The 46474-nt window shown below is 74.5% G+C and carries 51 protein-coding genes, 5 pseudogenes and 1 riboswitch; of the genes and pseudogenes, 34 read left to right on the top strand and 22 right to left on the bottom strand.

Annotated elements, in window-relative coordinates; all coding sequences use genetic code 11:
- Positions 1-96: 96 nt before the first annotated feature.
- The 4 genes and pseudogenes from AB0E83_RS23935 to AB0E83_RS23920 all read left to right on the top strand — a co-directional run.
- A pseudogene (locus AB0E83_RS23935) lies at positions 97-723 on the top strand (MerR family transcriptional regulator); the annotation flags it as partial.
- Positions 724-823: 100 nt separating this feature from the next.
- On the top strand, positions 824-1291 hold the full coding sequence (locus tag AB0E83_RS23930; RefSeq protein WP_030492457.1) for a bifunctional nuclease family protein: 468 nt from the start codon (positions 824-826) through the stop codon (positions 1289-1291).
- A gap of 212 nt (positions 1292-1503) precedes the next feature.
- Positions 1504-2121, top strand: a complete 618-nt coding sequence (locus AB0E83_RS23925) for a MerR family transcriptional regulator (protein WP_362115367.1) — start codon at positions 1504-1506, stop codon at positions 2119-2121.
- A 73-nt stretch (positions 2122-2194) separates the two neighbouring features.
- A complete protein-coding gene (locus AB0E83_RS23920) occupies positions 2195-3643 on the top strand; it encodes a DNA polymerase IV (protein WP_362115364.1) in 1449 nt (482 codons plus the stop codon).
- Positions 3644-3650: 7 nt separating this feature from the next.
- Here AB0E83_RS23920 and AB0E83_RS23915 read toward each other — a convergent pair whose 3' ends face one another.
- On the bottom strand, positions 3651-4022 hold the full coding sequence (locus AB0E83_RS23915; RefSeq protein ID WP_362115361.1) for a PRC-barrel domain-containing protein: 372 nt from the start codon (positions 4020-4022) through the stop codon (positions 3651-3653).
- A gap of 113 nt (positions 4023-4135) precedes the next feature.
- Positions 4136-4235: riboswitch (glycine riboswitch) on the top strand.
- Positions 4236-4414: 179 nt separating this feature from the next.
- Between AB0E83_RS23915 and gcvP the strand changes: the two genes are divergently transcribed.
- Positions 4415-7300, top strand: coding sequence for an aminomethyl-transferring glycine dehydrogenase (gcvP, locus tag AB0E83_RS23910; RefSeq protein ID WP_362115358.1), 2886 nt, complete (start codon positions 4415-4417; stop codon positions 7298-7300).
- 70 nt (positions 7301-7370) lie between these two features.
- On the opposite strand, the gene AB0E83_RS23905 is transcribed toward gcvP, so the two are convergent.
- Both AB0E83_RS23905 and AB0E83_RS23900 read right to left on the bottom strand, forming a co-directional pair.
- Entirely contained in the window at positions 7371-7577 is a 207-nt protein-coding gene (locus tag AB0E83_RS23905; RefSeq protein ID WP_362115355.1) for a DUF5999 family protein, read from the bottom strand.
- A gap of 330 nt (positions 7578-7907) precedes the next feature.
- Positions 7908-8492 carry a hypothetical protein gene (locus tag AB0E83_RS23900; RefSeq protein ID WP_362115352.1) on the bottom strand — a complete coding sequence of 195 codons (585 nt, stop codon included), beginning with the start codon at positions 8490-8492 and terminating at the stop codon, positions 7908-7910.
- Positions 8493-9001: 509 nt separating this feature from the next.
- On the opposite strand from AB0E83_RS23900, the gene AB0E83_RS23895 reads away from it, so the two are divergent.
- Positions 9002-10507, top strand: coding sequence for a glutamate-cysteine ligase family protein (locus tag AB0E83_RS23895; protein WP_362115349.1), 1506 nt, complete (start codon positions 9002-9004; stop codon positions 10505-10507).
- Positions 10508-10642: 135 nt separating this feature from the next.
- Positions 10643-11422: a CPBP family intramembrane glutamic endopeptidase gene (locus AB0E83_RS23890; protein WP_362115346.1), complete on the top strand. Its 780-nt coding sequence runs from the start codon at positions 10643-10645 to the stop codon at positions 11420-11422.
- A gap of 106 nt (positions 11423-11528) precedes the next feature.
- Here the strand turns inward: AB0E83_RS23890 and AB0E83_RS23885 are convergent, their stop codons facing one another.
- Positions 11529-12338: a PhzF family phenazine biosynthesis protein gene (locus tag AB0E83_RS23885; RefSeq protein ID WP_362115343.1), complete on the bottom strand. Its 810-nt coding sequence runs from the start codon at positions 12336-12338 to the stop codon at positions 11529-11531.
- 136 nt (positions 12339-12474) lie between these two features.
- On the bottom strand, positions 12475-12864 hold the full coding sequence (locus AB0E83_RS23880) for a VOC family protein (RefSeq protein ID WP_362115340.1): 390 nt from the start codon (positions 12862-12864) through the stop codon (positions 12475-12477).
- Between the two features lie 188 nt (positions 12865-13052).
- On the opposite strand from AB0E83_RS23880, the gene AB0E83_RS23875 reads away from it, so the two are divergent.
- On the top strand, positions 13053-13685 hold the full coding sequence (locus tag AB0E83_RS23875) for a PadR family transcriptional regulator (RefSeq protein WP_362115337.1): 633 nt from the start codon (positions 13053-13055) through the stop codon (positions 13683-13685).
- Positions 13686-13756: 71 nt separating this feature from the next.
- On the opposite strand, the gene AB0E83_RS23870 is transcribed toward AB0E83_RS23875, so the two are convergent.
- Positions 13757-14185, bottom strand: a complete 429-nt coding sequence (locus AB0E83_RS23870) for an SRPBCC family protein (RefSeq protein ID WP_362115334.1) — start codon at positions 14183-14185, stop codon at positions 13757-13759.
- 70 nt (positions 14186-14255) lie between these two features.
- Positions 14256-14477, bottom strand: a complete 222-nt coding sequence (locus AB0E83_RS23865) for a hypothetical protein (RefSeq protein WP_362115331.1) — start codon at positions 14475-14477, stop codon at positions 14256-14258.
- A 255-nt stretch (positions 14478-14732) separates the two neighbouring features.
- Between AB0E83_RS23865 and AB0E83_RS23860 the strand changes: the two genes are divergently transcribed.
- The 3 genes from AB0E83_RS23860 (at position 14733) to AB0E83_RS23850 (ending at position 17635) form a co-directional block, all read left to right on the top strand.
- Positions 14733-15350, top strand: coding sequence for a Clp protease N-terminal domain-containing protein (locus AB0E83_RS23860; protein WP_362115370.1), 618 nt, complete (start codon positions 14733-14735; stop codon positions 15348-15350).
- 90 nt (positions 15351-15440) lie between these two features.
- Positions 15441-16436 (top strand): DMT family transporter, encoded by a 996-nt coding sequence (locus AB0E83_RS23855; RefSeq protein ID WP_362115328.1) that lies wholly within the window; start codon positions 15441-15443, stop codon positions 16434-16436.
- A 191-nt stretch (positions 16437-16627) separates the two neighbouring features.
- Positions 16628-17635, top strand: a complete 1008-nt coding sequence (locus tag AB0E83_RS23850; RefSeq protein WP_362115325.1) for an EamA family transporter — start codon at positions 16628-16630, stop codon at positions 17633-17635.
- 43 nt (positions 17636-17678) lie between these two features.
- On the opposite strand, the pseudogene AB0E83_RS23845 reads toward AB0E83_RS23850, so the two are convergent.
- Positions 17679-18327 (bottom strand): annotated as a pseudogene (locus AB0E83_RS23845) (FMN-binding negative transcriptional regulator).
- 10 nt (positions 18328-18337) lie between these two features.
- Positions 18338-19057 (bottom strand): pyridoxamine 5'-phosphate oxidase family protein, encoded by a 720-nt coding sequence (locus tag AB0E83_RS23840; RefSeq protein WP_362115322.1) that lies wholly within the window; start codon positions 19055-19057, stop codon positions 18338-18340.
- A 47-nt stretch (positions 19058-19104) separates the two neighbouring features.
- Here AB0E83_RS23840 and AB0E83_RS23835 point away from each other — a divergent pair, with 47 nt between their 5' ends.
- Positions 19105-20439 carry an aminotransferase class I/II-fold pyridoxal phosphate-dependent enzyme gene (locus tag AB0E83_RS23835; protein WP_362115319.1) on the top strand — a complete coding sequence of 445 codons (1335 nt, stop codon included), beginning with the start codon at positions 19105-19107 and terminating at the stop codon, positions 20437-20439.
- Between the two features lie 73 nt (positions 20440-20512).
- On the opposite strand, the gene AB0E83_RS23830 is transcribed toward AB0E83_RS23835, so the two are convergent.
- A complete protein-coding gene (locus AB0E83_RS23830; RefSeq protein WP_362115317.1) occupies positions 20513-21532 on the bottom strand; it encodes a DMT family transporter in 1020 nt (339 codons plus the stop codon).
- A gap of 73 nt (positions 21533-21605) precedes the next feature.
- Here AB0E83_RS23830 and AB0E83_RS23825 point away from each other — a divergent pair, with 73 nt between their 5' ends.
- On the top strand, positions 21606-22523 hold the full coding sequence (locus AB0E83_RS23825; RefSeq protein ID WP_362115314.1) for a LysR family transcriptional regulator: 918 nt from the start codon (positions 21606-21608) through the stop codon (positions 22521-22523).
- Between the two features lie 24 nt (positions 22524-22547).
- Here the strand turns inward: AB0E83_RS23825 and AB0E83_RS23820 are convergent, their stop codons facing one another.
- Positions 22548-23015, bottom strand: coding sequence for a pyridoxamine 5'-phosphate oxidase family protein (locus tag AB0E83_RS23820; protein ID WP_362115311.1), 468 nt, complete (start codon positions 23013-23015; stop codon positions 22548-22550).
- An 88-nt stretch (positions 23016-23103) separates the two neighbouring features.
- On the opposite strand from AB0E83_RS23820, the gene AB0E83_RS23815 reads away from it, so the two are divergent.
- On the top strand, positions 23104-23763 hold the full coding sequence (locus AB0E83_RS23815) for a cysteine hydrolase (protein ID WP_362115308.1): 660 nt from the start codon (positions 23104-23106) through the stop codon (positions 23761-23763).
- 154 nt (positions 23764-23917) lie between these two features.
- Here AB0E83_RS23815 and AB0E83_RS23810 read toward each other — a convergent pair whose 3' ends face one another.
- Entirely contained in the window at positions 23918-24334 is a 417-nt protein-coding gene (locus AB0E83_RS23810) for a Rieske (2Fe-2S) protein (RefSeq protein ID WP_362115305.1), read from the bottom strand.
- Between the two features lie 237 nt (positions 24335-24571).
- Here AB0E83_RS23810 and AB0E83_RS23805 point away from each other — a divergent pair, with 237 nt between their 5' ends.
- Complete coding sequence (locus AB0E83_RS23805; RefSeq protein ID WP_362115302.1) at positions 24572-25714, top strand: AraC family transcriptional regulator; 1143 nt, start codon at positions 24572-24574, stop codon at positions 25712-25714.
- Positions 25715-25850: 136 nt separating this feature from the next.
- Positions 25851-26462, top strand: a complete 612-nt coding sequence (gene lepB / locus AB0E83_RS23800; RefSeq protein WP_362115299.1) for a signal peptidase I — start codon at positions 25851-25853, stop codon at positions 26460-26462.
- Positions 26463-26512: 50 nt separating this feature from the next.
- Here lepB and AB0E83_RS23795 read toward each other — a convergent pair whose 3' ends face one another.
- Positions 26513-27142 carry a TetR family transcriptional regulator gene (locus AB0E83_RS23795; RefSeq protein ID WP_362115296.1) on the bottom strand — a complete coding sequence of 210 codons (630 nt, stop codon included), beginning with the start codon at positions 27140-27142 and terminating at the stop codon, positions 26513-26515.
- Positions 27143-27352: 210 nt separating this feature from the next.
- Between AB0E83_RS23795 and AB0E83_RS23790 the strand changes: the two genes are divergently transcribed.
- The 6 genes from AB0E83_RS23790 (at position 27353) to AB0E83_RS23765 (ending at position 31177) form a co-directional block, all read left to right on the top strand.
- A complete protein-coding gene (locus tag AB0E83_RS23790; RefSeq protein WP_362115293.1) occupies positions 27353-28033 on the top strand; it encodes a DUF6230 family protein in 681 nt (226 codons plus the stop codon).
- A 136-nt stretch (positions 28034-28169) separates the two neighbouring features.
- Complete coding sequence (locus tag AB0E83_RS23785) at positions 28170-28640, top strand: DUF6114 domain-containing protein (protein ID WP_362115290.1); 471 nt, start codon at positions 28170-28172, stop codon at positions 28638-28640.
- On the top strand, positions 28637-29422 hold the full coding sequence (locus AB0E83_RS23780) for a DUF6230 family protein (protein ID WP_362115287.1): 786 nt from the start codon (positions 28637-28639) through the stop codon (positions 29420-29422). Before AB0E83_RS23785 ends, AB0E83_RS23780 begins: the two co-directional genes overlap by 4 nt.
- Positions 29416-29826 (top strand): DUF6114 domain-containing protein, encoded by a 411-nt coding sequence (locus AB0E83_RS23775; RefSeq protein ID WP_362115284.1) that lies wholly within the window; start codon positions 29416-29418, stop codon positions 29824-29826. Before AB0E83_RS23780 ends, AB0E83_RS23775 begins: the two co-directional genes overlap by 7 nt.
- Complete coding sequence (locus AB0E83_RS23770; protein ID WP_362115281.1) at positions 29823-30464, top strand: hypothetical protein; 642 nt, start codon at positions 29823-29825, stop codon at positions 30462-30464. Before AB0E83_RS23775 ends, AB0E83_RS23770 begins: the two co-directional genes overlap by 4 nt.
- Positions 30461-31177 carry a DUF6230 family protein gene (locus tag AB0E83_RS23765; protein ID WP_362115278.1) on the top strand — a complete coding sequence of 239 codons (717 nt, stop codon included), beginning with the start codon at positions 30461-30463 and terminating at the stop codon, positions 31175-31177. The genes AB0E83_RS23770 and AB0E83_RS23765 overlap by 4 nt, the downstream gene beginning before the upstream one ends.
- A gap of 39 nt (positions 31178-31216) precedes the next feature.
- Here AB0E83_RS23765 and AB0E83_RS23760 read toward each other — a convergent pair whose 3' ends face one another.
- A complete protein-coding gene (locus AB0E83_RS23760) occupies positions 31217-31399 on the bottom strand; it encodes a hypothetical protein (RefSeq protein WP_362115275.1) in 183 nt (60 codons plus the stop codon).
- Between the two features lie 131 nt (positions 31400-31530).
- On the opposite strand from AB0E83_RS23760, the gene AB0E83_RS23755 reads away from it, so the two are divergent.
- From AB0E83_RS23755 to AB0E83_RS23725, 7 genes are all read left to right on the top strand, one after another.
- On the top strand, positions 31531-32379 hold the full coding sequence (locus AB0E83_RS23755) for a HipA family kinase (protein WP_362115272.1): 849 nt from the start codon (positions 31531-31533) through the stop codon (positions 32377-32379).
- Positions 32376-32759: a DUF3037 domain-containing protein gene (locus tag AB0E83_RS23750; protein ID WP_189849307.1), complete on the top strand. Its 384-nt coding sequence runs from the start codon at positions 32376-32378 to the stop codon at positions 32757-32759. Before AB0E83_RS23755 ends, AB0E83_RS23750 begins: the two co-directional genes overlap by 4 nt.
- Positions 32760-32972: 213 nt before the next feature.
- Entirely contained in the window at positions 32973-33734 is a 762-nt protein-coding gene (gene fabG, locus AB0E83_RS23745) for a 3-oxoacyl-ACP reductase FabG (RefSeq protein ID WP_362115269.1), read from the top strand.
- A gap of 40 nt (positions 33735-33774) precedes the next feature.
- Positions 33775-34542 (top strand): SDR family oxidoreductase, encoded by a 768-nt coding sequence (locus AB0E83_RS23740; protein WP_362115266.1) that lies wholly within the window; start codon positions 33775-33777, stop codon positions 34540-34542.
- A gap of 149 nt (positions 34543-34691) precedes the next feature.
- Positions 34692-36272 carry an ABC transporter substrate-binding protein gene (locus tag AB0E83_RS23735; protein WP_362115263.1) on the top strand — a complete coding sequence of 527 codons (1581 nt, stop codon included), beginning with the start codon at positions 34692-34694 and terminating at the stop codon, positions 36270-36272.
- Between the two features lie 123 nt (positions 36273-36395).
- On the top strand, positions 36396-37079 hold the full coding sequence (gene ung, locus AB0E83_RS23730) for a uracil-DNA glycosylase (protein WP_362115260.1): 684 nt from the start codon (positions 36396-36398) through the stop codon (positions 37077-37079).
- Between the two features lie 71 nt (positions 37080-37150).
- Positions 37151-37624 (top strand): hypothetical protein, encoded by a 474-nt coding sequence (locus tag AB0E83_RS23725; RefSeq protein ID WP_362115257.1) that lies wholly within the window; start codon positions 37151-37153, stop codon positions 37622-37624.
- Positions 37625-37630: 6 nt separating this feature from the next.
- Here AB0E83_RS23725 and AB0E83_RS23720 read toward each other — a convergent pair whose 3' ends face one another.
- From AB0E83_RS23720 to AB0E83_RS23710, 3 genes are all read right to left on the bottom strand, one after another.
- Entirely contained in the window at positions 37631-38164 is a 534-nt protein-coding gene (locus tag AB0E83_RS23720; RefSeq protein WP_362115254.1) for a hypothetical protein, read from the bottom strand.
- 114 nt (positions 38165-38278) lie between these two features.
- The gene (locus AB0E83_RS23715) at positions 38279-38815 is read right to left on the bottom strand and encodes a DinB family protein (RefSeq protein WP_362115251.1); all 537 of its coding nucleotides are present in this window, start codon (positions 38813-38815) and stop codon (positions 38279-38281) included.
- A 33-nt stretch (positions 38816-38848) separates the two neighbouring features.
- Positions 38849-39133 carry a hypothetical protein gene (locus tag AB0E83_RS23710; protein ID WP_362115248.1) on the bottom strand — a complete coding sequence of 95 codons (285 nt, stop codon included), beginning with the start codon at positions 39131-39133 and terminating at the stop codon, positions 38849-38851.
- An 18-nt stretch (positions 39134-39151) separates the two neighbouring features.
- Here AB0E83_RS23710 and AB0E83_RS23705 point away from each other — a divergent pair.
- Together AB0E83_RS23705 and AB0E83_RS23700 are read left to right on the top strand one after the other, a co-directional pair.
- Positions 39152-39277, top strand: a pseudogene (locus AB0E83_RS23705) (monooxygenase); the annotation flags it as partial.
- A 58-nt stretch (positions 39278-39335) separates the two neighbouring features.
- Positions 39336-40241 (top strand): Gfo/Idh/MocA family oxidoreductase, encoded by a 906-nt coding sequence (locus AB0E83_RS23700; RefSeq protein WP_362115245.1) that lies wholly within the window; start codon positions 39336-39338, stop codon positions 40239-40241.
- Here the strand turns inward: AB0E83_RS23700 and lnt are convergent.
- Positions 40186-41775 carry an apolipoprotein N-acyltransferase gene (gene lnt, locus AB0E83_RS23695; RefSeq protein ID WP_362115242.1) on the bottom strand — a complete coding sequence of 530 codons (1590 nt, stop codon included), beginning with the start codon at positions 41773-41775 and terminating at the stop codon, positions 40186-40188. The genes AB0E83_RS23700 and lnt overlap by 56 nt on opposite strands.
- A gap of 57 nt (positions 41776-41832) precedes the next feature.
- Complete coding sequence (locus AB0E83_RS23690; RefSeq protein WP_362115240.1) at positions 41833-42279, bottom strand: nuclear transport factor 2 family protein; 447 nt, start codon at positions 42277-42279, stop codon at positions 41833-41835.
- Between the two features lie 78 nt (positions 42280-42357).
- Between AB0E83_RS23690 and AB0E83_RS23685 the strand changes: the two genes are divergently transcribed.
- Positions 42358-42951: a flavin reductase family protein gene (locus tag AB0E83_RS23685; RefSeq protein ID WP_362115237.1), complete on the top strand. Its 594-nt coding sequence runs from the start codon at positions 42358-42360 to the stop codon at positions 42949-42951.
- Positions 42952-43034: 83 nt separating this feature from the next.
- On the opposite strand, the gene AB0E83_RS23680 is transcribed toward AB0E83_RS23685, so the two are convergent.
- Positions 43035-43907: an undecaprenyl-diphosphate phosphatase gene (locus tag AB0E83_RS23680; RefSeq protein ID WP_362115234.1), complete on the bottom strand. Its 873-nt coding sequence runs from the start codon at positions 43905-43907 to the stop codon at positions 43035-43037.
- Positions 43908-44042: 135 nt separating this feature from the next.
- Positions 44043-44804, bottom strand: a complete 762-nt coding sequence (locus AB0E83_RS23675; RefSeq protein WP_362115231.1) for a TVP38/TMEM64 family protein — start codon at positions 44802-44804, stop codon at positions 44043-44045.
- Positions 44805-44851: 47 nt separating this feature from the next.
- On the opposite strand from AB0E83_RS23675, the gene AB0E83_RS23670 reads away from it, so the two are divergent.
- Positions 44852-45604, top strand: a complete 753-nt coding sequence (locus tag AB0E83_RS23670; RefSeq protein ID WP_362115228.1) for a DNA alkylation repair protein — start codon at positions 44852-44854, stop codon at positions 45602-45604.
- Between the two features lie 65 nt (positions 45605-45669).
- Positions 45670-46272, top strand: a pseudogene (locus AB0E83_RS23665) (patatin-like phospholipase family protein); the annotation flags it as partial.
- 106 nt (positions 46273-46378) lie between these two features.
- Here AB0E83_RS23665 and AB0E83_RS23660 read toward each other — a convergent pair.
- Positions 46379-46474 (bottom strand): annotated as a pseudogene (locus AB0E83_RS23660) (leucine-rich repeat domain-containing protein); the annotation flags it as partial.

The following is a 46474-nucleotide window of genomic DNA, read 5'->3' as shown; positions in this document are numbered from 1 at the left end:
GTTCGAGGTTGACCTCGTAGTACTGCTTGCGGCCGGCGACGAGGTCGGAGACGGCCCGGATCTCCTGGGCGGTGATCCGGTCGGCGACGAGGGCGCCTGGAGGCCGAGGGGCTCGTCGAGCCCCGGCGCACGGCCTCCGGGTACCGGAAGTTCAGCCCGCAGGACGTGGAGCGGCTCGCCGCCGTCCTGCGGATGCAGCGGGACCACTACCTTCCGCTGAAGGTCATCCGGGAGCACCTCGACGCCCTCGCCCGCGGCGAGCAGGTGAAGCTCCCGGCACCCGGCCGGCGCCGTGATCTGCTGGACGGCCTGCTCGACGGCCCCCCGGAGGAGGAGGGCGGCGAGCGGCCGCCCGTCGCGCGGCTGGGCCGGGCCGAGCTCATCGCCGCGGCCGGGGTCACCGAGGCCGAGCTGGCCGAGTGGGAGTCGTACGGCCTGATCGGCGAGGGCGAGGGCGGCGGCTACGACGCGGAGAGCGTCAACGTGGCCCGGATCGTGGCCGACCTCGGGCGGTTCGGGCTCGAACCGCGCCACCTGCGGGGCGTGAAGGCCTCGGCGGACCGGGAGGCCGGGCTCATCGAGCAGGTCGTCGCGCCGCTGCGCCGCCACCGCAACCCGCAGACCAGGGCCCATGCCGAGGACACGGCCGCCGAGCTGGCCCAGCTGTCGGTGCGGCTGCACGCCGCCCTGGTGCAGACGGCGCTCGGGATCCGCCTGCAGTGACGTCCGGGGGCGGTCCGGGGAGGGCTCCGGGACGGGGCCGCGCGGCCCCGAGCGGGGGCCCGACTATCCAAACCGGTCGGGCACGTCCTAGGGTTGCTGTGTGAACGAGCTCGACGTTGTGGGTGTCCGGGTGGAAATGCCCTCCAACCAGCCGATCGTGCTCCTGCGCGAGGTGGGAGGCGACCGGTACCTTCCCATCTGGATCGGACCCGGCGAGGCGACCGCGATCGCCTTCGCCCAGCAGGGCATGGCTCCGCCCAGGCCGCTGACGCACGACCTCTTCAAGGACGTGCTGGAGGCCGTGGGCCAGGAGCTGACCCAGGTCCGCATCACCGACCTGCGGGACGGGGTCTTCTACGCCGAGCTGGTCTTCGCCAGCGGCGTGGAGGTGAGCGCGCGGCCGTCCGACGCGATAGCCCTGGCCCTGCGGACCGGTTCGCCGATCTTCGGCAGCGACGGCGTCCTCGACGACGCCGGCATCGCGATCCCCGACGAGCAGGAGGACGAGGTGGAGAAGTTCCGCGAATTCCTCGATCAGATCTCGCCGGAGGACTTCGGGAGCCAGTGACGGGCGGGGGCCCGGCCGCCGCTCCGGCGGGGGCGTGAACGGGCGACCGGAGAGCGCTGCCGGCGCATTCGAGTAGCCTTTCCCCGGAGTGGGACACGGGAAACCACTCTCTGGGTGATTATCACTCGGCGTGCCGAGTGTGGCGATCGTTGACGCACCCCTGGTGACTGCCTACCTTCGAGTGGGCAGGTCAAGGACGGAGGGTCGGCGTGATGAGCAGCGCGGACGGTACGGCAGGGAGCTCGCTCGGACGCGTGTCCGGGGAGACCGCGCCGTATCCGCTTCACGGCAGTGCGGGCGACCTCGGTCCGGGGGCGGGCGCCGGGGTGGCGGACGAGGCGATCGGATACCGCGGCCCCACGGCCTGCGCGGCCGCCGGCATCACCTACCGCCAGTTGGACTACTGGGCGCGCACCGGGCTCGTCGAGCCCAGCGTGCGGCCCGCGTACGGCTCCGGGACGCAGCGGCTGTACAGCTTCCGCGACGTCGTCGTCCTGAAGATCGTCAAGCGGTTCCTCGACACGGGCGTCGCCCTCCAGAACATCCGGGCCGCCGTGCAGCACCTGCGCGCCCGCGGCTTCCGGGATCTGGAGCGGATGACGCTGATGAGCGACGGGGCGACCGTCTACGAGTGCTCCTCGCCGGACGAGGTCGTCTCGCTGCTCCAGGGCGGGCAGGGCGTCTTCGGCATCGCGGTGGGGGTCGTCTGGCGGGACGTCGAGGCGGCGCTGTCGCAGCTGCACGGCGAGCGCGTCGACACCGGCGAGACGCTGGTCGGGCACAACCCGCAGGACGAGCTGGCGCGCCGCCGGCGCGACCGGGCCGTCTGAGCGGCCCTCCCCGGTGCGGGCGGCCGGTCGCCCGCGCCCGCGATTGTCAGTGGCGTGAGGCAGCATCGGAGACGTGAGAGCCGCCCCCACGATCCTGCATCTGGACATGGACGCCTTCTTCGCCGCCGTCGAGCAGGCGTCCAAGCCGAGCCTGCGCGGAAAGCCCGTGGTGGTGGGCGGGCTCGGGCCGCGCGGAGTGGTCGCCACCGCCTCGTACGAGGCGCGGCGCTTCGGCGTGCACTCCGCGATGCCGATGGCGCAGGCGCGCCGGCTCGCGCCCCACGCGGCCTATCTGGTGCCGCGCTTCGCCTTCTACCGGGCGATCAGCGGGCAGGTGATGGGCCTTCTCGGGCGGCTGTCGCCGCTGGTGGAACCGCTCAGCCTGGACGAGGCCTTCGTGGACCTGGAGGCCGGGGGGCTGGCGGACGACAGCGCGAGCGCGCGGGCCGTGGGGGAGCGGCTGCGGGCCGAGATCCGGGCGACGACCGGGCTGACCGGTTCGGTGGGGCTCGCGGGGTCCAAGATGCTCGCGAAGATCGCCTCGGAGGAGGCGAAGCCGGACGGGCTCGTGCTCTTCGAGCCGGGGACCGAGCGGGCGCTGCTCGCGCCCCGGTCGGTGCGGATCGTCCCCGGGGTGGGGCCGGCGACCGGTGACCACCTGCGGCGGGCGGGGATCACCACGGTCGCCGAGGTGGTGGAGGCCGGCGAGGACGAGCTCGTACGGATCCTGGGGCGGGCGCACGGGACCTCGCTGTACCGGATGGCGCTCGGGCACGACGACCGGCCGGTGGTGGCCGAGCGGGACGCCAAGTCGGTCTCCGTGGAGGACACCTTCGACATCGACCTGCACGACCGGCTGCGGATCCGGCTGGAGGTGGAGCGGCTGGCGGAGCGGTGCGTGGCGCGGCTGCGGGCGGCGGGGCACTCGGGGCGGACGATCGTGCTGAAGGTGCGCCGGTACGACTTCTCGACGCTGACCCGGTCCGAGACGCTGCGGGGGCCGACGGACGATCCGCTGGTGGTGCGGGAGGCCGCGGAGCGGCTGCTCGACCTCGTGGACACCACGGGCGGGGTGCGGCTGCTGGGGGTCGGGGTGAGCGGGCTGGCCGACTACACCCAGGAGGACCTCTTCGCCCAGGCGGAGGCGGAGGCCGAGGCCGCCGCGGGGGCGGAGGCCGTGACGGGGGCGGGGGCGCCCGAGGGGGCTCCGCGGGCCGCGGAGGGCACCGCGGGGGCCGCCGTGGCCGCGGCCGCGCCCGCGACGGCCACGGAGACCGCGACGCGGCGGTGGGCGCCCGGGCACGACGTGCGGCACGCGGTCCTCGGGGCCGGCTGGGTGCAGGGCAGCGGGCTCGGCCGGGTCACCGTCCGCTTCGAGGAGCCCGGCGGCACCGCCCCGGGGCGGGTGCGGACCTTCGCGGTGGACGACCCGGAGCTGGAGCCGGCGGATCCGCTGCCGCTGGTGCCCGGCGGGGCGACGGGGGCGGAGGGCTCCGCCCCCGCCGTCCTCGCGGGCGAGTGAGCCGGTCCTACGCGACGTCGTCCTGCCCGGCGAGGCGGCCGAAGTCGGGGATGTGGTCCGGTGGGGGCGGCAGCGTCAACTGGTAGTGGCGGTAGAGCTGGAGCTCCTGTTCGGGGGAGAGGTGACGGCCCACGCCGAAGTCCGGGGCGTCCTTGATGAGGGAGCGTTCGAAGGGGACGTGGAGGCCGTCGTCGGCCAGCTCGCTCGGCTCCAGCGGGACGAACGCGTCCCGGCCGAACAGACCGGTGCGCACGGCCGCCCATTCGGGCACGCCGGTCGCGTCGTCCAGGTACACCTCGTCCACGGTTCCGATCTTGTGTCCGTTCCGGTCGAACGCCTTGCGGCCGATCAGGCTGCGCGGATCGATGTCGGTCTGCACGGTCCCTCCAACTGGTCGCAACTGCTCTACACCCCTACGAAAGTGCACATCCGGGATGTCGGCCACTTGAGCGATGACGCGCACAACCGCGCTGGTAGGCTGGCTGTGGCTGTCGACACCGTGCGGGAGAGTCCTCCGGAGAACGTTTCCGGGGGCGCCGAAGGAGCAAATCCTCCCCGGAATCTCTCAGGCACCCGGTACCGCGCGGGCGAGGTCACTCTGGAAAGCAGGGCGGGAGTCCGACGGAATCCGCTCTCACCGACGGTGAAAGCCGGTGTGCCCACGGGCGTGCCGGTGAAGCTCTCAGGTTGAGATGACAGAGGGGGAGGCCGTCCGGGCACCCGCGCCGTGGTGCCCCTCGCAGGTCGTGACGACCAGGAGGCCCCCGCATCATGACCGCCAACCGCACTCCGCTCTCCGAGCTCGAGCAGGGCATTCCCTTCGAGCAGCGGCACATCGGACCCGACGCCGAGGCGCGGGCCAAGATGCTCGCCCAGGTCGGTTACGGCTCGCTCGACGAGCTGACGGCCGCCGCGGTGCCGGACGTCATCAAGAACGCCGAGGCGCTGGCCCTGCCGGGCGCCCGCACCGAGGCCGAGGTTCTGGCCGAGCTGCGCGACCTCGCCGGCCGCAACCAGGTCCTCGCCCCGATGATCGGCCTCGGCTACTACGGCACCTTCACCCCGCCGGTCATCCTCCGCAACGTCATGGAGAACCCGGCCTGGTACACGGCGTACACGCCCTACCAGCCGGAGATCTCCCAGGGCCGCCTGGAGGCGCTGCTCAACTTCCAGACCATGGTCGCCGACCTCACCGGGCTGCCGACCTCCGGCGCCTCCCTCCTCGACGAGGGCACCGCCGCCGCCGAGGCCATGTCGCTCTCGCGCCGCGTCGGCAAGGTGAAGAACGGCGTCTTCCTCGTCGACGCCGACGCCCTGCCGCAGACGATCGCCGTCATCGAGACCCGCGCCGAGCCGACCGGCGTCGAGGTCGTCGTCGCCGACCTCTCCGAGGGCATCCCGGCCGAGGTCGCCGAGCGCGGCGTCTTCGGCGTCCTGATCCAGTACCCGGGCGCCTCCGGCGCGGTCCGCGACATCAAGCCGCTGATCGACGCCGCCCACGAGCTCGGCGCGATCGTGACCGTCGCCGCCGACCTGCTCGCGCTCACCCTGCTCACCTCGCCCGGCTCGCTCGGCGCCGACATCGCCGTCGGCACCACCCAGCGCTTCGGCGTCCCCATGGGCTTCGGCGGCCCGCACGCCGGCTACATGGCCGTCCAGGACAAGCACGCCCGCTCGCTGCCCGGCCGCCTCGTCGGCGTCTCCGTCGACGCCGACGGCAACAAGGCGTACCGCCTCGCCCTGCAGACCCGCGAGCAGCACATCCGCCGCGAGAAGGCCACCAGCAACATCTGCACCGCCCAGGTGCTCCTCGCCGTCATGGCCGGCATGTACGCCGTCTACCACGGCCCCGAGGGCCTGAAGCAGATCGCGCGGCGGACCCACCGGTACGCGGCGATCCTGGCCGCCGGTCTGACCGCCGGGGGCGTCGAGCTCACCCAGGGCTCCTTCTTCGACACGATCACCGCCCGCGTGCCGGGCCGCGCCGACGCCGTCGTGGCCGCCGCCCGCGAGGCCGGCGTCAACCTGTACCGCGTCGACGCCGACCACGTCTCGGTCTCCTGCGACGAGACCACCGGCCGCGAGCAGCTCGCCGCCGTCTGGGGCGCCTTCGGCGTCACGGCGGACGTCGAGGCCCTGGACGCCGTCACCGAGGACGCCCTCCCGGCCGGTGTGCTGCGCTCCGACGCGTACCTGACCCACCCGGTCTTCCACGCGCACCGCTCCGAGACCTCGATGCTGCGCTACCTGCGCCGGCTCGCCGACCGCGACTACGCGCTCGACCGCGGCATGATCCCGCTCGGCTCCTGCACCATGAAGCTGAACGCGACCACCGAGATGGAGCCGGTCACCTGGCCCGAGTTCGGTCAGATCCACCCCTTCGCGCCGATCGAGCAGGCCCAGGGCTACGTCACGCTCATCACCGAGCTGGAGGAGCGCCTGGCCGAGGTCACCGGCTACGACAAGGTCTCGATCCAGCCGAACGCCGGTTCGCAGGGCGAGCTGGCCGGTCTCCTCGCGGTCCGCGCCTACCACCGCGCCAACGGCGACGAGCAGCGCACCGTCTGCCTCATCCCGTCCTCCGCGCACGGCACCAACGCCGCCTCCGCGGTGATGGCCGGCATGAAGGTCGTCGTCGTGAAGACCGCCGAGGACGGCGAGGTCGACGTCGAGGACCTGCGCGCCAAGATCGGGCAGCACCGCGACGAGCTCGCCGTGCTGATGATCACCTACCCGTCGACGCACGGCGTCTTCGAGGAGCACGTCGCCGACATCTGCGCCGAGGTCCACGAGGCCGGCGGCCAGGTGTACGTCGACGGCGCCAACCTCAACGCCCTGGTCGGCCTCGCCAAGCCGGGCCACTTCGGCGGCGACGTCTCGCACCTCAACCTGCACAAGACCTTCTGCATCCCGCACGGCGGCGGCGGCCCCGGCGTCGGCCCGGTCGCGGTCCGCGCGCACCTCGCCCCGTACCTGCCGAACCACCCGCTCCAGCCCACCGCGGGCCCGGAGACCGGCGTCGGACCGATCTCGGCCGCCCCGTGGGGCTCGGCCGGCATCCTGCCGATCTCCTGGTCGTACGTCCGCCTGATGGGCGGCGAGGGCCTCAAGCGCGCCACCCAGGTCGCCGTCCTCGCGGCGAACTACATCGCCAAGCGCCTGGAGCCGCACTACCCGGTGCTCTACACCGGTCCGGCCGGGCTCGTCGCCCACGAGTGCATCGTGGACCTGCGGCCGCTGACCAAGGCGACCGGCGTCACCGTCGACGACATCGCCAAGCGCCTGATCGACTACGGCTTCCACGCGCCGACCATGTCCTTCCCGGTCGCCGGCACGCTGATGATCGAGCCGACCGAGTCCGAGGACCTGGCCGAGCTGGACCGCTTCTGCGACACGATGATCGCGATCCGCGCCGAGATCGAGAAGGTCGGCTCCGGCGAGTGGCCCGCCGAGGACAACCCGCTGCGCAACGCCCCGCACACCGCGGCCGCGCTCGGCGGCGAGTGGGACCACGCCTACGGGCGCGACGAGGCCGTCTTCCCGGCCGGCGTCTCCAAGGCCGACAAGTACTGGCCGCCGGTCCGCCGCATCGACGGCGCCTTCGGCGACCGGAACCTGGTCTGCTCCTGCCCTCCGCTGGACGAGTACGACCACTGACGGCGGGCGTGACGGAGGGCCGGTCCGGAGTCTCCTCCGGGCCGGCCCTCGGCGCTGCCCGAGCGGCGGCTCAGGCCGCCGTCGTCACCCCGCCCGTCGTCAGCGGCCGGTGCGGAGCGATGATCTGCCCGTCCGGCAGCAGTTCGCCGGTGTCCTCGAAGAGCAGGACACCGTTGCACAGCAGGCTCCACCCCTGCTCCGGGTGGCACGCCACCGGGCGGGCGGCCTCACGGTCGGCGGAGTCGGCGGTGGGACAGGCAGGCTGGTGCTGGCACATGGGTGGGTTCTTTCGCTGCGTCGTGGTGGATGTCCTGCGGCTCTTCGCGCTCATGGCCGCCCCCGTCGGTCGGTTCGGTTCCGGTCCCAGTCTTGCCGCACGGACGGTCTTCCGCAGGGATTTCGCGTCAGCTCGTCCGCTCCTGTGAAGACGCATCACCCGCAGGGGCGGTTCAGGTCAACACCCCCGCCTTTTCGGGTGGTTCGGGGTGGCCCGAGCGGGCTAGTCCGTACGGGAGGGGTGTTCGGCGCCGGTGTTCGGACGCGGGCCTTCGGACAGCAGTGCGCCCCGTGACCCGGCGGGGTCACGGGGCGGTGCGCGGGGGCCGGATCAGGCGGGTGCCGCGGAGCCGAGCAGCGGCGGCGGCGCGAGCCGCGTGCTGAGCACGGGCAGCAGGTCGGCCACCCGATAGGGGCGGTTGGCGGCGATGCCGGGCGGCGCGGGGGCGAGCGGCACGAGGACGTCGGCGGACTCGGTGCCCGGTTCCGTGCCGTCCGGGTCGGCGTGCAGCCACAGCGTCAGCATGTACAGCTCCGGGACCGAGAGCAGCCGCGGCTCGTACGTCCCCGGCAGCGCCTCGGCCTGGACCAGTGCCCGTTCCGTGGCGGCGACGTACGGCCCCTCGAAGAAGTGCGAGAAGGACCAGCCGTCCGGGGTGAGCATGGTGTCCGCGGCGGCGATCGCCCGGCCCCCGCCGCGGATGAGGAAGCGCCAGCCGACGAGCCGGGTGCCGGGTGTCTGTCCGGCGGCGGCTGAGATCCTCAACACGTGGACGGGCAGCGGGAGTTCGGGACTCAGCGGTCCCGACGCGGCGCGCAGGGCGGGCGTGCGGGCCTCGCGTACGGCCGTGGGCGAGCCGAGTGCCGCGAGGACACTGCGCAGGGCCGGCGCGGGGGCCGGGGTGGGTCGGAGCATCGTGTGGGTCGCCTCTCGCTCAGGAGACACGGTGATACGGGGGTACGGGGGGCATGTGCGACGGCGCTGTCGGCGGCGGGGGCGGAGCGGGGGGCCATGCGGTCATGGCCGTCACCGGCGCTCCGCCTCGTCCGCGGAGTTTATACGACACGTGTTCACAGATTGTTTCCGCTAGACGCCGCCAATATTCCTGGCAAGGTGCCATCAGGTCGTATCCGACGGGCCGCGGAGCGGAATCCGAGCGAGGACAGGATCTCCGTCCTCGCATTCCCCGGCAAGCCGGACGTCCGAATTCCGAAAGCCGCGCGGCCCGTGCCGGGGAGGCAATATGACATTGGTATATGTCGTCGGCCGGTTCCCGGGACGGAAGGGGGCGCGCGTGGCGGCAGGTGCGTACCAGACTATCCGCGGAGCGGCCGGAAACTCAGGCGTTGTCGATCAGTGGCGTGGGCATCATCGTCCGTACGCGCGGCCCCGCCCGGTGGCCGCCCACGCGGAGGGACGCCTCGATGGGGGAGAAGGTCGCGACGGACGGGTTCGGCCCGGCCGACCGGCAGCGGTACCGGCGCAAGCTCCAGCAGTGTCTGGCGGCGCTGGCCCGGCTCCTCGCGGAGCAGCGGTTCGACCGCCCCCGGAACCTCATGGGCGTGGAGATCGAACTCAATCTCGCGGGCCCCGACGGACTCCCGCGGATGCTGAACGACGCCGTCCTCGAAAAGATCGCGAGCGCCGATTTCCAGACCGAACTCGGAATGTTCAACCTGGAAGTGAACATCGCGCCGCGCCGGCTCGGCGGCCACGTTTTCGACCGGCTCGCGGAAGAACTGAGAACCGGACTGGGATATGCCGACCGCAAGGCGGCCGAAGTCGACGCCGGGGTCGTCATGATCGGCATACTGCCGACCCTCTCCCAGCGCGAGCTCGTCTTCGAGAACCTTTCCTCGGCGGACCGCTACGCCCTGCTCAACGACCAGATCCTCGCCGCCCGCGGGGAACGGATCACCCTCGACATCCAGGGCGTCGAACGGCTCCGGCACACCTCGGAGTCGATCATCGCGGAGGCCGCCTGCACCTCGGTCCAGCTCCACCTCCAGGTCACCCCGGCCCGCTTCGCCGCCGTCTGGAACGCCGCCCAGGCCGTCGCCGGCGTGCAGATAGCCCTGGGCGCCAACTCGCCCTTCGTCTTCGGCCGCGAGGTGTGGCGCGAGTCCCGCCCGCCGCTCTTCCAGCAGGCGACCGACACCCGCCCGCCCGAGCTCCAGGCCCAGGGCGTCCGGCCGCGCACCTGGTTCGGCGAGCGGTGGGTGGACTCGGTGTACGACCTCTTCGAGGAGAACGTGCGCTACTTCCCCTCGTTGCTGCCGCTGTGCGACGAGGAGGACCCGCTGCTCGTCCTCGACGGCGGCGGGGTGCCGCAGCTCAAGGAGCTCGTCCTGCACAACGGCACCGTCTACCGGTGGAACCGGCCGGTCTACGGCTGGGTCGACGGCGTCCCGCACCTGCGGGTGGAGAACCGGGTCCTGCCCGCCGGCCCGACCGTCACCGACGTCCTCGCCAACGCGGCCTTCTACTACGGACTCGTCCGCTCCCTCGCCGACGACCCGCGCCCGCCGTGGAAGCGGATGGCGTTCGAGGACGCCGAGGCGAACTTCGACGCCGCCTGCCGGTACGGCATCGAGGCGGAGCTGCGCTGGCCCCGGCCGGGACGCGCGGGCGGCGTCGCGACCCAGCCGGCCGTACGCCTCGTCCTCGACGAACTGCTGCCGCTGGCCGCGGCGGGGCTCGACGCCTGGCACGTCGACCCGGCGGACCGCGACTTCTACCTGGGCGTCATCGAGCAGCGGTGCCGGCGCCGGGTGAACGGCGCGTCCTGGCAGGCCGACACCTTCCACCGGGCCCTGGAGTCCGGTCTCGACCGGGAGGCGGCCCTGGCGGCGACCACCCGGCGCTACCGGCGGCTGATGCTGGAGGGGGAGCCGGTGCACACCTGGCCGGTGGGGGCCGCGGGGGCGTAGCAGGGGCCGCGGGACCCCTGGATGGCGTTCCGGGGGCGCCGTCGCGCATGATCGTCGTATCGGGGGCCGGGCCGGCCGGTCCCGGGGCGGTCGCGACGGGAACGGGAGACGGGCGTGGTGGCGGAAGAACGGGTCGTGGACGCTTCCCCGCCCCCGGGCGGTCTCCCGCGCCGGGTGCTGCGCTCCGAGACCCTCATCGTGCTCGCGCTCTCGCTCGGGGCGAGCGGGGTCTCCTCCCTCATCAGCTTCGTCGGCTCGCTGACCAGGCCCGGCGCGCTCAAGGAGCAGGCCGCCACCCTCAACGGCTCGTACGCCCCCGGGCGCCCCTGGCTCGACCTCACCTGGCAGCTCTTCGGCATCGCCACGGCCCTCGTGCCGGTCGTCCTCGTCGCCCACCTGCTCATGCGGGAGGGCTCCGGCCTGCGGGCCATCGGCTTCGACCGCACCCGGCCCTGGCCCGACCTCGGGCGCGGGGCGCTGGTGGCCGCCGGGATCGGCAGCGCGGGCCTCGCCTTCTACCTCGTGGCGCGGGCCTCCGGCTTCAACCTCACGGTGGTGCCCGAGTCCCTGCCCGACGTGTGGTGGAAGTACCCGGTCCTCGTCCTCTCGGCGATCCAGAACTCCGTCCTGGAGGAGGTCATCGTCGTCGGCTACCTGCTGCGCCGGCTGGGGCAGTTGGGGTGGACGCCGACGGCCGCGCTGGTGGCGAGTTCGGTGCTGCGCGGCTCGTACCACCTCTACCAGGGCATCGGCGGCTTCATCGGCAACGTGGTGATGGGCGTCGTCTTCGCGCTGCTCTACCGCCGCTGGCAGCGGGTGGGACCGCTGGTGGTCGCCCACGCCCTGCTCGACATCGTGGCCTTCGTCGGCTACGGACTGCTGGCGGGGAAGGTGGACTGGCTGCCCACGGCGTGAGGCCCGGCGGGGCCGGAGGGGCGTACGGCACCGGAGCCGTACGCCCCTTCTTCGTACCGGATCCTCCGTGCGGGTCTTCGGCGCGCCGCACGCCGGGGCGGGTGCCTCAGGCGTGCAGCTCGCCGTCGATGACGGTCACGGCGTGGCCGGTCAGGAGGGTGCGGTCGCCGCGCAGCCGGGTGCGCACCAGGCCCGTGCGGGCGCCCCCCTGGAAGCCGGTGAGCTCCTCGCGGCCGAGGCGGGCCGACCAGTAGGGCGCGAGCGCGGTGTGCGCGCTGCCCGTGACCGGGTCCTCGTCGATGCCGACGGCCGGGAAGAAGCCGCGCGAGACGAAGTCGTAGCCGCCGTCGGGGCCGGCGGCGAGGGCCGTCGCGATCACGCCGCGCGAGGAGTGGGCCTTGAGGGCCGCGAGGTCCGGGGCGAGGCCGCGGACGGCTTCCTCGTCGCGGAGTTCGACGAGGAGGTCGCCGACGTGGGCGGCGGTGTCGTGGACGGCGACGATCTCGGCGCCCAGCGCCTCCGCCAGGCCGTCCGGGACCGGGAGCGGGGTGAGCGAGGAGGTCGGGAAGTCCATCGTGATGCCGCCGTCCGCCTCGGGGGCGGCGCCGAGGACGCCCGAGCGGGTGGCGAAGCGGACCGGGCCGGACGCCGCGCCGGTGGTGCGCAGGACGTGGGCGGTGGCGAGGGTGGCGTGGCCGCACATGTCGACCTCGGTCGTCGGGGTGAACCACCGCAGCGCCCAGTCGGCCTCGCCGCCGGCGGGCAGCGGGTGGGCGAAGGCGGTCTCGGAGAGGTTGACCTCGGCGGCCACCTTCCCGAGCCAGGAGTCGTCCGGGAAGGAGTCGAGGAGGAGGACGCCGGCGGGGTTGCCGGAGAAGGGGCGGTCGGTGAAGGCGTCGACGATTCGGATGCGCATGGTCCGGACCGTACCGGTGGGCGGGAACGGCGGACCAAGGCCAATCCGGGACGCCTGGCCCGGTCGCCCCGGCGCCGGTCGTCCTCCGGTGACGGCGGGGGAGCCGGCGCCCTCCCGGCGCGGACGGGAAGGCCGGTCAGGCGAGGTAGTGGGCGCGCCCCTCGTCGTCGAGTTCGAAGGGGCCTTCGGGGATGACGCAGAACTCGTTGCCCTCGGGGTCCGCCATCACCAGGAACCCGCCGGCGTCGTACTCCTCCAGCCGGCGCCCGCCGAGCGCCTCGACGCGCTCCCGCTCCGCGAGCGGGTCGGCCGCGGCGACGTCGACGTGCATGCGGTTCTTCACCGACTTGGGCCCGGCGGCGCGCTGGAAGCCCAGTCCCAGACCGTTCTCGCGCCGCAGCCACACATAGGGGCCCGTGCGGCCCACCACCGGCCGGCCGGGCACCTCGGACCAGAACGCGGCGAGCCGCTCGGGGTCGACGGCATCGACGACGAGGGCGTCGATCCGCACGGGTGAGTTCGCCATGCCCCGATCCTCTCGGGGCGCACCGGGCGCGGGGGCGCGCAACGGCGGCGGCCGGACTTCGGTCGGGGCGCGGGTCGGGGCACAGGTCGGGGAGCGGACGATCGGTGGGTTGCTCGACGAACAGTTCCGATATATCGTTGAAGCATCGTGATAGTTCAACGATGGAATCTCACGGAAGGAGCGTCGCGATGCGTTCACATGGACACGACCACGCGTGCGGTCACGGTCACGGCCGTGGGGCCGGGCGAGGGGCGTACGGGCCCGGACCGCGGGGCGAGTTCGAGGGGCGGCGGGCCGCCTTCGGGCCCTTCGGACCCGGTTTCGGCGGCGGTCCCGGCTTCGGCGGCCCCTTCGGGCGCGGCCGGGGCGGCGGCCGGGGGCGGGCGCGGCGCGGAGACGTGCGCGCCTCGATCCTGGCCCTGCTCAAGGACCGCCCGATGCACGGCTACGAGATGATCCAGGAGATCGGCGAGCGCAGCGGCGGGGCCTGGAAGCCCAGCCCCGGCTCGGTCTACCCGACCCTCCAGCTGCTGGAGGACGAGGGCCTGATCGTCAGCGCGAGCGAGGGCGGCAAGAAGCTCTTCTCGCTCACCGACACCGGGCGCGAGGAGGCCGGGACCGCGCCGGACGCCCCCTGGGAGGAAGCCGGCCGCGGCATCGACCGGGAGGCCCTCGACGAGGTCCGCCAGGCCGGCGCCGGCCTGATGGAGGCCTTCGGTCAGGTCTGGAAGACCGGCAGCCCCGAGCAGCGGCAGAAGGCCGTCGCGGTCGTCAACGAGGCCCGGAAGAAGCTGTACCTGATCCTCGCCGACGAGCACTGAGCCCGCGGCGCGGGAAGGACGAAGGGCCCCCGGTGCCGCACCGCCGGGGGCCCTTCGCCGCGCGGGGCCGGTCAGACGACCAGGCCGGAGAGCTTGCGCAGCGACTCGTTCAGCGCCGCCGTCGCCGAGTCCTTGAGCTTCCCGGCCATCAGGGAGACCGCCGCGCCGGTGAACTCGCCGTCGATGCGGACCGTCGTCGCCCCGCCCTCGTCGGCGAGCGAGTAGCGGGTGCCGACGGTCACGCCCATCGGACCCTTGCCCCGGATGGCGAGGACCCGGCCGTCCTCCAGCTCCTCGACGGTCCACAGCACCTCGGCCGGGAAGCCCATCAGCTTCATGTTCTCGGTGAACGTGGCCCCGGCCGCCAGGGTCTCGGGGCCGCCCTGCGGGAAGCCGGTGTGGGTGGCGTTCCACTCCCCGTACGAACCGAAGTCGGTGAGGCGCTCCCACACCTTCCCCGCCGGTGCCTCGATCCGTGCCTCCGCGCTGACTTCGGCCATGACGACCACCCCTTCACGCGTGCCCGCTGGGTTCTGGTGTCGCGGAACGTAGCCGGGCGGGCGTGAACATTCAATACTGATGAACCGTCAGTTCTGCGGCGGCCGGGCCCGTGCCGCCGATCCACCAGATCTCGGCCGCGTCGAAGGAGTCCGACACCCGGGGGCCGCCGTCGTCCTCGTGGCGGTGGAACGCGGCCCAGAACAGATCGCCCGGCAGCGCCTCCCGGGGGGCGTACACCCGGTACACGAACTGCCGGCCGTCGCACGCGCGCAGACCCACCATCCAGAACACACAGGAAGGACGCCCGGCGGCGGTCCGTGGTTGCGTCCCGGGCGAAAGGCAAGGCGGCGCGCGCCCCGCCGGAGGAATCGACCGGATCTCCTCCCCGAGGAGGAGGAGTCGCGCACCTGTGCACGACTCCGGTGGGACGCGGACATGGTTCTCCCGTGTGATGACCCGGGCGGGCGCGGCTGATGAGGTGGAAGGGTGCACCCTCCCGTCCCGTCGCGTCCCACCCCGTCCCCGGCTCCCGCCGGGCCCGCACCGCTGCTCGCCACCGTGCTCGGCGCCGCCCGCCGCCGGGCCCTGCGGGACGGCGACCGCCAGGTCGACACCGCCCACCTCCTGCACGCCCTCGTCGAGTCCGACCCGGAGACCCGCGCCGCCTTCGACGGCGAACAGCGGGTCGCGCGGGTCCTCGGCTACCTCGTCCAGCGCTCGATCGGATACGGGCTCCGCTGGCAGCGGTCCGCCGAGGGCGACGGCGCCCCGCGCCCGCTGCCCGCCGTCCGGGCCGGGGAGGGGACGCACCGCCGCGCCTCCCGCTGGTCCCCGGCGGCCGCGGCCGCCCTGGAGGAGGCCCTGCGCCGCGCCGCCGCCCGCGGCGAGGAACAGCCCCGCGGGCTCGACCTGCTGGCCGGGCTCGCCGCGGACCCCGGCAGCCGGGCCGGCGAGGTGCTCCGGCACGCCGGGATCGACCCGCCCGCCCTCGGCGCCCGCGCCGTCGCGCTCGCCGCGGCCTCCGCCGCCGCCCTCGGCCGCGAAGGGGGGCCGCAGGGGGGAGGGGACGTGCGGGGCGGGGAGATCCCGTCGGGGGGAGGGGTCGTGCCGGGGAGAGGGCGGCCGCCGGGCGAGGGGGCGTTCGCGCGGGAGGCGGAGGGCTGAGTCCCGGGGCGGGCGAGGGGGCTTCCGGGGCCCGTCTCAACAGGTGCGACGGGGGTTACACGCCTGACCGGGGCCTGTCATGATGGCCCGATGCACGCGTCTCAGGGGAGAAGTGCCGGCCTGGGGCTCGCCCTGGCCTCGGCCTTCGCATTCGGTGGTTCGGGAGTGGCGGCCAAGCCGCTGATCGAGGCGGGCCTCGATCCGCTCCACGTCGTCTGGCTCCGGGTCGCCGGCGCCGCGCTCGTCATGCTGCCCGTGGCCTGGCGCCACCGGGACCTGCTGCGCCGCAAGCCCGGCCTGCTCCTCGGCTTCGGCCTGCTCGCCGTCGCCGGCGTCCAGGCCTTCTACTTCGCCTCGATCTCCCGGATCCCGGTCGGCGTCGCCCTGCTCATCGAGTACCTCGCCCCCGCGCTGGTCCTCGGCTGGGTCCGCTTCGTCCAGCGGCGGCCGGTCACCCGCGCCGCCGCCCTGGGCGTGGTGCTCGCCGTCGTCGGCCTCGCCTGCGTCGTCCAGGTCTGGTCCGGGCTGAGCTTCGACCTCCTCGGCCTGCTCCTCGCGCTCGCCGCCGCCTGCTGCCAGGTCGGCTACTTCGTCCTCTCCGACCAGGGGACCGACGAGGCCGAGCCGGTCGATCCGCTCGGCGTGATCGCGTACGGGCTGCTCATCGGCGCGCTCGTGCTCACCGCGGTCGCCCGCCCGTGGGGCATGGACGCCGGCCTCCTGACCGGGCGGGCCGACCTCGACGGGACCTCGGTGCCGGCCTGGCTGCTGCTCGGCTGGATCGTCCTGATCGCCACCGTCCTCGCGTACGTCACCGGCGTCGTCTCGGTGCGCCGGCTCTCGCCGCAGGTCGCCGGCGTCGTGGCCTGCCTGGAGGCGGTCGTCGCGACCGTCCTCGCCTGGGTGCTGCTCGGCGAGCACCTGGACCCGCCGCAGCTCCTCGGCGGCGCGCTCGTCCTCGTCGGCGCCTTCATCGCCCAGTCCGCCGCGCCCAAGGCGCCGTCCGAGGGGCCCGTCGCCGGGTCGGACGGGGGCCCGGAGGCGGAGCGCGCGGAGGAGTTGTCGGCCGGTCGGGCCACCCCGTAGGGTGCCGCTCATGCACGCGACCGTTCTTCCGCCGCCCGCCGCCTAGCGCGCGCGGCACCCTCTCCGAGGACGACGACCGGGCCCGGGCGGGCGACCACGCCCCCGGGCGGTCCGTCGCCGCCCGCGCGCGCGGCGAGCGACCACCCTTCACCCGGTCCGTTCCGCGCGGACCGTCCTCACGGAGAGACCACGTGTCGAACACGCAGACCTTCCCTGCCACGGAACCCTCCCTGCCCGTCGGGCGCAGCCTCGTCCACCTCGTCGTCGCCGGCATCGCCTGGGGCACCGCCGGCGCCGCCGGCTCCCTCGTCTTCCGCAACAGCGACATGGGGCCCCTGGCCCTCTCCTTCTGGCGCTGCGCCGGCGGGCTCCTCCTGCTGCTCGCCGTCCCGGCGCTGCGCCTGTCGCGCCGCCGGCCGGCGCGAGCGGCCGCCTCCGTCTCCGCCGCGGGGGAGAGCCGCCGGACCCGGCTGGTCCGGATCGTCGGCACCGGGGTCGGGCTCGCCGTCTTCCAGACGGCCTACTTCGCCGCCGTCGAGGCCACCGGGCTCGCCGTCGGCACCGTCGTCACCCTCGGCGCCGGTCCCGTCCTCATCGCGGTCGGCGCCCGCGTCACCATGGGCGAGCGCCTGGGCCTCGGCGGTCTCGCCGCCGTCACCGGCGCGCTCGCCGGGCTCGCCGTGCTCGTCCTGGGCGGCGGGGGAGCCGAGGTCCGGCTCGCGGGCGTCGGCTACGCGGTGCTCTCGGCCGCCGGGTTCGCCGCGCTGACCCTGCTCACCCGGTGGCTCGGCCGCACCGGCGGCGGCGCGGCCGGCTCGCTCGCGAGCACCGCGTGGACCTTCGGCGTCTCCGCGCTCGTCGTGCTGCCCCTGGCGGTCGCCGAGGGGCTGCTGCCGCACACCGAGGACGCGGTCCGGCTGCTGCTCCTGCTGCTGTACGTGGCGGCGATCCCGACGGCCCTCGCCTACGCCCTGTACTTCGCGGGGGCGGCGGTCGTCCGGGCCACGACGGTCTCCGTGATCATGCTCCTGGAGCCGGTCAGCGCCGCGCTCCTCGCCGTCACCCTGCTCGGCGAGGAGCTGACGGCGACGACGGTGCTCGGCACGGTGCTGCTGCTCGCGGCCGTCACCGGCCTCGCCTTCGCGGAGGCGCGGACGGCGGCGGAGCGGCGCAGGGACGCGGCACCCGCGGCCGTGTAGCGGAAAGGAGCCGCGCCGCCGGTCCCGGGCGCCCGTGCGGGCGTCAGGAGCCGGCGGCAAGGCGGCGGAGCTGGTGGGCCCGGGCGGCGAGGTCGCCCGGGCCGGCCCGCTCGGCCAGCCGGCCGGCGATCCGCTCCTGCGTCGCGGCGGGCTTGTTGCCGGCGTACTTGAACTTCGCGCGCACCTCCGTCACCTCCAGGACCAGGCTCCGCAGGCCCGGGAGCATCCGCCCGAAGGGGGCCTCGCCGGGGGCCACGGGGGGCGGTGCCGCCCTCCGGCTGGAAGTGGGCGACCTGCCGGTTCAGCAGCTCGGCCTTCTCCGCCGGGTCGTCCACCACGCGCGCGGTGCAGCGCAGTTGCACCGCCGCGTAGTACGACGTGGGCGTGCCGTGCTCGGTGGGCGCGCCGTCGGGCGCCGTCCAGTGGCCGGGGGCGTACACGTAGTCGTCGACCACGCTGAGCAGCACCCGGGGGTCGGCCTCCAGGGCGCGCCACAGGGGGTTGGGGCGGGCGAGGTGGAGGAGGACGCGGCCGTACGGGCCCGGCTCCGCCTCGTAGCGGAAGTGGGCCGGCTGCACCCAGGGCGGGTCGCCGGGCAGGCCGTTGACGGCGAGCTGGCCGAAGTCGTGGCGGGCGAGCCACTCCCGCCACTCGGTCTCGTCGGTGGCGGCGTCCCAGGGGTGGATGAGCATGGCGGTCCCCTCAGAGCGCGGTCAGGTAGGCGGGCAGGGCGATCGCCGGGTCCAGGTCCGCCGACGGGACCGGGGCGCCGGTGCGCGGGGCGACCGGGACGACGCCGGCCCAGTGCGGCAGGGCCAGGTCCTCGGCGTCGTCGTTCGGTCCGGCGTCGCGGACCTTCGCCGACACCTCGTCCAGGTCGAGCCGGATCACGGCGGTGGCGGCCAGCTCCTTGGCGTTCGCCGGCCGGGAGTCGGCCGAGCGGCCCGGGACCACCTGGTCGACGAGTGCGTCGAGCGCGGTGCGCAGCTCCTCCGGGTCGGTGACCTGGTGGGCGGTGCCGTGGACGACGACCGAGCGGTAGTTGAGCGAGTGGTGGAAGGCGGAGCGGGCCAGGACGAGGCCGTCGACGTGGGTGACGGTGAGGCAGACGGGCAGGCCGGGGGCCTCGGCCGCGCCGCCGGAACCGGCGCCGGCCGCGCGGGAGCCGGCCATGCGGAGCGGGCGGGAACCGGTGGAGCCGTGCACGTACAGCCGCTCGCCGACCCGGCCGTAGAGGGTGGGGAGCACGACGGGCGCGCCGTCCCGGACGAAGCCGAGGTGGCAGACGTACCCCTGGTCGAGGATCGCGTGGACGACGTCCCGGTCGTACGAGGCGCGCTGCCGGGCGCGGGTGGGCACGGTCCGGTCGGTGGGGGCGTACCCCGGGGTGGATATGGCCTCTGCGGCGGTCGTGGCGGTCATGGCGGGTCCCCTTGCCCTTCAGATTGCACTAGTGCATAATCTTGTTTGTGCTAGGAGAGTATCGGATCGAAGGCCGTCGCGCAGCGGAGATCGCCGCCAGCGTGGAGCGGGGGGTGGGGACGGGGGAGCTGGAGCCCGGCCGGACCCTGCCGCCGCTGCGGGAGCTGGCGGCCGCACTGGGCGTGAACCCGAACACGGTCGCCGCCGCCTACCGCACCCTGCGCGAGCGCGGGGTCATCGAGACGGACGGGCGGCGCGGCAGCCGGGTGCGCCCGCGGCCCGCCACCACCGCGCGCGGATCGCTGCGCGTCGAGGCGCCGCCGGGCGTCCGGGACGTCAGCCGGGGCAACCCGGACCCCGCGCTGCTGCCCCCGCTCGACGAGGCGCTCGCCGCGGCGGCCCGGCGGTACGCCGACCGGCCCGGCCTCTACGGCGAGGCGCCCGTCGACCCCGACTTCGCGCGGCTCGCGCGGGCCGCCTTCGACGACGACGGCGTCCCCGACGGGCCGGTCGGGGTGGCCTCCGGCTCCCTCGACGCCATCGAGCGGGTCCTCGCCGTCCATCTCCGGCCCGGGGACGCCGTCGCCGTCGAGGACCCCGGCTGGGGCAGCCTCCTCGACCTCGTCCCCGCGCTCGGGCTCCGTCCCGTGCCGGTCGCCGTCGACGACGACGGGCCGCTCGCCGCCCAGGTCGAGCGGGCGATCGAGCGCGACGGGGCCCGCGCGGTGATCGTCACCGACCGCGCCCAGAACCCCACCGGCGCCTGCGTCGGCCCCGCCCGCGCGGCACAGCTGCGCCGCGTCCTCGCCGCCCACCCCGGGGTGCTGCTCGTCGAGGACGACCACGGCCACGGCATCGTCTCCCGGCGGCTGCGGCCGCTCGCCGGGGTCACCGACCGCTGGGTGCTCGTCCGTTCGGTCGCCAAGGCGTACGGGCCGGACCTGCGGATCGCCGCCTTCACCGGAGATCCGGAGACCGTCGACCGGGTCCTCGGCCGGCAGCGCCTCGGCCCCGGCTGGGTCAGCCGGCTCCTCCAGCAGGCCGTCGTCCACCTGTGGGCCACGGACGCGGTGGACCCCGAGACCGTCGCCGACGCGTACGGGGAGCGGCGCGACGCCCTCGTCCGGGCCCTGGCCCGGCGGGGCGTCGAGGCGCACGGGCGCAGCGGCATGAACGTCTGGGTGCCGGTCGCCGACGAGACCGGCGCCGTCACGCGCCTGCTCGCCGCGGGCTGGGCGGTCGCCCCCGGCGCCCGCTTCCGCATCGCCGCCGGCCCCGCCGTCCGCCTCACCGTCTCCGGACTCTCGCGCCCCGACATCGACTCCCTGGCCGAGGCCGTCGCCGGAGCCGTGGGACCGGCCCCGGCCCGCAGCTACGGCTGACCCTCCGCCCCGGGACCGGGCCGGACCGTCTCCGCCCGGCGGTTCCGCCCGGCGGGCGGAGGGGCGGGGCGGGTCAGGTGCGGGCCGGGGCCCTGCGGGGGGTCTCGGCGGAGGAGGCCGGGGCGGTGCGGGAAGTGGCGGGGGTCCGTGCCGGGGCGCGGGTCTGGGTCAGGGCCGCGCCGAGGAGGACGACCGCCGCGCCCACGGGAGTGTTCCAGGCCAGCCGCTCGCCGAGGAAGGCCACGCCCGCCGCCGTCGCGATGACCGGGATGAAGTACGTGACCATGGACGCGGTCGTGGGGCCGACCTCGGCGACCACGCCGTACTGGAGCAGCATCGCGTAGCCGGTGCCCAGCGCGCCGAGGGCGATGACCGAGAGCAGCGGGAGGAGCTCGACCGACTCCGGGAGGGTGGTGAAGAACGGGGTGACCAGCGCCAGTTGCAGCGTGGCCAGGCCGACCTGGCCGGTCGCCAGGGACAGGTGCGAGGCGCCGGTGCCGCTCAGGGTGCGGCGGACGTAGATCCAGCCGACCGCGTAGCTGAACGAGGCCAGCAGCGCCAGCGCCGTCCCCGTCACGTCCAGGCCCGAGAAGCCCTGCCAGGCGCCGAGGACCGTCAGGACGCCGATGAAGCCGATGCCGAGCCCCGCCGCGCGCACCCGGGTGGGCCGGTCCTCGGAGAGCGCCACGAGCGAGAGGACCATGCCCCACAGCGGGGTCGTCGCGTTGCAGATCCCCGCCAGCGTCGACGGGATCGTCAGCTCCGCGTACGCGAAGAGCGAGAACGGCAGCGCGTTGAGCAGGAAGGCCGCCACCGTCAGGTGCCCCCACGTCCTGGCCCCGCGCGGCAGCCGGTCCCGCTTCGCCACCAGCGCCACGGCCAGCACCGCCGTACCGAACAGCAGCCGGCCGAAGGTCACCTGGAAGGGGGCGAAGCCCTCCGTGCCGACCTTGATGAAGAGGAAGCTGAAACCCCAGATGAGGGCCAGCACGCCGAAGCGGACCCGCCAGTCGAGGAGGCGGACGCGGAGCGGGCGGCGGGCGGGGGAGGGGGACGGTCCGGGGGAGGGGGCGGAGGCGGCTTCGTGGCTCATGTACACAGGGTGACGGGCCCGACGTCGTAGAACAAGCGAGATTGTGTCGACCCCTTCGCTTAGCATTGCTTACATGTTGAACCTGGAGCGCCTGCGCACCCTCGACGCCGTCGCCCGGCACGGCTCCGTCAGCGGCGCCGCCGACGGGCTGCACGTGACGACCTCCGCCGTCTCCCAGCAGCTGTCCAAACTGGAGCGTGAGGTGGGTCAGCAGCTCCTCGCCAAGAACGGGCGCGGGGTGCGGCTCACCGACGCGGGCGTGCTGCTCGCCGAGCACGCGGCCCGGATCCTCTCCCACGTCCAGCTCGCCCAGGCCGACATCGAGGCCCAGCGCGGCCAGGTCGTCGGCGAGGTCCGGCTCGTCGGCTTCCCGACCGCCGCGCGCGGCCTCTTCCCCGCCGCCCTCGCCTCCCTGCGCGCCCGCCACCCCGACCTGCGGGTCCGCACCGCCGAGTTCGAACCCGAGCAGGGGGTGCGGGCGGTGCTGCGCGGCGACGCCGACCTCGCCATCGTCCTGGACTGGAGCAACCGGCGGGCGCCGGTCCCCGGCGAGCTGGAGCGGGCCCATCTCCTCGACGACTCCGCGGACGTCGCCCTGCCGGCCGGGCACCGGCTCGCCGGACGGGAGGCGGTGGACCTGGAGGACTTCGCCGACGAGGACTGGGTGTCCTGGCCGGAGGGCGAGTTCTGCCACGACTGGCTGATGTTCACCCTCCGCTCCCAGGGCATCGAACCGCGCATCGCCCACTTCGCCGGCGAGCACCACACCCAGCTCGCGCTGGTCGCCGCCGGGCTCGGCGTGTGCGTCACGCCCCGGCTGGGCCGGCCGCACCCGGACGGCGTGGTCTGCGTGCCCGTACGGCAGCAGGTGCGCCGGCACATCTACGCCACCTGGCGCACCGACGCCGGCCGCCGGCCCTCCCTGCGCGCGGTCGTCGAGGCCCTGCGGGAGGCGGGGCGGCCGCACGCCGACCGGCCGCACGCCGACTGACCGGGCCCCGCCGGAAGGGACGGCCTACGCCCCGCCGAGCTTGCGGAAGTCCCAGGAGGCGATCGCGTCCGGGGTCAGCCGGAGCCAGGCGTGCCGGCCGTCGTGCGGCATGGCGTCCAGGCCGAAGTTCTTCGCCGCGAAGAGGCGCTCCACCGCGTCGAGTCCGGGGCACGGCTCGCCCGTGCGCGGCGCCTCGCCGACGAAGACGGCCGTCCCCGACAGCTCGGCCCCGCGCAGCTCGCCGTACTCCTCGCCGTCGTCCACCAGGACGGAGATCCGCGGATCGGCGCGCAGTTCGGCCCAGCGGCGGCTGCGGGTCAGCGAGTAGAGCCAGAGCGAGGTGCCGTCCCACGCGAACCACAGCGCGCTGACGTGGGGACGGCCGTCGGCGGAGACGGTCGCGACCCGGCAGGTGCGCTGCTCGGCGAGGAAGGAGTCGAGCTCCTCCGGGGTCATCATGATCCGGCGTCCACGGCGCTGCGCGACGGTCATCGTCCGCACCCTTCTGGATTTCTGATGAGACGTCAGAAATCATGGGTGCGCGACCACGCCGGTGCAAGGGTACGTGCGAGGGGGAGAGATGGGCCGAAGGGAAGAACTCGGCGAGCTGCTGCGCCCGGACGGAACCGTCCTGCTCACCGTCGAGTGCCAGCAGGGGGTCGTCGGCCCGGACGGCGCCCTGCCCGAACTCGCCGCCGTCGCCCGCGGCTCGGGCGCCCTGGCCAACGTGGCCCGGCTGGTCGACGCCGCCCACGGCGCCGGCGTCCAGGTGATGCACGCCGTCGCCGAGCGGCGCCCCGACGGGCGCGGCGCCAACGACAACGCCCGCCTGTTCCGGGCCGCCGCGCGGCTTCCCGTGCAACAGCACAGCGGCTCCACGGCGGTACGCGTCGCGGAACCCATCCCCGTGGCGGACGAGGACCTGGTGGTGCGCCGGCTGCACGGCCTGTCCCCGCTGGCCGGGACGGACGTGGACGCGCTGCTGCGCAACCTCGGCTGCCGCACCCTCGTCGTCACCGGCGTCTCCGCCAACGTGGCCGTGCCCAACGCCGTCTTCGACGCGGTGAACCTCGGCTACACGGTCGTCGTGCCCCGGGACGCCATCGCGGGGGTGCCGGCCGACTACACCGCCGCGATGATCCGCCACACCCTCGCCCTCGTCGCCACCCTCGCGACCACCGACGACCTGCTCGCCGCCTGGAAGGCGCCGAGGCGCCCCTCCGCCGGCGGCCGCGGCTAGGCGGGCGGCCGGGGAGGGGAACTCCGTCAGGGGGATCCCGTCCGGCGGGAGGGGGACTCCGCCCGGAGGGGAATCCCGTCCGGAGGGGAATCCCGTCCGGCGGGAGGGAGACTCCGCCCGGGGGGATCCCCTCCTGGCGGGAGGGGGGACTCCGCTAGCCGAAGGAGATCTCCTCGCCCTTCACCTCGATCGGCTCCGGCGGCAGCGACGACGTCGCCGGGCCCGACTTCACGCTGCCGTCCGACATGTCGAACCTGCTCTGGTGGCACGGGCAGACGATCGCGCCGTCCTTCACCTCGCTCACCGCGCAGCCCGCGTGCGTGCACTTCGACGAGAACGCCTTGAACTCCCCGGCCTTCGGCTGGGTGATGACGATCCCCTCGTCCGCCAGGACCTTGCCGCCGCCCACCGGGATGTCCCCGGTCTTCGCGAGCGGACCCCGCGGAGCGCCGTCCCCGCCCCCCGCGGCGGTGCCGCCCTCCGCGTCCGTGCCCCCGCACGCGGCCAGTGCCGCCGAGGCGAGTCCCGCCCCGCCGGCCGCCACCACGGTCCGCCGTGCCACTCCGCTCATGCCCTGCCCCTTTCCCGCGCGGGCGCCGTGCGCCGCGTCCGTCCGTGCGCACTGCCGTGCGCCGGGAGCGACGGTAGACGCAGTTGCTGTGACGTACGCCCGGTTCGCCACAGACTCCCTCCCTCCGCCTGACAGTCCGCATTAGAGTGTCCGAACCTGGACATCCCTCAGGTGAAGTGTCAAGCGCGCCGAGGATCCGGCGGGGGCCGGCGCGCGGCCGGAACGGAGGCGACGGGCATGCGGACGGCGTCGGGGTCGGTCAGCGCCCACCACGTACGGGCCGTGGCGCTGGGCGCCCGGCGGCTCGGGGTGGACCCCGCGCCCCTGCTCGCGCGCGCCGGGCTGCCGCCCGGACTGCTCGGCGGCGGCGCGGACGGCCCGGAGCGGGTGCCCGCCGAGCGGTTCGGGCGGCTCGTCCGGATGCTCTGGGCGGCCCTCGACGACGAGCTGATCGGCTTCGGCGGCCACCCCACCAAGGTCGGCACCTTCGCGATGATGGGCCACGTCGTCGTCCACGGCAGCCGCGATCTGCGCCAGGCCCTGCACCGCGCCCGGGACTTCTACGCCCTCTTCCCCGGCGGGCCGGGCCTCCGGCTCGTCGAACCGGCCGGGCCGGCGGGGGAGGGCGGCGGACGCGACGAGGCCCGGCTGGAGTTCGACGTCTCCGGGTACGACGACCCCCTCCACTTCGGCGTGGAGGCCACCGTCCTCGTCGCCCACCGCTTCGCCGGCTGGCTCGTGCGCCGCCGGATCGGGCTGCGCCGCGTCGAGTTCGCCCACCCCGAGCCCCGCCACGCCGCCGAGTACGCGCTGCTGTTCGGCGCCCCCTGCGTCTTCGGCGCCGGACGCACCGCCGCCGTCCTCGACCGCGCCGACCTCGACGAGCCCGTCCTGCGCGACGCGGACGCCCTCGCGGACTTCCTCCGCCGCGCCCCCGACGGGGTGCTCGTCCGCGCGGAGTGGGGGAGCACGGCCACCGGCCGGGTGCGCCACCTGATCGGCAGGGCGCTGCCCGCCGGGCCCGTGCCCACGCCGGAGGAGCTCGCCGAGCGGCTCTCCGTCAGCCCGCAGACCCTCCGCCGCCGACTGGCCGCCGAGGGCACGACGTACCAGCGGCTCCGCGACCAGGTGCGGCGGGATCACGCCATCGCCGCGCTCGCCGCGGGCCGGGTCTCCATCGAACGGCTCTCCCGGCAGCTCGGCTTCTCCGAACCCAGCGCCTTCCACCGCGCCTTCCGCCGCTGGACCGGCGAGACCCCGCGCGCCTACCGGAACCGCGCCCGGGGCGCCGTGCCCGCGGCCGGGCCCGTACCACCGCCCGTACCCGGTTCCGTACCGCCGCCCGCCCCCGGTTCCGTACCGTCCCGCCCGGCTTGGTAGACGCGCGGTCAACAAGGCTGAGCGGTACGGTCACAGTCGCCGTCCGCCGCCCGGCCTACCGTCCCGCCATGACCGAATTCGACCGGTCCGGGGCCGCACCGCACCCGGGCCGAAGGGGCCGTCGAAGGGGCCACTGGTGAGGGCGGGCCGCGCCCTCGGCGCCGTCCTCGGCACCGGCGCCCTGCTCTGCCTGCTCGCGGGAGTGGCCGTGATCGCCCTCGGCGTCAGGGTGGACGGGTCCAGCATGGACCCGACCCTGCACCCGGGCGACCGGATCCTCGTCTCGCCGGGCTCGCGGGGGCGGGTGCGCCGCTTCGACGTCGTCCTGCTGCGCGGCGGCCGGCAGGACTCCCTCATGGTGAAACGCGTGATCGGAGTGCCCGGCGACCGGGTGGCGATCGTGTCGACCGGGGAGGACCCCTTCCAGGTCCTGCTCCAGGAGGGCGGCACGGGGCCCGTGTACCGGGTGGTCGCCGACCAGTGGGCCGGCCGTGCCCACCGGGCGGGCGCGTGCTGCTCGGCCGACGGCACCCGGACGGCGCGCGCCGCGCTGCGGACCGTGCCGGAGGGCGGCTTCTTCTACCTGGGCGACAACCCCGATCTGTCCGACGACTCCCGGCAGTACGGCTGGGGCGCGATCGACCGGGTCGAGGGGCGGGTCGGGCTGCGCGCCTACCCCGTCTCGGCGGCGCCGGGCCTCGGCAACCGGCCCGCCCTGGAGGAGTACGCGGGGCCCCGGCCGCCGTAGGAACCGCTCCCGGAACCGGACCCGGCGCGCCGTGGCCCGGTCCGGTCCGCTCAGCCGCCGGACCGGGTCCGGGCGGGGCGGGCCGGCGGCACCTCCGCGCCGGTGCTCAGGGCGATCCGCACCACCGTGTCCGCGACGCGGCGGGCCGACTCCTCCGGCGAGGCCGTGGCCTGGACGACGTGACTCGCCGTCAGGCGGACCGCCGCGTCCACCGCCAGGTCGCGCGCCACCGGGTCGACCGAGGGCCAGTTCTCGGCCGCGTACGTCCCGACCGCCGTCGTCGCCAGGTCGAAGGCGGCGGCCGACCGGGTCGTCAGGTGGGGGAGGAGCCCGTCCTCACCGGTGCTGGTCAGCATCGCCCTGATCAGCGGGTTGCGGCCGGCCAGCGTCAGCGTGAAGAGCACCGCGGCCTCCACGGCCGCGCGGAGGTCGCCCGGGTGCGCGTCCAGGCCCTGCTGGACGCCGACCAGGCAGCGTTCCAGCTCGCGCCGGAACAGGGCCTCGCCGACCGCCTCCTTGGAGGGGAACTCGGAGTACAGCGTCTGCCGGCTGACGCCCACGTCACCGGCCAGGTGCGCCATGCGCAGCCTGCCGAAGCCGTGCTGCGCGACCCGCGCGAAGGCGGCGTCCAGCAGCCGTTCGCGCAGCAGTGTCCGGACCGTCTCCCTGAAGCGTGCCATCGCGACAGCGTAGAGCAGCGCCCGGATCCCGCCGGAAGGCGTCAGAACCACCAAGCCTGTCCGCACTATTGACACAACTTCTCATAGTGTCCAATTCTCGAACGGGCAGCAGCTGAGTGTCCGTCGTCCTCGGCCTCCGGCCCCGGACGTACGGCTGTCCCTCGTTTCCACCCCGCGCCGTCCGCGCGGACCAACGGTTGGAGAACCCTCATGCAGAACGAGCCCAGAGGCGTCACCCGCTGGCGCAGATCGGCCTTCCTCGCCGTCCCCGCCTGCGCGGCGGTCGCGGCCATGGCCACCGCGATGGTCCAGGGAGCCCTCGCGGCCAACCTCTCGCTGACCAGCGTGCCGTTCACCCTCAGCTCCAAGACGGTGGCGGCCCCGCAGGGCATCGGCGCGGTCATGCACACCATCGACGCCGGCGGCCCCAAGGGCGCCGCGCAGGTCGGCATCGCCAAGGCCGGCCTGGACGGGATCTGCGTCCACGCCACGCAGTCGGTCAACCTCCCGGTGATCGGCAGCCTCGGCACCTGGTCGCTGAACATCTCCTCGCCCGCCGCCGCGACCCCGCTCACCAGCGACCAGCTGGCCAACGGCGCCGGACTCCAGGCCAACAAGCTCATCCTCGACGCGCAGGCGCTCAAGGCGGCCACCGCCACCCTGAACGCCACCGACGCCACCCCGAACGTCATCGGTGCCGCGGCCGACGGCGCGGGCATCAAGGCCACCGGCATCCAGGACGGCGCCGCGGGCCAGTTCGGCCTCGACGCCACCGGCGGCCGCACCGACATCAGCAACCTGAACGCCGACGCCAACGGTGCCACGATCGCCGGAGCCATCACGCTGCCGGACCTCGCGATCGCCATCAAGCACGGCGACACGGGCTGCTGACACCCCCTCCGCACCGCATGAGCACCACCGCACGTCCCGGACCGGGGCGGCGCGCCACCGCGGGGCGCGCCGCCCCGGGACCGTCCGCCGGCCCCTCCCTCCCGAACGCCCTCCCGAGCACCCCTGCGAGGCTTCCGTGACGACCACCGACCCGCCCGCCTCCGGCCCGGCCCGCGCCCGCCGCGCCTTCCGCCGCTTCCGCCGCACCCGCCCCTTCTGGGCCGCGGTGTGGATCGCCCTCGGCGGCTTCGTGATCTTCTTCCTGCCGATGGCCCCGCTGGGCAGGATCCTCCAGGTCGGCGTCGGCGGCATCGCCGGCATGGCGGGCGGCGTCGTCATCATGGCGATGGCCCTGCTCGTCCTCGCCCTGCCCGGCCAGCGCCACACCGCCGGGACCATCGCGGTCATCGCCGGCGTCGCCTCCTTCCCCCTCTCCAACCTCGGCGGCCTCTTCGTCGGCATGGGCCTCTCGGTCCTGGGCGGCGCCATGGCCTTCGGCTGGCTGCCCGAGAAGCCCGCCCGCCGCCGCGGCCTCCTCCGCCGCCGCGACCGCGCCGCCGACGGGACGCCCGCGTCCCCCGTCTCCCTGGGGAGCGGATCCGCATGAACCCCCTCCTCACCGGCGCCCGCAAGGCCGGCGCCCCGCTCGCCCGGCTCGGGGCGCACAGTGTCCGCGCCACCGCCGGCTGGAACGCCCGGATGCTCGCCGAGGCCGCCGACGGCACCCGGCGCGGCACCCGCTGGGGCCGCGGCGCCTTCGCCCTCGTCCCCTCCTGCCTCGCCGTCGGCGCGCTCGGCGCGGCCCTCGCGCAGGGCGCGCTCGCCGCCAACTTCAGCGTCACCGGCCAGCCGTTCACCCTCACCTCCAACGGCGTCTCCGGCTCCGGTTTCGGCGCCATCGTCAACACCCCCGCCGTGGGCCGCCCGGACGGCACCACGACCACCACCACCGCGATGGCGCGCGTCGGTTTCGCCAGCGCCGGCCTGGCCGGGCTGTGCGGGATCGTCCACCAGTCGATCGCGGGCGTGCCGTACTCGCTCCTCCTCACCGGCGGCCAGAGGGTGACCGCGACCCCGCCCACGAGCTTCACCACCGACATCGACGCCTCGAACCTCTACATCCAGGCGACCGAGCTCCAGGCCTACGGCCCCACCACCCTCCAGAACGCGGTCCTCGGCCAGTCCGCCGACCAGGTCACCGTCGCCGGCAAGCCGCTCACCGGCGCGCTCCCGGGCGGCTTCGGCCTCGGCTCGGCCGGCGGCGAGGGCGGCAGCTCCATCCGGCTGCACGGCCTCAACGCCACCGCGTACGACGCCGAGATGGCCGGCGCGCTCGTGCTGCCCGACCTCAAGCTGAGGGTCGTCGCCGGAACGGCCACCACATGCTGAGCCGGCTCCGGACCGCGTACGTCTGGTTCCGGGCCTTCCGGCGCACCCGGCCGTTCTGGGGCGGGGTGTGGCTGGTGGCCGGCGGCTGGACCGTGCTCAAGTTCTCCCTCAGTTCGGTGCAGCTCATCGTCAGCACCGGCTTCGGCGGCGTCGCGGGCTACCTGGTCGGCGGCGGGATGATCCTGTGCGGACTCATCCCGCTCGCCGCCCCCCGGCAGCGCTACACCTTCGGCCTCATCGGCTGCGTCCTCGCCGTCGTCTCGCTCGTCGTCTCCAACCTCGGCGGCTTCCTGCTCGGCATGGCGCTCGGGGTGCTCGGCGGCTCGATGACGGTCGGCTGGGGCACCAAGCGCCCGCGCGGCGCCCGCGTCCCCCGCTCCGCGCCCGAGGCGGTGGAAGGATGACGGGCGGGCCGCGCGGGGGAGCCGGCGCGCGGGGGCGGCGCAAGGCGCTCGCGGTCGTGGCCGCGCTGCTGCTCGCGGTGGCCACCGCGCTCGCCGCCGGGCAGCCGAGCAGCGCCGCCGGACGGCCGCCCCTGGCCGTGGAGCCGCTCGGCGTACCGTTCCTGCCGAGCCCCCACCCGCTCCACGTGACCATCGACAGCATGGTCGCCGTCTCCCTGACCGTCGACAAGGACGTCACCATCCGGCTCTCCGACGGCACCACCCGGGTCACCAACAAGTACACCTTCACCAAGCTGAAGATCCGCTCCCACATGAACGTGACGCAGCGGGCCGACGGCCACACCCTCGTCATCGACGTGCCGAACGAGGGCTCGCTCGGCGGCTACGACAGCGCCGGCCGGCCGGAGACCACGACGATGTGGGGGAACATCACCAACGTCTGCGTCCGCGTCCTGTTCAAGATCTGCGGGATCCAGGGACTGCTCGACTTCTTCGGCTCGCTCATCCCGCTGACCGCCGGCGCGGAGGAGTTCGCCGGCGACATCTACGCCATCCGGACCGTCGACGACCACGCGGACCTCAACTCCACCGACAACCCCGTCCACCTCCCCGGAACGATCACGGTGACCACGCCATGAGCCGCCTGGACCCCCGCCCGGACCCGCCCCGCCCCGAGGGCCGCACCCACTGGTGGCGCTCCCTCGCCGTCGCCGTCCCCGCCCTCCTCGCCGCCGGCGGGCTCGGCTCGGCGATGGCCACCGGGGCGCTCGCCGTCGGCCTCCGCGTCCAGGACCGGCCCGTCGACTTCACCACCAGCAGCCTGTACGGGACGCAGTACGGCGCCGCCGTCGTCGACCAGGAGGTGGTACGGGCCGACGGCACGACCGGCAGCGTGCGGGTGCTGCGCATGGGCTTCGCCGACGGCGTCCTCAACGGCCTCTGCCTGAGCCGGCCCCAGCAGATCGCGGGAGCCACCTACACGCTGCTGCTCACCCTCGGCGACGACAACCCCGGCTCCTGGGAGATCCGCACCCGGAACACCGTCCTCGACCTCAGGAACGCCACCGGCGAACTCGACATGGACGGCATCGTCGACCTCAACGTCAACGGCGCCGACGTCCGCACCGTCAAGGACGCCTCCGGCGCCTACGTGCCCAACCCGCTGGGCGCGCCGCAGCACCGTTTCGGCATCCAGGCCCGCTACGCCAAGTTCGACCGGATCACCGGCACCGCGCAGGACTTCCAGATCCCGGGCCTGCTCACCACGCCCCGGCTCAAGCTGTCCGTCCGGCCCGGCACCGTCGCCTGCCCCCCGCCCGCCGCCCCCACCGGGACCCCCGGCACGCCGTGAGGCGCACCGGGGCCGGCGGCCCCCGGCCCCGGTCCGGCCTCAGTCCAGCAGGCCGAGCAGCCAGCCGAACAGGTCGCCGACCGCGCCGAAGGCCCACTGCGCCGCGACCACCAGCAGCACGCAGAAACCGAGGAAGAGCACCGTCCCCCAACCACAGCCGTGCCCGCCCACGTCGGCCCCGTCGCCGTCCCTGCCGCCGAACTCGAAGTCGAACAGGCCCATGAACTCCCCCTGATCTTCCCGCGGGGCCTCCGCGGAGCCCCCCGGCCCCGTCCCCCTGATCCCAGGACTCCTCCGGGGACCCGCCGGTTCCCGCCCCGGCCCCGGCGCACCCGGCCGGTTAGCCTGGCACGATGCTTACAGAAGTGACAGCGACCCGCTACGTCACGCCCCTGCGCGAGGGCGGATCGCTCCCCGGGATCGTCGAGGCCGACGACCTCGGCACGTACGTCATGAAGTTCACCGGTGCCGGGCAGGGCCGCAAGACCCTCGTCGCCGAGGTGATCTGCGGCGGGCTCGCCCGGCGGCTCGGGCTGCGCGTGCCCGAACTGGTCACCATCCAGCTCGACCCGGTCATCGGGCTCTCCGAGCCCGACCAGGAGGTGCAGGAGCTGCTCAAGGCGAGCGGCGGCCTCAACCTGGGGATGGACTTCCTGCCGGGCTCGCTGGGCTTCGACCCGCTCGCGTACGAGGTCGGCCCGGAGGAGGCCGGGAAGGTCGTCTGGTTCGACGCGGTGATCAACAACGTCGACCGGTCCTGGCGCAACCCGAACATGCTGGTCTGGCACGGCGACCTCTGGCTCATCGACCACGGCGCCACCATGATCTGGCACCACAACTGGCCGGGCGCCGCGGCCTCCGCCGCCAAGCCGTACGACGCCTCCGACCACGCCCTCGCCCCCTTCGCGCCGGACATCGCCTCGGCCGCCGCCGAACTGGCGCCGCTCGTCACCCGGGAGCTGCTCGACGAGGTCGCCGCCGAGGTGCCCGACGAGTGGCTGGTGGACGAGCCCGGCTTCGACTCCACCGACGCCCTGCGCGCCGCGTACGTCGAGGCCCTGCTGCCGCGCGCCGCCTCCGTCCACGAGCGGATCACCCTCGGCCCGCGCACCGAGCGCCGCCCGCAGCAGCCGCCCGGCTGGCTCGCCGAGCGCCTCGCCCCCCGGCCGCAGCACGCCCCCGAGAAGGACAGCACCACGTGACCGACCGCGATGTCTTCGAGTACGCGCTGCTGCGCGTGGTGCCGCGCGTCGAGCGCGGCGAGTGCTTCAACGCGGGCGTGGTCGTCTACTGCCGTGCCCGGTCCTTCGTCGCCGCCCGCACCCACCTCGACGAGGCCAAACTGGCCGCGCTCGACCCGGCGGCCGACGTCACCGGCGTCCGCGCGGCGCTGCGCGCCGTCGAGGGGGTCTGCCTCGGCGGGGACGCGGCCGGGCAGGCCGCCGGGGACGACGCCGGCCGGCGCTTCCGCTGGCTGATCGCGCCGCGCTCCACGGTGGTCCAGCCGGGCCCGGTCCACACCGGCCTCACCGGCGACCCCGAGGCGGAGGTGGAGCGCCTGCTCGACCTCCTCGTGCGCTGACGCGCCGCCTCCTCGCGCGGCGACGCGCCGCCTTCCCGCGCGGTGTCGTGCCGCCGTCGCCGGGGGAGTGACGACAGAGTGACGGGGTGCACCCGGTGGGCCGTTGACACCGGGTGCCAGGGCTTCTAGCGTCTCGTCCTGCGGTCGATACTAAGCGGTCGCTCATGTCCCGGGGGAGAGCCCGGGAACCCCTGAGGGCGAGGAGAAGCAAGCATGTCCACCACCGAGCAGCGCGTAGCCGTCGTCACCGGTGCCGCACGGGGCATCGGCGCCGCCACCGCGATCCGCCTCGCGGCCGAGGGCCGCGCCGTCGCCGTCCTCGACCTCGACGAGGCGGCCTGCAAGGACACCGTCGAGAAGATCACCGCCGCCGGCGGCCGCGCCCTCGCGGTGGGCTGCGACGTCTCCGACGGCGCCCAGGTGGAGGCCGCGGTCGCCCGGGTCGCCGCCGAGCTCGGCGCGCCGACGATCCTCGTCAACAACGCGGGAGTGCTCCGCGACAACCTGCTCTTCAAGATGTCCGAGGACGACTGGGACCTGGTCATGAACGTGCACCTCAAGGGCGCGTTCCTGATGGCGAAGGCCTGTCAGAAGCACATGGTCGACGCGGGCTTCGGCCGGATCGTCTCGCTCTCCTCCTCCTCGGCGCTCGGCAACCGGGGCCAGGCCAACTACTCGGCCGTCAAGGCCGGCCTCCAGGGCTTCACCAAGACCCTGGCCAAGGAGCTCGGCAAGTTCGGCGTCACCGCCAACGCGGTCGCCCCCGGCTTCATCGTCACCGAGATGACCGCCCAGACCGCCGAGCGCGTCGGCATGGGCTTCGAGGACTTCCAGGCCGCCGCCGCCTCCATGATCCCGGTCCAGCGCGTCGGCCGCCCCGAGGACGTCGCCAACGCCATCGCCTTCTTCACGGGCGACGACGCCGGCTTCGTCTCCGGCCAGGTCATGTACGTGGCCGGCGGCCCGCTCAACTGACCCCGCGCAGCGAGAACGAAGCGAGAACGAGGAGAGCGGAATGACCGCACAGCAGCCGCCGGAGCCCTCCGGCAGGGTCGCGCTCGTCACCGGCGCCAGCCGGGGCATCGGCTACGGCATCGCGGAGGCGCTCGTCGCCCGCGGCGACCGGGTCGTCATCACCGGACGCGGCGAGGAGGCGCTCAAGGAGGCCGTGGAGCGCCTCGGCGCCGACCGGGCGGTCGGGGTCGCGGGCAAGGCCCACGACACCGCCCACCAGGCCGCCGCCGTCGAGGCGGCGATGGACGCCTTCGGCCGCGTCGACTACCTGGTGAACAACGCCGGCACGAATCCGGTCTTCGGGCCCATCGCGGACCTGGACCTGGACGTCGCCCGAAAGGTCTTCGAGACCAATGTCGTCTCGGCGCTCGGATTCGCGCAGCGGACCTGGCACGCCTGGCAGAAGGAGAACGGCGGCGCGATCGTGAACATCGCCTCCGTCGCCGGAATCTCCGCCTCCCCCTTCATCGGGGCATACGGCGTCAGCAAAGCCGCGATGATCAACCTGACCCAGCAGCTGGCGCACGAATTCGCGCCGGTGGTCCGGGTCAACGCGATCGCCCCGGCCGTCGTGAAGACGAAATTCGCCCAGGCGCTCTACGAGGGCCGGGAGGCCGAGGCGGCCGCCTCCTATCCGATGGGCCGGCTCGGCGTGCCGGAGGACATCGGGGGCGCCGCGGCCTTCCTGACCTCGGATCAGTCGGGCTGGATCACAGGTCAGACGCTCGTCGTCGACGGCGGCATTTTCCTGAACGCCGGAGTCGGGTGACCGATTACCGGACACTTTCCGGGATTCCGTGTCCGGATTGGCCCCGGTTGCATCTCGATTGCCTCAAGTGCCCCGCCGGGCTCGCCCATTGACCTGGCGGGGTACTGCGGTATCGTCGGCCGACCCCAGGCTGAACGAGGAGCGTGCACGTGTTCAACCGGACGAGTCTGCAGGCCGCTGCAGCCCTTGCGTCCATATCCCTGGTATCCGGATGCGGTGTTTTCTCGGATACCGAATCCGCCGGGGAGCAGAGGATCACGATCGGGACGACAAGTTCGCCCACCACGCTCGATCCGGCGGCTTCCTGGGACAATTCCTGGGAGCTTTTCAGGAACGTCTACCAGACCCTGCTGAGTTTCCCCACCGGAACGACCACTCCGAAGCCGGACGCGGCCGAATGCAAATTCACGGACGCGTCCAGCCGGGTCTTCGAGTGCACGCTCCTCGAAGGGCTCACGTTCTCCAACGGCCACAAGCTCGACGCCAAGGCCGTGCAGTACTCGATCGAGCGCATCCGCACGATCGACGCCGAGGGCGGCCCCAACGGCATGCTCGGCTCGCTCGACTCCATCGAGACGGTCGGCGACCGCACGGTCGTCTTCAAGCTCAACAAGGCCGACGCCACCTTCCCCTTCGTCCTCGCCACGCCCGCGATGTCGATCGTGGACCCGGCCGAGTACCCGGCCGACAAGCTGCGCGAGAAGGACGGCAAGATCGCCGGCTCCGGCCCGTACGTCCTCGACGGGTACGAGGTGGGCAAGCAGGCCGAGCTGACCCGGAACCCGAACTACAAGGGCTTCGCCGACCGCAAGAACGGCGGCGTGACCATCAAGTACTTCGACGACTCGGAGACGATGGTCAAGGCGCTGCGCAACGAGGAGATCGACGCCACCTACCGCGGTCTGACCGCGGAGGAGGTGACCTCGCTCCAGGACGCCAAGGAGGAGAACAAGGGCCTCCAGATCATCGAGTCCACCGGCGCCGACATCCGCTACCTCGTCTTCAACACCGAGGACGAGTCCGTCGCCGACCCGGCCGTCCGCCGGGCCATCGCGCAGCTCGTCAACCGCGGCGAACTGGTCAGCAAGGTCTACCGGGGCACCGCCGAGCCCCTGTACTCGATGGTGCCCAAGGGCATCGCCGCCCACACCACCAAGTTCTTCGACACCTACGGCCACCCCGACAAGGCCAAGGCGAAGAAGATCCTCCGCGAGGCCGGCATCACCGAGAAGGTCGAGCTGAACTTCTGGTACACGACCGACCGGTACGGCTCCTCGACCGCCGCCGAGTTCGCCGAGCTGAAGCGCCAGCTGGAGGAGTCCGGCCTCTTCGAGGTCACCGTCCAGGGCAAGCCGTGGACCGAGTACCAGGCCGCCTACCAGAAGGGCGAGTACCCGGTCTTCGGCCGCGGCTGGTTCCCCGACTTCCCGGACCCGGACAACTTCGTCGCCCCCTTCCTCGGCAAGAAGAACGTGCTCGGCACCCCCTACCTGCGCCCGCGCATCACCGACGAGCTGCTGCCCAAGTCCCGCCGCGAGAGCGACCGCGGGGCCGTCACCGACGAGTTCGTCGAGGCGCAGTCCATCATGGCCGACGACGTCCGGCTGCTGCCGCTGTGGCAGGGCAAGCTGTACATCGCGGCCCGCGAGGACATCGGCGGCGGCGAGCGCGCGCTCGACCCGCAGACCGTCATGCAGCTGTGGGAGCTGCACCGCCGGGCCAGCTGGTAGGCGGGACCGGAGGCCGCGGAGGCGGCCGGCGGGCGCCGGTGCGGGAGACCGCCGGCGCCCGCTGTCAGTGGGGCCCGGTAGGTTCCGTATCCAGAACTGCCGAACCACCGGAGGGTGTGGACCGTGACCGACATCAACATGCTGCCCGAATCCTGGCGGGGCGTCCTCGGCGAGGAGCTGGACAAGCCGTACTTCGCCCAGCTCGTCGAGTTCGTCGAGCAGGAGCGGGCCGCCGGGCCGGTCTACCCGCCGAAGGACGAGGTCTTCGCCGCCCTGGCCGCCACCCCGTACGACAAGGTGAAGGTCCTGATCCTCGGTCAGGACCCGTACCACGGCGAGGGCCAGGGCCACGGCCTGTGCTTCTCCGTCCGGCCCGGCGTGAAGACCCCGCCGTCCCTGCGGAACATCTACAAGGAGATGCAGGCGGACCTGGGCCTCCCGATCCCGGACAACGGCTATCTGATGCCGTGGGCCGAGCAGGGCGTGCTGCTGCTCAACGCGGTCCTCACCGTCCGCGCCGGCGAGGCGAACTCGCACAAGGGCAAGGGCTGGGAGAAGTTCACCGACGCCGTCATCAAGGCCGTCGCCTCCCGCCCGGACCCCGCCGTCTTCGTCCTGTGGGGCAACTACGCCCAGAAGAAGCTGCCCCTCATCGACGAGGAGCGGCACGTCGTGGTGAAGGGCGCCCACCCCTCGCCGCTGTCGGCGAAGAAGTTCTTCGGCTCCAGGCCGTTCAGCCAGATCGACGAGGCCGTCGCGGCCCAGGGCCACGAGCCGATCGACTGGCGCATCCCGGACCTCGGCTGAGCCTCGGCCGGATCGGGGCCGCGGCCGGTTAGCGTCGTTCCTCCACGCAGGGCGAGCGCCGGGAGGCCGCGGTGACCGAGCAGCAGCGGACAACGGATGAGGCGGTCCTGACCCGGATCGGGCAGGCGAGGATGCTGCTCCACGGGGGCGACCGGGAGGAGGCCCGCAACCGCCTCGGCACCCTGTGGCAGCAGCTCGGCCCCGACGGGGACCCCCTGCACCGCTGCACCCTCGCCCACTACCTGGCGGACGCCCAGGACGACCCGGACACCGAACTGGCCTGGGACCTGCGCGCCCTGAGCGCCGCCGAGGGACTGGAGGACGGGCGGCTCGCCGCGCACGACTCGGCCCCCGCCCTGCGGGCCCTCTACCCCTCGCTCCACCTCAACCTCGCCGCCGACTACGCCAAACTGCGGCGGCCGGACGCCGCGCGGGCCCATCTGGACCGGGCCCGCGTCGCCTCCGAGGCCCTCGACGACGACCGCTACGGCAGGGGCGTCCGGGCCGCGATCGACCGGCTGGACCGGCGGCTTCGCGAGGGGTGAGCCCCCTCAGCCCCGCGCCCGGCGCGCGGACACGTCCCGGCACAGTTCGGCCTGGACGCTCGCCGGGTCCCAGCCGCCGTACCGTTCGCCCAGGTCGCACACGTCCGCGCCGGTGACCGGGGGCACCTCCCGCGGCGGCCCTTCCGGCCGCTCCGGCCCCGGGACCCCGGGCGCGACCGGGCGCGGCACCTCGGCCCGGGGCCGGGCCGACGGGCGCTCGCGGACGGGGACGGGGGTGGGGGAGGGCTCGGGGGCGGCGGTACGGGGCGGGGCGGCGCGGCCGGTGGTGCGACGGGTCTCGCCCCGGGGCGGGGCGACGGCGGGCGCCGGCGACGGAAGGGCCGCTTCGAGCGCCTCCCGGGCCGGCCCCTGGAGGGCGATCTGCGGCTCCACGTCCTGGGCGGGGCGTACGGGCTCGGCGGCGGGCGCGGGGGCCGGTGGGGGCTCCGGGGGCGGGCCGTCGACGGCCGTGCATCCGGCCAGGGCGGCGACGACGGCCGCGCCGGCCAGGAGTCGCGCGGGGGTTCGGGTTCCTTGCACCCGCGCCACTCTGCTGCTCCGGCGACGATCTTCGAACCCCTACCGGCGGGGAATGCCCCGCACGGGTGAGCGCCCGGTCACCCTCCTTGACCGGGCGGACCGCGGAGCGGGACGTCAGACGCCGGTGGCGCCGTCGATCCGCTCGCGGATGAGGTCGGCGTGGCCGTTGTGCCGCGCGTACTCCTCGATCATGTGGAGGTAGATCCAGCGCAGGTTGAACAGCTCGCCGCTGTGGTGGACGCCGGCTCCGAGGTCGTCGAGGGAACGCCCGGCCGCGATCTCGCGGGCGCGGGCGATCTCGGCCTGCCAGACGGCGTACGCCTCCGCGTAGGTGTCCTCCGCGGTGGTGTGGATGTCCCGGTCGAAGTCCTCCTCGGTGGCGTACAGCCAGGTGGTCTCCTCGCCGGCGAGGACCTTGCGGAACCAGCCGCGCTCGACCTCGGCCATGTGCCGGACCAGGCCGAGGAGGCTGAGGGCGGAGGGCGGGGCGGAGGCGGTGCGCACCTGCGCGTCGGTGAGGCCCGCGCACTTCGTCGCCAGGGTCGCGCGGTGGTAGTCGAGCCACTGCTCCAGGGCCTGGCGCTCGTCCGCGGTGGTGGACGGTTCGACGCGCTCGGGCGCTGCCGTGTGATCGATCGTCATACGGGGCATCGTCGCGGACGGCCGGCCCCGGCCGCCAGCGGTTCAGCGTGACGGGCCGGTGAGCGTTCCGCGCAGCAGCTCGCCGAGACCGGTCCGCGGCTCCGCCCGGCTCGGCACGGCCGCGTGGCAGGAGCCGGCGGCGCGGGAGAACATCAGCCCCTCGCACCGGGCGATGACCGAGAGCGCGTGCCGCTCCGGGGCCGGCGAGCCGGCGCCGCGCATCATCGCGGTCACCGGGTCGCGGAAGGCGGAGCCCGCCCGGTCGCAGAAGCCGCGCGGCCCGGGGCGGCGGGTCGCCTCCGGGGCCGGCTCGACCGGCGCCCCCACCCTCGTCCCGGCCCGCCCGCCGTCGCCCTGCGCGACAGGCTCGTGCGGACCGTCTCCCGCTTCGGACCCGGCTTCCTCCGCGGCTTCGACGGCGTCGCCGACCGGCGCCCGCCGGTCGAGCCGGCCCCCTCCCGCGTAAGCTGACCGGCGCGAACGGCCCCCGTACCACGGGCCGTCGGACCACCGCAGAGGGAGAGACCCCGTGAAGATCGGCTGCATCGGACTCGGCGACATCGCGCAGAAGGCGTACCTGCCCGTCCTCGGCACCCTCCCCGGGGTCGAACTCCACCTCCAGACCCGCACCCCCGCCACCCTGGAGCGGGTCGCCGACACCCTGCACCTGCCGGCCGCCCGCCGCCACCGGGACCTCGACTCGCTCCTCGCCGCCGGACTCGACGCGGCCTTCGTGCACGCCTCCACCGACGTCCACGCCGAGATCGCCGCCCGCCTCCTCGACGCCGGCGTCCCCACCTACGTCGACAAGCCGCTCGCCTACGAGTACGCCGACTCCGAGCGGATCGTGGAACTCGCCGAGAAGCGGGGCGTCTCCCTCGCCGTCGGCTTCAACCGGCGCTTCGCCCCCGCCTACGCCCAGTGCCTCGACCACCCGCGCGACCTGATCCTGCTGCAGAAGAACCGGATCGGACTCCCCGAGGACCCCCGCACCTTCGTCCTCGACGACTTCATCCACGTCGTCGACACCCTCCGCTTCCTGCTCCCCGGACCGGCCGACCACATCGACGTCCGCGCCCGGATCCGCGACGGCCTGATGCACCACGTGGTGCTCCAGCTCTCCGGCGACGGCTTCACCGCCCTCGGCGTGATGAACCGGATGAACGGCTCCACCGAGGAGGTCCTGGAGGTCTCCGGCCAGGACACCAAGCGCCAGGTCCTCAACCTCGCCGAGATCGTCGACCACAAGGGCCAGCCCACCGTCCGCCGCCGCGGCGACTGGGTCCCGGTCGCCCGCCAGCGCGGCATCGAACAGGCCGTGCTCGCCTTCCTCGACGCCGTCCGGGACGGCCGGGTGCTCAGCGCCCGCGACGCCCTGCTCACCCACGAACTGTGCGAGCGGGTCGTCCGCGACGCCCTGGACCAGGCCGCCTGAGCGCCCCGGCGCCCGCCGCGCACACCGCGCCGACCACGGCGCACGCACCGTACAGCGGCCAGTCGCCCCAGCGGGCGTAGGGCGTCGTCGCCCCCGACAGCGGCAGCTCCCGTACGACGGCGCCGCTCGCGTCCGTGCCGACGACGGGCCCCACGCGCCCGCCGTCCGGACCGTACGCGGCGCTGATCCCGGTCAGCGTCACGTGCGCCACCGGGCGGCCCGTCTCCGCCGCCCGGAGCGCGGCCAGCGCGGCATGCTGCGCGGGGGCCCAGCTGTGCTGGAAGGTGCTGGTCGCGGACTGCACCACGATCACGTCCGCCCCGTCCCGGGCCAGCCGGCGGCTCATGTCGGGGAACGAGGACTCGAAGCAGACCAGCGGTCCGATCCGCAGCGGGCGCTCGCCGCCGGGCAGGCGCATCACGACCGGTGCCGTGCCCCGCCGCCGGTCCTCCCGCGCCGCCTCGCCCACGGACGTCGCCCAGCCGAGCAGCCCCCGGGCCGGCACGTACTCGCCGAAGGGCACGAGCCGCATCTTGTCGTACCGGTCACCGGTCGGCCCGTCCGGTGTGAACAGCAGGGCGCTCTTGTAGATGCCGGGACGGTCCGCGCGGCGCGCGTCCACGTTCACCAGGAGCGGCGCGTCCACCGCCCGCGCGAGACCGGTGAGCCGCGCGGCGAGCGCCGGATCGCCGGCCGGGTCCCGGCCCACCCCGCTCTCGCCCCACACCACCAGGTCCACCCGCTGCCCGGCGAGACCGCGGGTCAGCTCCCCGGCCCGGTCGAGCCGCCGCTCCGCCCCCTCCGGCCCGTCGTGCACCCCCGGCTGTACCATCGCCACCCGCACCGACCCCGACGGGCGCGGCGCCCCGGCGCCCCACGCCGCGACCCCCGCCACCAGGGCGCAGCCGGCCAGCCCCGCCGCCCCCACCGCCCGCGGCCCCGGCACGGCGACCAGCAGCACCACGGCCGTGTTCACCGCCACCACCAGCAGGCTCACCAGCCACACCCCGCCGACCGACGCGAGCCGCAGCGCCACCGGCACCTCCCACTGGCTCGCCCCCAGCAGCCCCCACGGCCCGCCCAGCCCCTCCCACGACCGCACCAGCTCGATCAGCAGCCACCCCGACGGCACGGCGAACAGCGCCGCGGCGGCCCGCCGGAGGCCCGGCGCGCCGCCGAGCAGCGCCCGCGCGAGCACCGCCCACGGCACCCAGAGCAGCCCCAGCAGCACCGCCATGACCAGCAGGAACACATGCACGCTCGGCAGCAGCCAGTGGTGCGCGGCCAGCAGGAACCCGGCGCCCCCGCACCACCCGTCCAGCGCGGCGCGGCGCGCCCCCGGAGCCGTGCGCACCAGCAGCAGCCAGGGCACGAGACAGACGTACGCCCACCACCACAGCCCCGGCGCGGGGAACGCGAACGCCGGCAGCGCGCCGAGGACGACGGCGAGCGCCGACCGGAGCACGCCCGCCGGCCGGTGCCGGTCCGGGGCCCGTCCGGCGTCCGGCTCCGCGCGCCCGAAGGGGTTCCGCATGGCGTGCCTCCCGCCCGTCGCCTCCAGTCTGCGCCCGCCCGCCGCGACGGGGCCCGCTCAGGGCAGCCGGCGCCAGCGCTCCTCGACGACGACCGAGCGCAGGCGCCAGCCGTCGGCGGTGCGGCGCGCGGCGAAGGCGTACCGGCCGCCGCAGACGAAGTCGTCGCCGGAGGCCGTCCGCATCGGGTTGACGTAGTCGGCGCGGACGTCGGCCGCGTCGCCGTACTCGCCGTAGCCACCGGGCAGGTGGAGGGTCACCCGCCGGTTGACGATCAGGTGCTGGCGCACCGGGAAGAGCGGCATCGTCTCCGCCAGCCAGTCGGCCACCTCGGCCGCGGGCCCCTCGACGCCGCCGGAGCCGGAGTAGTCGGCGCGCCCGTCGGGGGTGAAGAGGGCGCGGTAGGCGGTCCAGTCGGCGTCGTCCACGGCCGCCGCGTAACCGGTGATCAGGTCGTCGATGGCGAGCCGGTCCATCACGTTCGCGAGGTCCACGCGCTGCGTCATCGCCTCAGTGTCGGGCAGCGGGCGTGCGGAGCCAAGAGGCGTGCGCCCGCCGTCCCGTACGACGGTCATACTGGCCGGATGCGCATCGACGTCGACCCGTCCCTGACCGACCCCGCCTCCGTCTACCGGCTGCTGACCGCGACCGTCGTCCCCCGGCCGATCGCCTGGGTGTCCACGAGCTCCGCCGACGGCACGGACAACCTCGCCCCGCACTCCTTCTTCACCATCGCCTCGGTGAACCCGCCGGTCGTGCAGTTCACCTCCGTCGGCCGGAAGGACTCGCTGCGCAACGTGGAGGAGACCGGCGAGTTCGTGGTGAACCTCGCCCCCGAGGGCCTCTTCGAGCAGATCAACGCGACGGCGACGGACTTCCCGCGCGGGACGAGCGAGTTCGACGCGTGCGGGGTGGAACGCGAGCCGAGCCTCCGGGTGAAGGCCCCGCGCGTGGCCGCCTCGCCGGTGGCGCTGGAGTGCGTCCTGCACAGCACGCTCCGGATCGGCGACTCGACGGTGGTCTTCGGGCGCGTCGTGCACGTGGCCGTCGACGAGGCGTCCATGGCCGACGGGCACCCCGAGATCACGAGGATGCGGCCGCTGACCCGGCTCGGGAAGAACGAGTGGGGGACCCTGGGCGGCGTCCGGGAAATCGCCCGCGTCCCGTACCGGGGCTGAGGCGCGCCCCGTACCGGCGCCGGAAACGGGCCGGGGCGGGCCCGCGCGGTGCGGGCCCGCCCCGGCCGGGCGTGGTGCGGCGGTCAGTCGGCGGACTCGCCCGCGTGCGGGCTGAGGACGTCCGTGCCGACCAGGACGAACAGCAGGATGCCGAGCGCGATGCGGTAGATCACGAACGGCATGAAGGACTTCGTGGTGATGAACTTCATGAACCAGGCGATCACCGCGTACCCCACCCCGAAGGCGACGATCGTCGCGAAGACCGTCGGGCCCCAGGAGACGTGCCCCTCGCCCGCGTCCTTCAGCTCGAAGAGGCCGGAGGCGAGGACGGCGGGGATGGCCAGGAGGAACGAGTAGCGGGCGGCGGACTCGCGGGTGTAGCCCATGAGCAGACCGCCGGAGATGGTCGCGCCGGAGCGCGAGACGCCCGGGATGAGGGCCATCGCCTGGCAGAAGCCGTAGATCAGGCCGTCGCGGACGCCGAGGTCCTTGAGCGTCTTGCGCTCGCGGATCGCGCGGTGCCGGCCGCCGATCTCGTCGCGGGCGGCGAGCCGGTCGGCGACGCCGAGCACCACGCCCATCACGATGAGGGTGGTGGCGATGAGCCGCAGATCGCGGAAGGGGCCCTCGATCTGGTCCTTGAGCGTGATGCCGAGGACGCCGATCGGGACGGAGCCGACGATCACCAGCCAGCCCATCTGGGCGTCGTGGTCGGAGCGCATCGACTTGTCCGTCAGCGAACGGAACCACGCCGAGACGATCCTGCCGATGTCCTTGCGGAAGTAGATCAGGACGGCGGTCTCCGTACCGATCTGCGTGATCGCCGTGAAGGCCGCGCCTGGATCCTCCCAGCCCGCGAAGGCCGCGGTCAGTCGGAGGTGCGCGCTGGACGAGATGGGAAGGAACTCCGTCAGCCCCTGGACGAGCCCGAGGATGAACGATTCGAACCAACTCATGGGGCTAGGGCCGTCCCGTTATGTACGTGTGCGGTCAGAAGGTCGAGCGCAGCGTACCGTCCCCAGGTGACGGGCCCGTGTCCAGGTGGGACCGGCGGCGGGCCCCGGAGGGGGCGGCCCGCCGGCCGGGCCGGATCAGGGAGCGGCCACGGGCTCCCGCTCCGCGGCGACGGCGGCGGCCGCGGGCCGCGGGGAGACCGGGCGCCGCAGCGCGTGCCGCTTGCGCCAGGCCACCACCGCCGCGCCCAGCACCGACAGCACGATGAACCCCGCCGAGATCAGGAACGCCGGGGACCCCGGCTCGCCCGCCCGCGCCCCGGCCACCACGTAGGCCGCCGTGTTCGGCACCGTACCGATCGCCGTCGCCAGCAGGAACGGCGCGTACCCCATCCGGGAGACGGCCGCGCCGTAGTTGGCGGCGGCGAACGGCACGCCGGGGAAGAGCCGGATCGCCAGCATCGAACGGAAGCCGTGCCGGCTCAGCTGCCCGTCCGCCGCCCGCAGCCACCGCCCCCTGAGCAGCGGCCGCAGCGCGTCCTGGCCGAGCACCCGGCCCAGCGTGAACGAGATCCCCGCGCCCAGCACCGTCCCCGCGACCGCCGCCGTCAGGCCGGCCCCCGAGCCGAAGAGCGCGCCCGCCGCCAGGTTCAGCACCGGCCGCGGCACGAACGCCGCCGTGCACAGGCCGTACGCCAGTCCGAAGAGCAGCACCGCGCCCGCGCCGCCCGTCCGCGGCCATCCCGCCGCCAGCAGCCGCTGCGGCTCGTACAGCACCACCAGCGTGGCGGCGCCCAGCAGGACGAGCGCGAGCAGCGAGAGCCGCGACCGGGGCGAGAGCAGGGCCCGGGAGCAGCGGACGGCGAACGGGTCCGTCGGCCGGGGCACGGGAGCGAGCATCCCGGGAGAGTAACGGACACCTCCGTATGATCGCCGTAATGTGCGCCATGTCCGCTCCCGACGCAGCCCCTGACGCCGCCTCCGGTCCGGGGGCCGGCCCCGTGCGCGGCGACGTCCCCGACAGCGAGCTCGCCGACGTCCTCGTGGCCCGGCTGACCACGCTCTATCCCGCTGCCGGGAACCCCTTCCGGGCGCAGGAGATGGTCGCGTACATGAAGGGCGCGGCGCCCTTCCTCGGCATCCGGGCGCCGGAGCGCCGCGCGCTCTCCCGGGCCGTGCTGGACGGCACGCCCCGCCCCGGCGAGGGCGACTGCGAGGCCGTCGCCCTGCGCTGCTTCGCCCTGCCCGAGCGCGAGTACCACTACTTCGCCGTCGACTACCTGCGCCGCCACGTGAAGCGCTGCTCGTCCGGCTTCCTGCCCGTCGCCCGCCGGCTCGTCACCACCGTCTCCTGGTGGGACACCGTCGACCACCTCGCCGCCCACGTCGTGGGCGGACTCGTCGCTGCCGACCCCGCGCTCGCCGGGGAGATGGACGCCTGGATCGACGACGAGGACCTCTGGATCGCCCGCGCCGCCCTCCTCCACCAGCTGCGCTTCAAGGGGGACACGGACGCCGACCGGCTCTTCTCCTACTGCCTGCGGCGGGCCGCCGACACCGACTTCTTCCTCCGGAAGGCGATCGGCTGGAGCCTGCGCGAGTACGCCAGGACCGCCCCCGGCGAGGTGCGCGCCTTCGTCGCGGCCAACCGTTCCCTCTTCTCCCCGCTCTCCGTCCGCGAGGCCCTCAAGCACCTGTGAGCCGGGGCGGTCCGGACGGCCACCCCGCCGCGGCCGCCGTCCGGCGGCTGCGCCAGACTCGGAGCATGACGGACGAGGAGACCACGCCCGCGGGCGGGACGACGGGCGGTTCGACGGGCGGGACGACGGGCGGCGGGACGGCGCTCGTCCTCGGAGCGGGCGGGCTCGTGGGCGCCGCCTGGGAGGTGGGGATCCTCCACGGCCTCGCCGAGGCGGGCGTGGACCTCTCCGACGCGGACCTGGTCGTCGGCAGCTCCGCCGGCGCCGTCGTCGGCGCCCTCCTCACCTCCGGCACCACCGCCCCCGCCGAGCTGTACGGGCGCCAGACGGACGGCGCGGACACCGAACCGGCCGTCCGCTTCGGCCCCGGGACCCTCCTGCGGTACACCCTCGCGGTGCTGACCTCCCGCACCCCGGAGGCGTACGGCCGCAAGCTCGGCGGGCTCGCCCTGCGCGCCCGCACCGTCGACGAGGCCACCCGGCGGGCCACCGTGGCGAAGCGGCTCGGCGGCGTCACCGAGTGGCCCGGGGCGGGCCGGCTCCGGCTGACGGCCGTCGACGCGCGGAGCGGCGCGCTCGCCGTCTTCGACGGCGGCGCCGCGGACGTCGGCCTCGTGGACGCGGTCACGGCCAGCTGCGCGATCCCGGGCGCCTGGCCGCCCGTGAGCCTCGCCGGGCGGCGCTGGATCGACGGCGGCGTCCACTCCACCGCCAACGCGCACCTCGCGGCCGGGTGGGAGCGGGTGGTCGTCGTCGCGCCCACCGCGATGGGCAATCGAGGCTCTCCAGCGCCGGCAGGTCGCTGCCGGCGATGCCGCGCACCACCTCGGCGCCGAGCCCGCCGGTCTCCACGACCAGGGTCTCCAGACC

Origin of the sequence: Streptomyces sp. NPDC035033, from assembly GCF_040636735.1 — a bacterium.
In the GTDB taxonomy this organism is placed as follows: domain Bacteria; phylum Actinomycetota; class Actinomycetes; order Streptomycetales; family Streptomycetaceae; genus Streptomyces.
Note: the sequence above shows the minus strand (reverse complement) of the source record. Positions and strands in the feature narration are given on the sequence as shown.

Bases quoted from the DNA above. Each gene is read 5' to 3' on its own strand.
- AB0E83_RS23885 (WP_362115343.1), bottom strand. From the start codon at position 12,338: ATGCGCATCCGAATCGTCGACGCCTTCACCGACCGCCCCTTCTCCGGC.
- AB0E83_RS23690 (WP_362115240.1), bottom strand. From the start codon at position 42,279: ATGACGCAGCGCGTGGACCTCGCGAACGTGATGGACCGGCTCGCCATC.
- AB0E83_RS23815 (WP_362115308.1), top strand. From the start codon at position 23,104: ATGGGCCGAAGGGAAGAACTCGGCGAGCTGCTGCGCCCGGACGGAACC.
- AB0E83_RS23810 (WP_362115305.1), bottom strand. From the start codon at position 24,334: ATGAGCGGAGTGGCACGGCGGACCGTGGTGGCGGCCGGCGGGGCGGGA.
- gcvP (WP_362115358.1), top strand. From the start codon at position 4,415: ATGACCGCCAACCGCACTCCGCTCTCCGAGCTCGAGCAGGGCATTCCC.
- AB0E83_RS23855 (WP_362115328.1), top strand. From the start codon at position 15,441: ATGCACGCGTCTCAGGGGAGAAGTGCCGGCCTGGGGCTCGCCCTGGCC.
- AB0E83_RS23755 (WP_362115272.1), top strand. From the start codon at position 31,531: ATGCTTACAGAAGTGACAGCGACCCGCTACGTCACGCCCCTGCGCGAG.
- AB0E83_RS23895 (WP_362115349.1), top strand. From the start codon at position 9,002: ATGGGGGAGAAGGTCGCGACGGACGGGTTCGGCCCGGCCGACCGGCAG.
- AB0E83_RS23905 (WP_362115355.1), bottom strand. From the start codon at position 7,577: ATGTGCCAGCACCAGCCTGCCTGTCCCACCGCCGACTCCGCCGACCGT.
- AB0E83_RS23805 (WP_362115302.1), top strand. From the start codon at position 24,572: ATGCGGACGGCGTCGGGGTCGGTCAGCGCCCACCACGTACGGGCCGTG.
- AB0E83_RS23740 (WP_362115266.1), top strand. From the start codon at position 33,775: ATGACCGCACAGCAGCCGCCGGAGCCCTCCGGCAGGGTCGCGCTCGTC.
- AB0E83_RS23670 (WP_362115228.1), top strand. From the start codon at position 44,852: ATGTCCGCTCCCGACGCAGCCCCTGACGCCGCCTCCGGTCCGGGGGCC.
- lnt (WP_362115242.1), bottom strand. From the start codon at position 41,775: ATGCGGAACCCCTTCGGGCGCGCGGAGCCGGACGCCGGACGGGCCCCG.
- AB0E83_RS23875 (WP_362115337.1), top strand. From the start codon at position 13,053: ATGCGTTCACATGGACACGACCACGCGTGCGGTCACGGTCACGGCCGT.
- AB0E83_RS23760 (WP_362115275.1), bottom strand. From the start codon at position 31,399: ATGGGCCTGTTCGACTTCGAGTTCGGCGGCAGGGACGGCGACGGGGCC.
- AB0E83_RS23900 (WP_362115352.1), bottom strand. From the start codon at position 8,492: ATGCTCCGACCCACCCCGGCCCCCGCGCCGGCCCTGCGCAGTGTCCTC.
- fabG (WP_362115269.1), top strand. From the start codon at position 32,973: ATGTCCACCACCGAGCAGCGCGTAGCCGTCGTCACCGGTGCCGCACGG.
- AB0E83_RS23870 (WP_362115334.1), bottom strand. From the start codon at position 14,185: ATGGCCGAAGTCAGCGCGGAGGCACGGATCGAGGCACCGGCGGGGAAG.
- AB0E83_RS23780 (WP_362115287.1), top strand. From the start codon at position 28,637: ATGAACCCCCTCCTCACCGGCGCCCGCAAGGCCGGCGCCCCGCTCGCC.
- AB0E83_RS23775 (WP_362115284.1), top strand. From the start codon at position 29,416: ATGCTGAGCCGGCTCCGGACCGCGTACGTCTGGTTCCGGGCCTTCCGG.
- AB0E83_RS23840 (WP_362115322.1), bottom strand. From the start codon at position 19,057: ATGACCGCCACGACCGCCGCAGAGGCCATATCCACCCCGGGGTACGCC.
- AB0E83_RS23715 (WP_362115251.1), bottom strand. From the start codon at position 38,815: ATGCCCCGTATGACGATCGATCACACGGCAGCGCCCGAGCGCGTCGAA.
- AB0E83_RS23925 (WP_362115367.1), top strand. From the start codon at position 1,504: ATGAGCAGCGCGGACGGTACGGCAGGGAGCTCGCTCGGACGCGTGTCC.
- AB0E83_RS23765 (WP_362115278.1), top strand. From the start codon at position 30,461: ATGAGCCGCCTGGACCCCCGCCCGGACCCGCCCCGCCCCGAGGGCCGC.
- AB0E83_RS23790 (WP_362115293.1), top strand. From the start codon at position 27,353: ATGCAGAACGAGCCCAGAGGCGTCACCCGCTGGCGCAGATCGGCCTTC.
- AB0E83_RS23830 (WP_362115317.1), bottom strand. From the start codon at position 21,532: ATGAGCCACGAAGCCGCCTCCGCCCCCTCCCCCGGACCGTCCCCCTCC.
- AB0E83_RS23685 (WP_362115237.1), top strand. From the start codon at position 42,358: ATGCGCATCGACGTCGACCCGTCCCTGACCGACCCCGCCTCCGTCTAC.
- AB0E83_RS23825 (WP_362115314.1), top strand. From the start codon at position 21,606: ATGTTGAACCTGGAGCGCCTGCGCACCCTCGACGCCGTCGCCCGGCAC.
- AB0E83_RS23770 (WP_362115281.1), top strand. From the start codon at position 29,823: ATGACGGGCGGGCCGCGCGGGGGAGCCGGCGCGCGGGGGCGGCGCAAG.
- AB0E83_RS23880 (WP_362115340.1), bottom strand. From the start codon at position 12,864: ATGGCGAACTCACCCGTGCGGATCGACGCCCTCGTCGTCGATGCCGTC.
- AB0E83_RS23680 (WP_362115234.1), bottom strand. From the start codon at position 43,907: ATGAGTTGGTTCGAATCGTTCATCCTCGGGCTCGTCCAGGGGCTGACG.
- AB0E83_RS23820 (WP_362115311.1), bottom strand. From the start codon at position 23,015: ATGACCGTCGCGCAGCGCCGTGGACGCCGGATCATGATGACCCCGGAG.
- AB0E83_RS23795 (WP_362115296.1), bottom strand. From the start codon at position 27,142: ATGGCACGCTTCAGGGAGACGGTCCGGACACTGCTGCGCGAACGGCTG.
- AB0E83_RS23675 (WP_362115231.1), bottom strand. From the start codon at position 44,804: ATGCTCGCTCCCGTGCCCCGGCCGACGGACCCGTTCGCCGTCCGCTGC.